At 57.7% G+C, this 57,671-nt stretch carries 44 protein-coding genes (1 of these 44 running past the window's edge); 31 read left to right on the forward strand and 13 right to left on the reverse strand.

What is annotated here, in order from left to right; translation table 11 throughout:
- Positions 1-46: 46 nt before the first annotated feature.
- From BZL43_RS05730 to BZL43_RS05745, 4 genes are all read right to left on the reverse strand, one after another.
- Positions 47-388, reverse strand: a complete 342-nt coding sequence (locus BZL43_RS05730; RefSeq protein WP_007897370.1) for a nuclear transport factor 2 family protein — start codon at positions 386-388, stop codon at positions 47-49.
- Positions 389-440: 52 nt separating this feature from the next.
- Positions 441-1,157 carry a YafY family protein gene (locus BZL43_RS05735; protein WP_095631413.1) on the reverse strand — a complete coding sequence of 239 codons (717 nt, stop codon included), beginning with the start codon at positions 1,155-1,157 and terminating at the stop codon, positions 441-443.
- A gap of 160 nt (positions 1,158-1,317) precedes the next feature.
- Positions 1,318-2,277: an agmatinase gene (gene speB / locus BZL43_RS05740; protein WP_095631414.1), complete on the reverse strand. Its 960-nt coding sequence runs from the start codon at positions 2,275-2,277 to the stop codon at positions 1,318-1,320.
- A 21-nt stretch (positions 2,278-2,298) separates the two neighbouring features.
- Positions 2,299-3,390 carry a polyamine ABC transporter substrate-binding protein gene (locus BZL43_RS05745; protein ID WP_095631415.1) on the reverse strand — a complete coding sequence of 364 codons (1,092 nt, stop codon included), beginning with the start codon at positions 3,388-3,390 and terminating at the stop codon, positions 2,299-2,301.
- A 101-nt stretch (positions 3,391-3,491) separates the two neighbouring features.
- On the opposite strand from BZL43_RS05745, the gene BZL43_RS05750 reads away from it, so the two are divergent.
- Together BZL43_RS05750 and BZL43_RS05755 are read left to right on the forward strand one after the other, a co-directional pair.
- Positions 3,492-4,385 (forward strand): LysR family transcriptional regulator, encoded by an 894-nt coding sequence (locus BZL43_RS05750; protein ID WP_095631416.1) that lies wholly within the window; start codon positions 3,492-3,494, stop codon positions 4,383-4,385.
- Positions 4,386-4,508: 123 nt separating this feature from the next.
- Positions 4,509-4,982 (forward strand): LEA type 2 family protein, encoded by a 474-nt coding sequence (locus BZL43_RS05755; protein WP_095631417.1) that lies wholly within the window; start codon positions 4,509-4,511, stop codon positions 4,980-4,982.
- A 3-nt stretch (positions 4,983-4,985) separates the two neighbouring features.
- On the opposite strand, the gene BZL43_RS05760 is transcribed toward BZL43_RS05755, so the two are convergent.
- Complete coding sequence (locus BZL43_RS05760) at positions 4,986-6,563, reverse strand: alkaline phosphatase D family protein (protein WP_095631418.1); 1,578 nt, start codon at positions 6,561-6,563, stop codon at positions 4,986-4,988.
- A gap of 67 nt (positions 6,564-6,630) precedes the next feature.
- Complete coding sequence (locus tag BZL43_RS05765; RefSeq protein WP_095631419.1) at positions 6,631-7,554, reverse strand: carbon-nitrogen hydrolase family protein; 924 nt, start codon at positions 7,552-7,554, stop codon at positions 6,631-6,633.
- Positions 7,555-7,638: 84 nt separating this feature from the next.
- Between BZL43_RS05765 and BZL43_RS05770 the strand changes: the two genes are divergently transcribed.
- A complete protein-coding gene (locus BZL43_RS05770) occupies positions 7,639-8,580 on the forward strand; it encodes a LysR family transcriptional regulator (RefSeq protein ID WP_095631420.1) in 942 nt (313 codons plus the stop codon).
- A gap of 87 nt (positions 8,581-8,667) precedes the next feature.
- On the opposite strand, the gene BZL43_RS05775 is transcribed toward BZL43_RS05770, so the two are convergent.
- Positions 8,668-8,919 (reverse strand): hypothetical protein, encoded by a 252-nt coding sequence (locus tag BZL43_RS05775; protein ID WP_095631421.1) that lies wholly within the window; start codon positions 8,917-8,919, stop codon positions 8,668-8,670.
- A gap of 166 nt (positions 8,920-9,085) precedes the next feature.
- Between BZL43_RS05775 and BZL43_RS05780 the strand changes: the two genes are divergently transcribed.
- Positions 9,086-9,403, forward strand: coding sequence for a YqjD family protein (locus BZL43_RS05780; protein ID WP_095631422.1), 318 nt, complete (start codon positions 9,086-9,088; stop codon positions 9,401-9,403).
- Between the two features lie 101 nt (positions 9,404-9,504).
- Here BZL43_RS05780 and BZL43_RS05785 read toward each other — a convergent pair whose 3' ends face one another.
- Positions 9,505-10,545: an Ldh family oxidoreductase gene (locus BZL43_RS05785; RefSeq protein ID WP_095631423.1), complete on the reverse strand. Its 1,041-nt coding sequence runs from the start codon at positions 10,543-10,545 to the stop codon at positions 9,505-9,507.
- Between the two features lie 267 nt (positions 10,546-10,812).
- Between BZL43_RS05785 and BZL43_RS05790 the strand changes: the two genes are divergently transcribed.
- Positions 10,813-15,624, forward strand: coding sequence for a dermonecrotic toxin domain-containing protein (locus BZL43_RS05790; RefSeq protein ID WP_095631424.1), 4,812 nt, complete (start codon positions 10,813-10,815; stop codon positions 15,622-15,624).
- A gap of 248 nt (positions 15,625-15,872) precedes the next feature.
- On the forward strand, positions 15,873-16,874 hold the full coding sequence (locus BZL43_RS05795) for a FecR family protein (protein ID WP_095631425.1): 1,002 nt from the start codon (positions 15,873-15,875) through the stop codon (positions 16,872-16,874).
- 54 nt (positions 16,875-16,928) lie between these two features.
- Here the strand turns inward: BZL43_RS05795 and BZL43_RS05800 are convergent, their stop codons facing one another.
- Positions 16,929-19,265 carry an acylase gene (locus BZL43_RS05800; protein ID WP_095631426.1) on the reverse strand — a complete coding sequence of 779 codons (2,337 nt, stop codon included), beginning with the start codon at positions 19,263-19,265 and terminating at the stop codon, positions 16,929-16,931.
- 233 nt (positions 19,266-19,498) lie between these two features.
- On the opposite strand from BZL43_RS05800, the gene BZL43_RS05805 reads away from it, so the two are divergent.
- Positions 19,499-19,870: a fe2+ zn2+ uptake regulation protein gene (locus BZL43_RS05805; RefSeq protein WP_095631427.1), complete on the forward strand. Its 372-nt coding sequence runs from the start codon at positions 19,499-19,501 to the stop codon at positions 19,868-19,870.
- A gap of 19 nt (positions 19,871-19,889) precedes the next feature.
- Here the strand turns inward: BZL43_RS05805 and BZL43_RS05810 are convergent, their stop codons facing one another.
- Positions 19,890-20,078 (reverse strand): hypothetical protein, encoded by a 189-nt coding sequence (locus BZL43_RS05810; protein WP_007901365.1) that lies wholly within the window; start codon positions 20,076-20,078, stop codon positions 19,890-19,892.
- 509 nt (positions 20,079-20,587) lie between these two features.
- Here BZL43_RS05810 and BZL43_RS05815 point away from each other — a divergent pair.
- The 5 genes from BZL43_RS05815 to BZL43_RS05835 are packed head-to-tail and all read left to right on the forward strand — an operon-like array spanning position 20,588 to position 27,695.
- Positions 20,588-21,829, forward strand: coding sequence for an MdfA family multidrug efflux MFS transporter (locus BZL43_RS05815; protein ID WP_095631428.1), 1,242 nt, complete (start codon positions 20,588-20,590; stop codon positions 21,827-21,829).
- A 21-nt stretch (positions 21,830-21,850) separates the two neighbouring features.
- The gene (locus BZL43_RS05820; RefSeq protein WP_095631429.1) at positions 21,851-22,981 is read left to right on the forward strand and encodes an acyl-protein synthase; all 1,131 of its coding nucleotides are present in this window, start codon (positions 21,851-21,853) and stop codon (positions 22,979-22,981) included.
- Position 22,982: 1 nt separating this feature from the next.
- A complete protein-coding gene (locus BZL43_RS05825) occupies positions 22,983-25,385 on the forward strand; it encodes an aldehyde dehydrogenase family protein (protein WP_095631430.1) in 2,403 nt (800 codons plus the stop codon).
- A 58-nt stretch (positions 25,386-25,443) separates the two neighbouring features.
- Complete coding sequence (locus BZL43_RS05830) at positions 25,444-26,733, forward strand: AMP-dependent synthetase (RefSeq protein ID WP_095631431.1); 1,290 nt, start codon at positions 25,444-25,446, stop codon at positions 26,731-26,733.
- On the forward strand, positions 26,733-27,695 hold the full coding sequence (locus BZL43_RS05835; protein WP_095631432.1) for a GNAT family N-acetyltransferase: 963 nt from the start codon (positions 26,733-26,735) through the stop codon (positions 27,693-27,695). The genes BZL43_RS05830 and BZL43_RS05835 overlap by 1 nt, the downstream gene beginning before the upstream one ends.
- Here the strand turns inward: BZL43_RS05835 and BZL43_RS05840 are convergent.
- The gene (locus BZL43_RS05840) at positions 27,684-28,610 is read right to left on the reverse strand and encodes a LysR family transcriptional regulator (protein ID WP_095631433.1); all 927 of its coding nucleotides are present in this window, start codon (positions 28,608-28,610) and stop codon (positions 27,684-27,686) included. The genes BZL43_RS05835 and BZL43_RS05840 overlap by 12 nt on opposite strands.
- Before the next feature lie 117 nt (positions 28,611-28,727).
- Between BZL43_RS05840 and BZL43_RS05845 the strand changes: the two genes are divergently transcribed.
- Positions 28,728-29,723 (forward strand): aldo/keto reductase, encoded by a 996-nt coding sequence (locus BZL43_RS05845; protein ID WP_095631434.1) that lies wholly within the window; start codon positions 28,728-28,730, stop codon positions 29,721-29,723.
- 58 nt (positions 29,724-29,781) lie between these two features.
- Here the strand turns inward: BZL43_RS05845 and BZL43_RS05850 are convergent, their stop codons facing one another.
- Positions 29,782-30,309 carry a hypothetical protein gene (locus tag BZL43_RS05850; protein WP_095631435.1) on the reverse strand — a complete coding sequence of 176 codons (528 nt, stop codon included), beginning with the start codon at positions 30,307-30,309 and terminating at the stop codon, positions 29,782-29,784.
- 419 nt (positions 30,310-30,728) lie between these two features.
- On the opposite strand from BZL43_RS05850, the gene BZL43_RS05855 reads away from it, so the two are divergent.
- Positions 30,729-31,175: a DUF411 domain-containing protein gene (locus BZL43_RS05855; protein ID WP_095631436.1), complete on the forward strand. Its 447-nt coding sequence runs from the start codon at positions 30,729-30,731 to the stop codon at positions 31,173-31,175.
- 115 nt (positions 31,176-31,290) lie between these two features.
- On the opposite strand, the gene BZL43_RS05860 is transcribed toward BZL43_RS05855, so the two are convergent.
- Positions 31,291-31,887: a TetR/AcrR family transcriptional regulator gene (locus BZL43_RS05860; protein WP_095631437.1), complete on the reverse strand. Its 597-nt coding sequence runs from the start codon at positions 31,885-31,887 to the stop codon at positions 31,291-31,293.
- A 516-nt stretch (positions 31,888-32,403) separates the two neighbouring features.
- Here BZL43_RS05860 and BZL43_RS05865 point away from each other — a divergent pair.
- The 17 genes from BZL43_RS05865 to BZL43_RS05945 all read left to right on the forward strand — a co-directional run.
- The gene (locus tag BZL43_RS05865) at positions 32,404-33,417 is read left to right on the forward strand and encodes an SDR family oxidoreductase (protein WP_095631438.1); all 1,014 of its coding nucleotides are present in this window, start codon (positions 32,404-32,406) and stop codon (positions 33,415-33,417) included.
- A 79-nt stretch (positions 33,418-33,496) separates the two neighbouring features.
- Positions 33,497-35,017 carry a class I adenylate-forming enzyme family protein gene (locus BZL43_RS05870; protein ID WP_095631439.1) on the forward strand — a complete coding sequence of 507 codons (1,521 nt, stop codon included), beginning with the start codon at positions 33,497-33,499 and terminating at the stop codon, positions 35,015-35,017.
- Positions 35,007-35,618, forward strand: a complete 612-nt coding sequence (locus BZL43_RS05875) for an HAD-IB family hydrolase (protein ID WP_095631440.1) — start codon at positions 35,007-35,009, stop codon at positions 35,616-35,618. The genes BZL43_RS05870 and BZL43_RS05875 overlap by 11 nt, the downstream gene beginning before the upstream one ends.
- 3 nt (positions 35,619-35,621) lie before the next feature.
- Positions 35,622-37,385: an FAD-dependent monooxygenase gene (locus BZL43_RS05880; protein WP_095631441.1), complete on the forward strand. Its 1,764-nt coding sequence runs from the start codon at positions 35,622-35,624 to the stop codon at positions 37,383-37,385.
- A 117-nt stretch (positions 37,386-37,502) separates the two neighbouring features.
- Positions 37,503-38,588 (forward strand): acyl carrier protein, encoded by a 1,086-nt coding sequence (locus BZL43_RS05885; protein WP_095631442.1) that lies wholly within the window; start codon positions 37,503-37,505, stop codon positions 38,586-38,588.
- Between the two features lie 81 nt (positions 38,589-38,669).
- On the forward strand, positions 38,670-42,110 hold the full coding sequence (locus BZL43_RS05890; RefSeq protein ID WP_095631443.1) for a beta-ketoacyl synthase N-terminal-like domain-containing protein: 3,441 nt from the start codon (positions 38,670-38,672) through the stop codon (positions 42,108-42,110).
- Between the two features lie 8 nt (positions 42,111-42,118).
- Entirely contained in the window at positions 42,119-42,646 is a 528-nt protein-coding gene (locus tag BZL43_RS05895; protein ID WP_221216991.1) for an SRPBCC family protein, read from the forward strand.
- A gap of 84 nt (positions 42,647-42,730) precedes the next feature.
- Complete coding sequence (locus tag BZL43_RS05900) at positions 42,731-43,429, forward strand: outer membrane protein (RefSeq protein WP_095631444.1); 699 nt, start codon at positions 42,731-42,733, stop codon at positions 43,427-43,429.
- Positions 43,430-43,627: 198 nt separating this feature from the next.
- Positions 43,628-44,677: an alpha/beta fold hydrolase gene (locus tag BZL43_RS05905; protein WP_095631445.1), complete on the forward strand. Its 1,050-nt coding sequence runs from the start codon at positions 43,628-43,630 to the stop codon at positions 44,675-44,677.
- A 14-nt stretch (positions 44,678-44,691) separates the two neighbouring features.
- On the forward strand, positions 44,692-45,639 hold the full coding sequence (locus BZL43_RS05910) for a D-2-hydroxyacid dehydrogenase family protein (RefSeq protein WP_095631446.1): 948 nt from the start codon (positions 44,692-44,694) through the stop codon (positions 45,637-45,639).
- Positions 45,640-46,254: 615 nt separating this feature from the next.
- A complete protein-coding gene (gene glgA / locus BZL43_RS05915) occupies positions 46,255-47,841 on the forward strand; it encodes a glycogen synthase GlgA (protein ID WP_095631447.1) in 1,587 nt (528 codons plus the stop codon).
- Positions 47,842-47,854: 13 nt separating this feature from the next.
- Positions 47,855-49,651 (forward strand): malto-oligosyltrehalose trehalohydrolase, encoded by a 1,797-nt coding sequence (treZ, locus tag BZL43_RS05920; protein ID WP_095631448.1) that lies wholly within the window; start codon positions 47,855-47,857, stop codon positions 49,649-49,651.
- On the forward strand, positions 49,648-51,726 hold the full coding sequence (gene malQ, locus BZL43_RS05925) for a 4-alpha-glucanotransferase (protein WP_095631449.1): 2,079 nt from the start codon (positions 49,648-49,650) through the stop codon (positions 51,724-51,726). Before treZ ends, malQ begins: the two co-directional genes overlap by 4 nt.
- Positions 51,723-54,518 (forward strand): malto-oligosyltrehalose synthase, encoded by a 2,796-nt coding sequence (locus BZL43_RS05930; RefSeq protein ID WP_095631450.1) that lies wholly within the window; start codon positions 51,723-51,725, stop codon positions 54,516-54,518. Before malQ ends, BZL43_RS05930 begins: the two co-directional genes overlap by 4 nt.
- A gap of 21 nt (positions 54,519-54,539) precedes the next feature.
- Complete coding sequence (locus BZL43_RS05935; protein ID WP_095631451.1) at positions 54,540-54,884, forward strand: DUF2934 domain-containing protein; 345 nt, start codon at positions 54,540-54,542, stop codon at positions 54,882-54,884.
- Positions 54,885-55,009: 125 nt separating this feature from the next.
- Positions 55,010-57,169: a glycogen debranching protein GlgX gene (gene glgX, locus BZL43_RS05940; protein WP_095631452.1), complete on the forward strand. Its 2,160-nt coding sequence runs from the start codon at positions 55,010-55,012 to the stop codon at positions 57,167-57,169.
- Positions 57,170-57,441: 272 nt separating this feature from the next.
- On the forward strand, positions 57,442-57,671 hold the start of the coding sequence (locus tag BZL43_RS05945; protein ID WP_095631453.1) for a PIG-L deacetylase family protein. It continues 529 nt past the right edge of the window; only the first 230 of its 759 coding nucleotides appear in the window; it begins with the start codon at positions 57,442-57,444; its stop codon lies off the right edge, out of view.

Below are 57,671 nucleotides of genomic sequence, written 5' to 3' on the forward strand. Positions count from 1 at the left end.
GCCGGGGCTCGACAGCTGCTACGAGCCCGCTTCGGCAGGCCTGCGGTTACAGCGAGATGTCCAGCCGGGCAATCTTGCCCTGTTCATTGAGGCGGAACATGTAGCGCAGTTCCAGCGGGCTGCCGGGAAAGGTACCGGAGATCAGGTTGTGCACCAGCACTTTGCCGGTGCGCAGCTGAACGTCCAGCACCTCGACCCGGGGCTGATAGCGTTGTGCGGTGTCTTGCATCCATTGGGCGATGGCTTGCGTGCCGACTTGATGCTGCCCCTCATCGAACACATTGGCATCCTCAGCGAAGAAACTGGCAACCCTCGACGTGTCGCGAGCATTGGCAGCGGCAATGTAAGCGGCGATGGCGGGGGCCAGTGAAGAGGCTGGATTGGACATGTTTACGGCTCCTTGTGAGTTGATTCTGGAGCCATGCTAAAACAAGCCTCTGTCAATTCTTGTCAGGAGTGAAGCGCCCTGTTTCGTCGAGTTGCATCTGCTTGCGCCAAGTGCGCAGCAGGTCGCTACGCCGCCCCGGATAGCGTTCGCCCTGCTCGCTGGCGGAGGAAATCCGGTCGGTGCGAAACGTGCGGTAGGCACTGCGCAATTCACACCAGGCGACGATGATCCGCACTTCGTTGAGAAAGCCCAGGGCCAGTGGCCAGATCAGCCGCTGACTCGGCACTTGATTGGCGTCCGCGTAGTCGATGTGCAGCTTGGCCTGATCGCGGATGGCTTGGCGAAACACATTCAAAGGCACGGCATTTTGCGGATAGCCATAACCCGACGGCCCCGGCAGCACCGTCGGGTTGCGCAAAGCCTCTTGGGCGGCGGGGTCGAGTACCGCGGCGATTTTGGCCAGGGCATCGGCAGCGGCTTTGCCCAATACCTCATCGCCACGCTGATCCACGTAGCGCAACCCGAGCACGATGGCTTCGGTTTCATCGGCATTGAGCATCAAGGGCGGCAGGAACAGACCGCTGCGCAATACATAGCCGATCCCCGCCTCGCCAAAGATCGGCGCGCCGAGCGCGGTGAGTTCCGCGATGTCGCGGTACAGCGTGCGTTCGGAAATCTCCAGTTCGCTGGCCAATGTCGCCGCCGTCACCGGACGACTCTTGCCCCGCAGTACTTGTAACAAGGTCAGTAAACGACTGGTTCGCGACACGGTCGGCAGGCTCTATTCCTGATAAGTCGTCGCAGATTAGCAGAGGCTGTTGCCAGAAACTGGCAGGAGCGATTGGTCGGCCTGAAAAGCTTCGCGGGCAAGCCTCGCTCCTACAGGGTTTGTGTCGAGCCCAACTCACACGGCAATCGCTGAATCAAAACTACCGATCGACCTTGTGCCTGGCCGCATACAAACACAGCATCTCCATCGCCAATGTCGCCGCTGCCAGTGAGGTAATGTCCGCGCTGTCGTAAGCTGGCGCCACTTCCACCACGTCCATGCCCACCAGGTTGATCCCGCGCAACCCGCCGAGAATCTCCAGCGCCTGGAGTGTGCTCAAACCGCCGCACACTGGCGTTCCGGTGCCCGGCGCGAAGGCCGGGTCGAGGCAGTCGATGTCGAAGGTCAGATACACCGGATGATCACCGACCCGCGCACGAATTGCCTCGACGATCGCTTCGCACCCTTGCCGATGCACCTGCCGCGCATCCAGTACTTGAAAGCCTTGATGATCGTCATTGGTGGTGCGCAACCCGATCTGCACCGAGCGCGACGGATCCACCCATCCTTCTTTGGCCGCATGCCAGAACATCGTGCCGTGATCGACACGCTTGCCCTCCTCATCCGGCCAGGTGTCGCTATGGGCGTCGAAGTGAATCAATGACAACGGGCCATGCTGACGGGCATGAGCCTTGAGCAGCGGATAACTGATGAAGTGATCGCCACCAAACGTCAGCATCGCGCAACCACCGCTCAGGATGTGCTCGGCATGGGCTTCGATGCTGTCCGGCACCGACTGCGGCGTGCCGTAATCGAAGGCGCAATCGCCGTAATCAATCACCGCCAGGTGATCGAACGGGTCGAACGTCCACGGCCAATGGCGCTCCCAGGCGATCCCGGTGGAAGCCGTCCGAATGCCGCGCGGTCCGAAACGCGCGCCGGGGCGGTGGCTGGTGGCAGTGTCGAACGGCACACCGCTGACCACCACATCGACGCCGCGCAAGTCGCGACTGTAGCGACGGCGCATGAAACTGGTGATACCGGCGTAGGTGCTCTCGGCGGCAGTCCCGTAAAGACTGTCGCGGGTCATGGCCTGATCGTTCTGTGCAGGGACGTCCATGGTGTGTTCCTTATTGTTGGCTTATTGGCGGCTACGGAAAGTGGTCCACAGGCGGGTGCGCTGACGCATGTCCTTGAGGCTCATGCTGCGGTCGGCGTACAACCGGTCCCGCACCTCGCTCGGTGGATAGATGTCGGGATCGCTGCGCACGGCCTCATCCACCAACGGCGTCGCCGCCCGATTGGCCGTGGCGAAGAACAGCGTATTGGTCAGTGCGGCAACGGATTCGGGGCGCAACATGAATTCGATGAAGGCCTGGGCGGCTTCGGGGTGCGGCGCATCCTTGGGAATCGCCAGGTTGTCTTGCCACACCAGCGTGCCCTCCCGCGGAATGCGGTAGGCCACCTCGAACGGTTTGTCGGCCTTGCGCGCCTGATCGGCGGCCATGCTCGCGTCGCCGTTGTAGGTCAATGCCAGGCAGACGCTACCATTGGCCAGATCGTTGATCTGCCGGCCAGTGGCGACGTACAGCACCGACGGCTGTAACTGACGCAACAGCGTGTCGGCGGCTGTCAGATCAGCCTTGTCGGTGCTGTAGGGATCTTTACCCAGATAGTGCAACGCCAGGCCGATCACCTCTTGCGGCGAATCGAGAATCGCAATGCCGCAGTCTTTCAGCTTGCTGGCGTATTCAGGTTTGAACAGCAAGTCCAAGCTGTTGAGGGACACGTTGGGCAAGCGCTGCTGCACAGCTTCGACATTCATCCCCAGCCCAAGGGTGCCCCAGGTATAAGGCACGCCATAACGATTGCCGGGGTCGACCGCCGCCAGTTTTTCCAGCATGTCCGGGTCTAGGTTGGCGTAACCCTTGAGGCCATCGTGAGCAATTTCCTGCAACGCGCCCGCCGCCAGCCCACGGGCCAGAACGCTGGACGACGGCACCACCACGTCGTAACCGCTGCCGCCGGTGAGCAGTTTGGTTTCCAGCACTTGCGGCGCATCGAACGTGTCGTAGCGCACGTGGATACCGGTTTCCTTTTCGAACCGTTGCAAGGTCTCAGGGGCGACGTAATCGGCCCAACTGTAGAGATTGAGGACTTTTTCCTCTACCTGGGCCGGCACGGCCATGGCGAGGAACAGTGCGGGTAAACACAGCTTGATGAGCGCAGCCATGACAAACACCTGACCGGAGGAAGTGGTTGCAGGATGCGTCCTCAGTTACATTGGAAAAATACCAAGTTAGTTATCCTGACTTTATTGCGGAGTAATGTTTGATGCTCGGTCAAGTTCATGACCTCGACCTGCACCTGTTGCGCCTGTTTGTCAGCGTGGTGGAATGCGGTGGTTTCAGCGCGGCTCAAGGGGAGTTGGGGCTGAGTCAATCGAGCATCAGTCAGCAGATGGCGAGGCTCGAAACCCGGCTCGGTTATCGGCTGTGCAGTCGCGGCAAGGGCGGATTCAAAATCACTCCCAAGGGCGAACAACTGCTCCTTGCCATTCGCGCCCTGTTCGAGTCGATTGAAGCGTTCCGTCATCAATCCAACGGTGTGGCCGGACGCTTGATCGGCGAAGTGCGCCTGGGCTTGTCCGAAGCGCTCGATCAGTCAGTGTTGCAACGGGTTGCCGAGGCGATCCGGCGCTTTCGCGAACGCGATGAATCGGTGCGTATCGAGTTGATCAGCGCCATGCCCGGTGAAATGGAACGGCTGTTGCTGCAACAACGGCTGGACCTGGCGATCGGCTATTTCTCACAGGCCCAGAGCGCTTTTGACTACCGCGAACTGTTCACTGAAACCCAGCACTTGTACTGCGCCCCGGGGCATCCACTGTTCACCGATCAGGCACCTGACGATCAAGCGCTTCAGGCCTGCGACCGGGTCGATCACCCTTACCGCTTCCTGCGCAGCGACGAGCCATTTCAGGGGAAGATGTGTTCGGCCCGTTCCGAGCAGGTCGAAGGCACCCTCGCCTTTATTCTTTCCGGCAAGCACGTTGGTTACTTGCCTGATCACTTCGCCCGTAGCTGGGAAAGCAAAGGGTTGCTGCGCGCTATACGCCAAGGCGATATGAGTTTCGAGGTGGCGTTCCGTCTGGCCCGCCATCGCGCGCAGGTGCCGGGGGATGCGCAAAAAGCTTTTGAGGAGGATCTGCTTGCGGCGTTTGCTTGACGATCAAAAGAACGCAGCCTCATTGCACTCGACAGCTTTTACAGAGTAAACCTATGCAGGAACCTGCCGAAGGCTGCGATCTTTTGAACTTGTTCGGCCCTTTTTCTTTACGAGAACCTGTCCATGCGCAGATTGTTCGCCCTGTCTCTGTCCCTCCTGTTGCTCTCCCTGAGCGCCTGCGCCCTGTTCCCCCAACACGACCCGCTGAACATCAACGTGGTTGGTATCGAGCCGCTGCCAAGTCAGGAACTGGAAGTGCGTTTCGCGGTAAAACTGCGCGTGCAGAACCCCAATGAAACGGCGATCGACTACAACGGCGTGGCCCTGAATCTGGAGGTGAACGGTCAATCCCTCGCCTCCGGTGTCAGCGACCAGTCAGGCTCGATCCCACGTTTTTCCGAAGCGGTGATGGTGGTGCCGGTCAGCGTTTCGGCTTTCTCGGTGCTGCGTCAGACCCTCGGCCTGGGTCAGACACAGACACTGAACAATCTGCCTTACGTGCTTCGGGGCAAACTGGCTGGCGGTGTGTTCGGCACGATGCGTTTCGTTGATCGCGGCAAACTCCGCCTGCCGGGGCCGACTACCGACACCTGGTAATGTTCACGGCTCAGCTCGCGGCTTGACCGGATCGATCACCTGGGTCACACAATGTTTGAGGCCTTCTACATGCCAGTTGGCCCACAGCCGACCTTGCCCGGTGCTGTCATCATCCGGCTCTATCGCCAGCCAGTTTCGAGCGGCGATCAGGTAACGTCCCCGTGAACCGATGGGCAACATGGTTCCGGTGATGCCGTAGTCGATCTGTTCCTGGTGCTTGCCAATGGACTCCAGAAATTGCACCGCCAACACCGGTGGTGCCGGATGCACGACCCCGGTCGAAATCAATTGGTAGATCAATCCCGAACCATCGTAGCGATGACGGGATAACGTCGATTCGATCACGCAGGCCCCCGCCACATGTACATCACCGGACACCAGCGTGACCTTGCATGACTCGGCATGGGCGAAATCCAGCAGTCGCATGATCAACCGCTTGCGTTCGTCCCGGTGGGGCGGGCTTCGCCAATGGTCGCGCAAATCGTCCTCGAGCTCCTGCTGCCCCGAAATCAGGTCCAGCGCCTTTTCGGCCGCCTGCAAGTCGAGGTAACCCACGGGAATACTCGACATCAGCAGCAAGTGCTTGTGCGCCTTGACCTTGCCCAGCCAGGCATAAATTGCATCCCAACTGGCGGGTGAAATGATCCGGGTTCGCCCGGCCGGCGCAGTGGTCAGATCCGGCGCACGCTCGCTGCGCAAGTCGGGAACCAGCAATGCCAACTCACCCAGGCCGGTGAACCCCAAGTGAAAGCCGTCAGCGGTGTCGGGTATTGCACAGGGATGGGTATCGGCCGATGGTTTGAGGTGAGGATGAGTCTGGATCAGTTGCTGCTGGAAAATCCTGAAATAGCGTTTGGCCGTGGCAAACAGCCCCTGGAACACCGGGCTTGAATGCAGTATCTCATCGTAGGAACCCCAGCCATCGATGATGTCATGGTCATCCCACATCATCACCGTCGGCACGGCGCTGAGCAATTTCGCGACCTCAGGCTGCTTCCAGCGCTCCAGGTAGAGCCTGGCGAAGAACTTGTCCAGATCGGCTTCGATCACTTTGCTGTAGACCGCCTTTTGCCGTTCGGCGAAGGGTTTGGCAAACCATGTTTTCATTGACGATATATTGCTGCGCATATCGTCGCTGTAAACCTGATCGCCCCCCATCAACAACAGGTGATAGGGCTTGCTTTGATGCGCCCCCCACATGTGCTCCCAGCGCTCATGATTCCTGTCTACCTTCTCCATATCCCTGGGGTTCGAAAAGCCGTTGCACGACACATAGGCCAGGCGCGGTGACTGGCCCTCGGCCGGAACGACGAAATTGGCCTGCGCGTCCTCTATCCTGATCGTGTAAGTGCTGGCAACCGCCTGGTCTTGCAGCGCTTTGAAATCGATGCGCCAGACACGGAACTGAGGACTGAGCAACGGGATATCGGCGATGGCCAACGGTTTGCCGCCAGTGACACCGCCGGGTACTTTTACGCTGGGTGATGACGCGCCCAAGGGCAAAACCACTAACGCCGATACGTTATAGACATTACTGTTGACGCCACGAAATTGCAGAATCGGGCCGAGTAACAAACTCATGGACAGTCCATCCGTTGACAGGTGTGTGAATGCCTAGAGACTAGACGACAATCACGCGCCCTCAGGTTTACGTATTGAACCGCACGCCCGGTTTGGCCCGCTCATCCACCGTCAATTCAAAGACGTCCGGGCGCGCGTAGTGCCCGACCACATCGTAGTCATAACGGGCGCGGATCAGGTCGTCAGTATCGATTTCGGCACACAGCAAACCCGCCTCGTCACGCAGCGGCCCGGCGAGAATGTCGCCCATGGGCCCGACAATCACGCTGCCGCCAGCAATCAGCGGGCGCTGCGCCGGCCAGTTGGCGATGTCCACGCCCAAGGCTTGCGGCGAGGCCTGGACCTGACAGGCGCTGATCACAAAGCAGCGTCCTTCATGGGCGATGTGACGCATGCTGACCTGCCACATTTCCCGCTCGTCCACCGTCGGCGCGCACCAGACCTCCACACCTTTGGCGTACATCGCGGTGCGCAGCAGCGGCATCATGTTTTCCCAGCACACCACGGCGCCTATTCGCCCGACCTGGCTGTCAATCACCGGCAAGGTCGAGCCATCGCCCTTGCCCCAGATCAGCCGTTCGGTGCCGGTGGGCATCAATTTGCGGTGCTTGGCGACCAGCCCGGCTAGCGGATCGAAATACAACGCGGTGCAATATAAGGTGCTGCCCGCCCGTTCGATCACCCCGATCACGAGGTTGGCGCCCGTGCGTGAGGCCAATCCGGCCAAGACTTCAGTCTCGGCACCGGGCACATCGATGGCGTTGTCGAAATACCGCGCAAACGCTTCACGGCCTTCCGGCAGTCGATAGCCGAGTTGCGTGCCGAAACCCTCGCCCTTGGGATACCCGCCAAGCAACGCTTCCGGCATGACCACCAGCGCGGCGCCGGATTCGGTAATGGCGGTTTCCCAGCAGAGGATTTGATCGAGGGTTTCAGCCTTGCCGCCGGGCAAGGCACCGATTTGCAGGGCAGCAACAATGGACTTGGGCATCTGAAGACTCCGTCAGTAATGAGGTGTTGCTCATTGTCCGGCGCCACAGGATCATGAATAAAGCCCGACTCACTGCTGAATGATATGAACCAAATGAATATCGCCACCGTCGATCTCAATCTGCTCAAAGTCTTCGAAGCCCTGCATGAGGAGTCCAGCGCCAGCCGTGCCGCCTTACGTCTGGGCCTGACGCAATCGGCGGTCAGCGCGGCGTTGCGCCGATTGCGCCAGGTTTATGGCGATCAATTGTTTGTGCGCACTGGCCGAGGTCTTGCGCCAACGCTCAAGGCCAATCAGTTGAAACCGGTGGTCAGCGATGCGCTGAACAAATGCCGCCAGAGCCTGGCGATGGTCGATCCGGCGGCGAATCATTACGACGGACGTTCGGTGACGGTGGGTTTATCGGATGATTTCGAAATCGCCTACGGGCGACGATTGATTGAAGAGATCGCGGAACGCGCACCGAAACTGCGGCTGATCTTTCGCCAGACCCACAGCCAGATCGTCGCCCGGGCCTTGATGGAACGCAGCATCGATCTGGCGATCACGGCGGGCGGGTTTGCCGAACGTTTGCTCAGTCGTCAGGTGCTGGGTGAAGGGGATTATCTGTGCCTGGTCGACCCCCTCAGCCTGGCCGAGGGCCAAGAGACTCTCAGCCTTGAGGCGTTCATCGCCCGCGAGCACATTCTGGTGTCATCGGGCGGTTTTATCGGGATCACCGATGAAGGCCTGGCGGCGTTGGGTCTGAGCCGGCGGGTATGCGCCTCGACCACGCACTTTGCCGCGTTGCCGCATCTGCTCAAGGGCAGTCAGGCCGTGGCAACCATTCCAGCCCATGCGGCTCGAAGTATCGCCACGCTCAGCGGATTGGCGCTGCTGCCCTGCCCGTTGGCGCTGCCACGCTATCCGATCGAGCTGGGCTGGCGCACCAGCACGCAGCTCGATCCGGTGGTGTTGAAAGTGCGCGAGGCGATCATCGCGACCTTTTCCCAAAGGCAGGAGCTGGCGAAGCCTGCGATCTTTTGAGTTTTGGCGGTTTCGACACCGGCAAAAGAGCAGGATCAGAAGATCGCAGCCTGCGGCAGCTCCTACAGGGGAAGGGTGTCTGGAAGCTTATTTAGCGGCCATCAGGCGATTGACTTCGCTGCGTACCATATTCGCGAATTCCGGGGGCGACATGCCGTCGAGTTCGGCGCGCACCCATTCGGCCCACTTGCCTTTGCGCTTGGCACGCTCAGCGAACAACCGTGCGGCTTCGCCCTTGGATTTACCCAGGTTGTTTTGCCAGAGTTCGAACAGACGGGATTTTTCATCTTCAAGCGCCGCGCGCTCGGCAAGGGGTTTGTCGGCCAGATTGAAGCTCATGGAGGATTACCTGCTGCATAAAATAGGCGACATCTTACACTGTAGGAGGAAATGTCCTGCCCTGGATTTTTCTTCAGGGTGGAGTCGCCAGGCAAAATGACTGCAACTTTTGCCATAGCGCCAGACTCCATTGTTCACTGCCCATTTATCTGCAAGGAGTACTCTAATGGCCCGCAAAATCATCGATCAAGTCGCCGAGGATCAAATCAAGGATCAGGTCTTCAGCGAACTTCAAGCCCTGATCGAAGAGTCGGAAAAACTGCTCAAGAGCAGTGCTTCACTGGTCGGTGAAGAAGCGGAAACCCTTCGTGGGCAAATCGCCCAGAAACTGAAACAGGCACGGGGTTCAGTCGCCAGTATGCGTGACCGGACCAGGCCTGCGGTCGAGGCCAGTGAAATCTACATCGGTGGCCATCCTTGGCAAACCGTGGCCATCTGCGCCGGATTCGGTTTGGTGGTGGGGTTGTTGTTAGGCCGGCGTTAATTGGGAAACACCGAACTTGTAGGAGCCAGGCTTGCCGGCGAAGGCGGACTTGAGATCGCCTTCGCCGGCAAGCCTGGCTCCTACAAAAAACACTGCTCCTCTCAGAGCCCGGCCAGTTCCCGCAGATTTGCCAGCGTCTGGGCATCAAGCGCAATGCCTTCGACCTTGGCTTTGGCGCGCTGCCCGTGACGTCGATCACCCGGTAAGCGCTTGAGCCCCACACCGTGCATCTGCCGGACCAGTTCCTGACTGCGCTCGGCAAAATTCTGCCCCGCCGATTTGCTCGGGTCGATAACGATCAGCAGTTGCCCCGTCCAGGGTGTTTTCGCCCCCGGATGGTTCGACCAGTCGAACTCGAAAGAAAAATTGCCCCCCGTCAACGCCGCCGCCAACAACTCCACCATCATCGACAGCGCCGAGCCCTTGTGCCCGCCAAACGGCAGCAAGGCGCCGCCCTCGAGAATCGCTTTCGGGTCCTGGGTCGGCTGACCGAGGCTGTCCACCCCCATTCCCACTGGCAAACGCTCGCCTTTGCGGGCAGCGATCTGTACATCGCCATGGGCGATGGCGCTGGTCGCCAGGTCGAAGACGATCGGAGCACCGTCGGCCCGGGGCGCGGCGAAGGCAATCGGGTTGGTCCCGAACAGCGGACGATCGGCACCGTGTGGCACCACGCAGGTCATGCTGTTGACCACGCTCAGCGCCACCAGCCCTTCATCGGCAAACGGTTCGACGTCCGGCCACAAGGCAGCGAAATGGTGGGAATTACGAATGGCCAGCACCGCAATGCCGGCACTGCGGGCTTTTTCGACCAGCAATGGCCGCGCCGCCGCGAGCGCCGGTTGGGCGAAACCATTCCCGGCGTCGACCCGGACAAAGCCCGAAGCCACGTCCTCGACCACCGGCACCGCCTGACCATTGACCCAACCACTTTGTAACGTTGATACGTAACCGGGAATGCGGAATACACCGTGGCTGTGAGCCCCGTCGCGCTCGGCACCGGCGCAGTTGAGGGCCAGGGTGCTGGCGACATCGGCTGAGGTGCCGTGGCGCAGGAAGATTTGCTCGAGCAACGCCGTCAGCGCTTCGAAGGACACGTTTGACGAAACCGCAGTAGATACATGATCGTGAGACGCAGACATCTGAAGCTCCAGAGTAATTATTGGAGGGGGCAACAGCGTACGAAAACCAACCGATTAACAACGGGCAACGAGCAGCCTGTCAACCCTTCGCTTGAAAGGGTGCATCTGATCAGAACCGATTGAGCCGAAAAAACGCTTTGGCGCATGCTTGCATAAATATCGGGCGGCCATGCGGTAACTATCTACCACCGTCGACTCAGCCGCGACTTTTAGTCTTGAGCCTCAATCCACTGGCGCATTCAACCACGCCCTGAACGAGACTCGACGATGCCCACACCCCCCGCTCCACTGTTTTTCCCCGAGGCCCTGCACTCGCCCGGCCACTGGAATGATCTGGGTAAAACCCATGGGCTGACGCGCAAGGATTTCGAATGGTTCAGTCATCTGGAACTGGCCAGCCAGGCATTACGCAGTCAACAGACCCCGCCGATGTTTGCCGAAAAAATCCTGCTGAAGTCAGATGCTCTTGACCCCACTCCCCTGGCCGGCAGCTTCGTGTTGAGCCTCACTCCGGATGACCGCGGTGAAATTCTCTACACCCCATACGCCGGCATAAAAAAATTCGACAGCCGCACAGCCTTGACCGAACAGCTTGAACGTCAACTGAACAGTGCGACCGAGGACGACGACCTGCTGGCCTTCTTGTCGTTGTCCGCGCGTAAAACGTTGGCAGCCGCGACCTCCGTTCAAGTGAGCTTTCAAGCCATCGAAGGCGACATATTCGAAGACCAGCGCACCGTCATCGCCCATAACCAGCACATGAACGAGCAAGCCATGCTGGAGGAGTTGATCAAATTGCCAACACTCACTTCGTTGCTCGACACATTGCTCGATGAGTGTTTGCAGTCGCCATTCCCGAGCCTTGATCAAAGCCAGACGCGGCTTAACATCTACGCTGTTGCACCAGCCCACGACAACAATGCCGCCTCCCGACGCTGGATCAACTCCCTGTCCCTGAGCGAGGCGGTGCTGTCGTATTACCGTCATCAGCGATGGCCGACCGGGCAACTTCGGGAATACTCCCACCCAGACAAACAACCGGCGACCACCGACCAATACCACTGGGAAACCGCGGTAAAGACCGTTGCCAGCAAACTGGGAAGCCTTCTTGGCACAAAACTGCAGCACTATTGGGATAATGCCGCAGCCGACGGTGCATCCCGTCGCGCTTTTTTCGGTCGGGCAATTCTTGAAAAGGCGCGCGCAGAATGCCTGCTCAAACGCGAGGCTGGCATCATCAGCCCTGAACAGAGCCTGGCCTTGCACTCATTGATTCAGCCAACGGCGGGTGCTTCCTTGCCACTCAAGACCGAGACGGTGCGACTTTGGGAACACGCGGCCAATTATGTCGAACTGGCGGGCGCACTGATGATTGATCACGCCAATGCCTTTCTATATACGCCGACGCAAGGACTCCAGGTGTTGAAGGACTATCAGGACCTCAAAGATACCTTGCTCAGCAAATTCAGCGCCGCAGGCCACGAAGACGAACTCTACGGTCTTCTGGGGCTGGATGAACGTAACCGGTTCATCGGCTTCAGCCACCCGCAGGTCTCCGGCGAAGTGATTTCAGGGTCGATATTCAAGACGCTGTTTGAGGCGATCATCACCAAGCAACTGCAAAATATCGAATACGTGCTGCAGGTTTTTCGTCACAGCGACGGTACCGTGGACCTCCATGCCTTGTTCGACAAGGCGCTGGATATACGCGCCATGATCAGCGAGCAATTGCTGTTGCTGGATGTTCAGGGACGCTGGAGTACCCGGCCGGTATTATCCGGCAACCAACGACCCTCAATGGTGTTGGCGGACACGGCAGCAGCGTTCGTAAAAACCTTCAACGATGTCGAATCGCTGATCAGCACGGAATTCGCGTCTCAGCCGATTGCCTCGCTGGCGTTTCAGCGCGTTTATCTGGAGAAACTCAAACCCCGGCTGGCCCACGCATTGGCCGTGGGAATACGCGGGGAAGCCAGCCTTAGAGCGCTCAACGCAACGCTACGCAGCGCCGACCGGGCCATTGTCGAGACGGCACTCAACCCGGATCAACCCGATCGAAAAACCCGCCTCGCCCTCAACGGTTTCAGGCCTGACGCCTATTCGCTGATCCTGGACTGTTCCGGGCAGAACGATGTGCGGCCCTTGGCCAATTGCCTGCTGTTGACCGAGCGGGGCGGGCTCGATGTCCGGCATTCGGGGCGGGCGATTCTGTGGACACCGGCAGCGGGGCTGGAAGTCTTCGCGACGGTGAGCAACGCAACGATGGAATTGAACCGGCGCTTGCTCGACGCCAACAGACGCCTGGAACTGCTGGAAAACCTCTCCCCTGCCCAGCACACCTTCCACCAGCGCTATACGCTCAATTCGCTGCGACTGATTGAGGGCAACGTCTTGCGGCACCTTGCGCAATCCGCCATTGATCACTTCCTGGCCCGTTGCGAACACCTGCGCAGCCTTAAACTGAGTGACATGCAACAGGTCAAAGCCTTGCAAAAGATGACGCAAAAAGTCATCGACACCAATTTGCGCAGGGGCAAATTGATCTCGCAAGCCATCACTCGACAGCAGTCTCTGCCTGCATGGCTCGCCATGGCCCCAGTCGAAGAACAACAGCTGCACATTGAATTGCTGGAGCAATATCGCAACAGCGTCACCGATGACAAAGACTACTTGCATGGGATCCAGCCCCTGAGGTCGTACGTGCATGAGCGATTGGCGTCATTGCTCGGCAGTCGATTCCCCGGAGCGCAGCTTGACCCTGATCACATCAGAATCACACCCGACCTGACCCTGGCCGGCCCCTCGCGCAGCCTCACCGAATGTGCCCTGAATCCTGCGAGCGTGGCTCAAGGTATCGGGTTCAAAATAGCGTCGAGCATTTCCCGGACGCTGCCCGATCGGTTGAATCAGGATGCCGTGCGCCAGCTCATACAGTCACTGAATATCCAGAGCGATTATGTAAAGCGGGTGACAGACGCATTGACCAGGGCCGGTACCGATGCCGACAAACGAAAGCAACGCTACATTCGACAATTACCGTGGCAATTGCTGCAACACGCTCACGCGCTGAAACTGCAGCAACATCTTTCCGCCCGCGCTTTCGATTTGATCCTGCAGGTATTCGACATGCCGGACGCCATGGCCCGCATGGCGGTAGCCGGTGCCCACGCTATCGTCAGGCCGCTGGAATTGATCAAGACCGCAGGCGCCGCGGCCGTCAAAACCCTGGGCCTGTACCTGATCGGTCCTGGTGCCGGGCATGACGGGCCGCAAATCCTGTATGCGCCTTATCATTCGGCCTCGGTATTTTCCGAGTTTGAGAGCGAGGCCAACGTTATCTCAGCGATCAATACACCAGGGGCACTGCAAAATCTGATCATTCGGCGGCTCCCCGAAAATCAGCGGTCCTTGTTCGGTAACCTGTTCAAGTCCACCGTCGGACAGCCAAGCGAAATCAGCCTCGCGTCCTCCCCCATCGGCGGCAACCTGCTTGTACAGTTGTTCAGCGATAACATGGGGCTTTTATCGACGATGCTCGGTAGCCATTCCCAAATCAACGGTCAGGCCGATTGGCAAACCGCCAAAAACCTGTTCAGCGCTGGCATCAAGCTGATCGCCGGTGTATTGCCGGGCAAGCTCGCCTATGGGCAGTTTCTGTGGCAAAGCTACAAGGACTTCAAGAACTCTGCCCAAGCGCTGCAGGATCACCACTGGACACGGGCTTTGCAGGCGTTTATTGACGGGGCCGCGCAGATGGTGACGGTGGGCAGGTTGTCGCTGGAGGCTTCGGCCACTGAGCAAGCAACTTCCGACGCTGCACCGGTTGTCAGCCCGGTGGCCGCCCCGCCATGGTCGCAAGTGAAACCGACGGCACCGGCGCGCACGCTATTGCAGCCTTTCGAGAGCTCGGACGTTGCATTAAAGAACCTGAAGAAGAACAGCGCCGATGGCACATACCTGGATTCAGTCAACAATCGCACATACGCCCCGGTCGAGGGGAAGGTCTATCCCGTCGCCAAAACCGGGCCAGTCTGGCGCATGACCAAGGATCAACGCCAAGGTCCAGCATTGATGGCAGCTGCTGGTCAGCAGTGGGTGGTCGATCCGGACGTCCACACGATTCATTACGGTAAAGCCCTGTCAAAAATGCACAACCAAATCGCTACCAGCCTGGTGGTCAGAGAGACTTTGAACGTCGAAGCCCGGGGCATGGAAGAGATCCGGACAAAATACCCGGGAAAAGCGCGGATGATCACGCAAGCGATCGACATGGCCCGTTTCTATGCGTTTAACAGCTTGCATAACCTGGCACAACTCAAACACCTGACGCCGGGTACACGGCTGGATACTTTCCTTAAAGTTTTTTTTGATGCCAAGGACCTCGACGCCAGCCTCCTGAACAAAATAAAAACCGTCATCGTGCCCATTTGCAAAGCGCTGGTGGATCCCACGGTAGACTTTATGAATACCGAGCGTTTTGTAGTCGGTTCAAGCCGATACGGGATGAGTGGCACGATCGCTTTTGTGGTGCATAACGATGCACAGCAGCGTGTGCATTTCACGGAGCTTTTTTTTGATCCACAGCTCGATTGGTACAAGTCCTGCCTGACTGAGCCTTTCAACGTCAACGACCACGCCCGGGCCGCTACGTTGATTCATGAGTTCTCCCATCTTTTTTCGAATACCGTGGATATTGCCTCGCTTGAGGCGAGGCGTCCGTTCACCGATCTCATCGCCACAGTGACCGGTTTCGGAACTGCAACCAAGTACAGACAACAGGATTTCCAGCGACAGGCACTGTCATTGGCCACCCCCAGGGAAGAACTGTTTGCCCACTGGAGCGAAATCGAGCAGTCGTGGATCAATCTGGATTCGATCGAAGGGTTGGAACACGTGGGTAAGGACATCCTCAGAACGACGGGCTGCAAAACCATGGAGGAAGCCCGCAACGCGTTCCTGAATCCACGAAATGTGGGCCTGCGAGCCGACACCATTTTGCGCAATGCCGACTCGATCGCTCACTTGATCTGTGAAATGGGTCGACAGCTGGATCCGGTGCCGGTCTCGCCCACGGCTTGATGTCCGGACGTAGCAGCTGCCGAGCCCGAACGCAGCCTCGCTCAGGCTCGACAGCTGCTACGGTCCGGGATAGCCAGTCGGAGATGTTGACCATTTTTTCACGCCCTGTATGGATACTGCCAGGGCGGCGGCACCCGGTTTTCAGGCGCCCACGTGAAAATAAGTTGTACTTTGATGGGCAAATGCCATGACGGTTGTTCTCGCAGACTTCCCCTCAAGGTTAGAATGCAGGAAATCAGGATGAGTCAATGACCGACCACTCTCTCTCCCAAGTTCAATACGACGCCATCACCGATGCCGCTGCGCACTGGTGCATGCGTTTGCATGCCATCGACTGCACGGCTGAAGAGCGTCAGGCGTTCGAGCAATGGCATGATGCCCATCCTCTGCACGCGTTCGAATACCAAGCCATGCTGGAAATCTGGGAGGTTGCGGGCGATTTGCCTCGTCCCCAATCCTGCGCGCCGACGGTTCGCCTCAAACCGACAACGCCTTGGCGCACTTTCGGCATTGCCGCTACCGTCTGCGCCTTGGCGTTACCGCTGGCGGCCTATACCGGATGGAACCTGGGCTGGCTGCCCAATGCCTATCAGCATTTCGAGGCGACTGATAATGTTCGTCAGGTTACGTTGGGCGATGGTAGTCAGGTGGAACTGAATCTGGGCACTGAACTGACGTTCAGCAATTACAAGGATCAGCGTCGTGTCACGTTGAAAAAAGGCGAAGCCTTCTTCAGCGTCAGTCATGACCTGCAGCATCCGTTCATAGTCAAGGCAGCCGATGGCAGCATTCGCGTCACCGGTACCCGATTCAATGTCTGGAAGTATGAAGACCAGGTACGCGTGAACCTGATCGAAGGGTCCGTGCTGGTGACCAGCAACAGTGCCCTGCCCGGCGAAGGTTCACGTCTTGAACCTGCCATGCAGGCACGTTATCGATACGGCGACTTTACGCCGCAAATCAGCCAGGTCTCCGCCGATGACCATTCGCTGGCGTGGCGCAGCGGCAAACTGGTGCTCGATGATCTGACGCTGAGCGATGCCCTGCCCCTGATCAATCGTTATCTGAACAAGCCTGTCATGATCGCGGATCACAGCACCGGCTCGATTCGCCTCGGCGGTATCTACAACATCAAAGAACTCAATAGTCTGGTGGCCTCGTTGCCCAAGGTGCTGCCGGTGTACCTGACCCGCAACAAGGACGGCAATCCGGTCGTCAATTCAATCCCGCAACAAGTCCCAAAAAGCTGAAGGCCGCCACCCTTTCGGGATGCGGCCTTCACTTTGATTCAAACGCGATCGCGACTACTGCGCGGCGATCTTCCCTGCTTTTTCATCCTGCTCGCGAATCGTCTGGACCTGGTATTGCGGATCGGACGTGATCTGCTGCTCGGTGAACGGCAACACACTCAACTGCTTCTTGGAGAAGGCCAGTGTCTGGTCCCGGGAGTACTTGGATGCCGGGTCACTGGACAACGAGAACGCCAATAAGCCCTGGGCCTGGGGCCCCTTGTCATCGAAAGTCACCACTTGCAAATAGCTGGTGCCACTGACAACTTCGCGTTTGCCGTCAGCTCCCGGCACGCTCTGGATCGCGTTATACACACCCAGCGTGCCCGGCCCGCCGTGAATGGGCGTTTGCTGCCCGCCACTGCTGACCACCTGGATATCACCCCAGCGGCTATCGGCCTTCAGTCCAAGGCTTTTTACCTGTTCTACCGAGGCCAGCATCGCCGCCCGAACCGCTGTGGCGACGTCCGGCCGGTCAATGGCCAGGCCACGTGGTGTGTGCTGCGCATCTTTCGGATCGAACGGGACACGCCAGATGCCGGGGATTTTCTGCAATGGCTCCATGATATTTTGAAAATGCACAAAGCCCAGCCCACTGTCCAGATTCACCCGGCGATCCCAAACCTTGAGGCTGGCACACAACGGCGTAAGCGTCGGCGCATCGGCGCCAGGATCCGCGGCGCAGAATTGCAGCAGGTCCGGCATCACTTGGGTCGCCTGATACACCTGATCGTCCATCACCATGTGTTGCAGATCTGCCGCAGCGACAGTGTTCAAACTTCCCAGGCGTTCCAGTGCAAAGCGCGAGCGCAGCCCCAATGGCTGATTGTCCTGACTGATCAGCGGCGAGAAACCGGTGAGCGGTTGTGCCGGGTTGGCCATCCAGGCCGAATCGTTGGAATGCTGCACAAAGTCTTTACGCAACAGTTGCGGCAACGTGTCTGCCGCATAAATACCTTTTTGCGCAGCCTGCGGGTCGATGTCCCAGGCACAGTCGCTGTTGGAACCGTCGAGCAGGATCATTTGTAATCCGGCCCGTGGATCGCTGCATTTGGCCAGCTTGTCGGCATTGACGTTCGGCACCACCGACAGGTTCATGTAAAGCGTCTGTCCCTGATCGTCCACCGCCAGGGTATTGACCCACGGAATCCCCTGAATCTTGTGCACCGATGCCTGAAAATCCTTGAGGCTGCCAGCACGGTTCATCGCATACCACTGTTGCAAGACCCGGTCGTTCTCCAGATTGGCATCGCGCAGGCTATAGGCGAACCGGTTGTCCCAGTCGAGCTTGCCGGGCCATTGCACAATCGGGCCGAATTGCGAGCTGTAGACCACATGGGAAATCTGCCGGATCTGGCCATCGGCTTGCTTCACGTTCACCGCCAGTGTCTGCTTTTTCATCGGCAAGGACTTGCCATCCAGCAGGTAACGGGTCGGATCCTTGGGATCGAGTTGCAAACGGTACAGCGTGAAATGCTTGGACGAATCCACCGTGTGGGTCCACGCCAGGTGCTGGTTGAAACCAATATTGATCATGGGCAGGCCAGGCAACGCGGCGCCCATGACATCCAGTTTGCCGGGAATGGTCAGGTGCATCTGATAGAAACGCATCCCGCCAACCCAGGGAAAATGCGGATTGGCCAGCAACATCCCGCGGCCGTTGAACGAACGTTCGCTGCCGACCGCCACGGCGTTACTGCCGCGATCCAGAGCGAAACGTTGCATGCGTGAGTCTGCCAGCTGGAAAGACTCCGGCTCGCCCGCCGAATGGGCCACGCTTTTCGGCGCAGTAGCGCCGGCCAATGCTTCGGCAAACTGACCCACGCCGCCTTCGACCAGCAATCGTCGGGTTAACTTGACCAGATCTTGCGCCGTTATCGCGCGCACCCATTCTCCCGCGCATTGCTGAGGCAAACCCTGGGCCCGACGTTCTGTCAGCGAACGGTTGTAACCGGCCACATAACCATCGATGAGTTCATGAATTTCAGGCGTTTGCGCCTGCCAGAAAGCGGCGACTGCCTGCGGTGTATTCAGCCAGTTGAAAAACACATCGCTGGCCAGGTTCCCTCGCTCTTCGACCGTAAACTGATCCGGGCCGAAATACCGTGAGCGCTCGCCATTGACGGTGACGATCTCATTGGCCAGCAGGCACAGATTGTCCTGAGCGTAGGCATAGCCAATGCCGTAGCCGAGGCCGCGCTCGTTGTCGGCACGAATATGCGGCACGCCAAAACTGGTTCGACGAATCTCGGCCGTCGCCTGCTCTGGCTGGCTGCGCGCGTTCGCCGCAAGACTCAGCCCCAGCAACACACCCGCAAGGCTCAACCTGGTTAACTGCCTGGAAATAATCACGCTCGCTCCTGATCGAAAAGACGTATGACACGCAATGCGCCTTCTCCTGAAACGAAGCAACCAGCAAAAATTTAAGCCGTTGAGGGCGGTCTTCACGCCCGGCTCACGGGCCGCTGACGTGCTGGCGACAAATTTTCTACATAGGGGGCTTCATTATTTGCCTGCTCGTTCGTCTTATTGATTGAGAGCGCCCATCACATTTTCCTGGTCAGGCTCTGAAAAGGAGTTTTTGCATGTACAACCGGCAATTGCCAATGGACGGTAGCCATGCGCCAAAAGCCAGCAACCCGGGCTTGGGCGTTTTCAATCAACCCGCCGAACGCCACGGCAACGAACGGATCAAGTTTCTGCTGAAGAGCTTTGGCCTGCGAACCAGCCTGATTCGCTTGAAAGTCATCGACGCCTTGCTGACGGCCGCGCAAAGCAACCGCAGCCTGGGGGTGCGTGGCGTGCACAGTCACTTGCTGAACCTGGACATTCCCCTGTCCTTTCTCAGTGTCCGTGAAGTATTGAAACGCTTGTGCGGTGAAGGCGTGATCACCCTCAATCCAGACAAAAGCTACAGCCTGCATCCACAGGCTGCCGCCGTCCTGAATAGCGAGTAATCCGGCCAGGGAGCGTCGCTCAAGGCTTGACCTTGCGACGCATCACGCCATTGATCACCACCACGAGCACCGCCACGCCAATGGCGATGTATTGGAACAGCTGCTCTGTAATGATCCCTGCATTTTGCAGCCAGGAAAGGCCGAACATGATCCCCAGTACCACCAGGGAAATCAGAATCGAGTATTTCAAACGTTGCGACTGGGTCATTGCGGGTTCCTGAACCAAAAAATGTATCCGATGTGTATCCATTGCCTGTCAAGCCACTACCGATTCGTGAGAATGGGGGCCGCAAAGGAGGTCTTATGTTACAGCCGATGACACGATTTGACTTCATTACGGCGATAACCAAGAGAATTTTGGAGATCTTTCGCCGAATCTCTGTCGGCTGCTCCCTTGACATTGAGTGGCTGCAACGTTTTCGCATAGCGATCGCGGTTATGGCTGCTGCATAAACGAATTATTTATGGATCGAAAATCTGTCCTGGGAGCCTCTTACAAATGCCGGTTTTATAACAGGCATTTTTTTGTGTAGGACAATTCTGAATAAACCGGGAATTTATTACAAACTTACAATCTGTTTTCTCTGAAACTCCAAACTCGACACAACACGAAAAACACTGAAACTTTTTGCCCCAAATAAGCACATGAAATTCGTCATGAGCCATGGATATTCTTGTTCTGCCGCCCTACCAACTTACCGGCACCACAGGAACATCATGCATAAACCGTTAATAGATATAAGTTCGTCTCGCCTACTTGGTTTCTGCCTTGCAATCACTCTTTTTGAACTTCTGACGTATATGGCCAGCGATATGATCATGCCGGCCATGTTGACCGTAACCCATCAACTGAATGCCCCCGCGAGTCATGTTCCCTACGCCTTTAATCTTTATTTGGCCGGGGGCATTCTATTGCAGTGGTTTATCGGTCCACTGTCCGATCATTTCGGGCGTCGCAAAATACTGCTCATCGGCTGTGCGGCATTCGCTCTAGCCTGCGCTGCGGCGTTTTACGTGCAGAGCATCTTTGTCTTCAATGGTTTACGCCTGATTCAGGGCATGGGATTGGGATTTGTCATCGCGGTCAGTTATCCAGCCCTGCAAGAAGTCTTCTGTGAAGCCGACGCTGTAAAGATCATGGCATTGCTGGGCAACGTGGCACTGCTCTCTCCGCTGCTGGGTCCTTTGCTCGGCAGTCTGATGCTGGAATGGCTCTCCTGGCGGGAGCTGTTTTTTGCATTAGGGGTCGGCGGCGCGATGGTCTGGCTAGGGCTTTATTGGTATATGCCGGAAACGGTGGGCACTTTGCGTCAGGACGGTCAACGACTGGCTGCCGTCCCCTTTGAATGGGGTGGCACGGTGCGCCGCTACACCGCTTTGCTCACCAATACTCAATTCCTGCGCGCCAGCATCGCCTTGGGACTGATGAGCCTGCCGTTGATTGCCTGGATCGGGCTGGCACCACTCCTGTTGATCCAGAACCAGGGACTTTCCACCTTGCAGTACGGCCTGTGGCAGATCCCGGTGTTCGCGGCGGTCATTCTCGGCAATCTGATACTTAACCGTTTGATTGCCAACACTGAACTGCCCCAACTGATTCGATACGCGCTGTGGCCGTTTTGCGGTGGGCTAATCGCATTGGCCGCCATCACTTTCACCGGTGCTTCGACGCTCCTGCTGGTCAGTTGCTTGTCGCTGTACGCCATCGGTCTTGGCATGAGCAACGCCGCGCTGTACCGGCTCGCGCTGTTTTCCAGCGATGACAGTAAAGGGCTGGTCTCAGCCGCGATCGGCATGATCTCCATTGCTGTCATGGGTGGTGGCGGCTCGATTATCGCGGCCCTGGGTGTCGGTGACAGCCTTGAGGCCTTCGCTCTGATGGCCTGTCTCATGGGGCTACTGTGCCTGGCGCCCTTGAAATTGTTTCTGCGTCGTTCTCGCATCCCGCTTGCGATCTGACACCAATCAGTAGGTTTTTTGATGATCCATCTACCCCATACCGATGCGCTTTGTGCGTTAACGCAACCCTATTGCCTGGATTCCGTGCCGGACGGTCTGTTCGACCGGGCCATGAGCGAAATCAGCCTGTTTCATTGTCATCACACGCCCGGATATGAACGCTGGTTGAATGCCAATGGTCTTGACGCCAACGCCCTGGAGACGCTGGATGACTGGTCAAGGTTGCCGCCGATTTTCGCCAATTACTTCAAGCGTCATCTGGTTTACGGCCCCACAGGCGAAGGCGCGCTGGAGCTGACATCATCCGGCACCAGCGGCCAAAAAAGTCGCATGCGCTACGACCATCGCAGCATGGCCGCCGCACAAGGCATGGTGAACCACATTTTCCGGCATTACGGCTGGGATACACCGGACAGCCCCTGCAACTATCTGCTCCTGAGCTATGAACCCGAAGCGGCCATTACCCTGGGCACTGCCTATACCGATCAGTTTCTTTGCAGCTACGCCCCCATCAACCGTGTCGTTTACGGATTGCGTCTTACCGGCAAAGGTCATGAGTTCGATCTTTTTGGTGTGATTCGGGCCTTGCAGGAATTTGCCGAGGAAGGATTGCCGGTTCGCATTCTCGGTTTTCCGGCGTTCCTTTCGCATGCCCTTCAATGCATGGAAGACACCGGCGTGGCTGATTTGCAGTTGCCTGCCCAGTCACTGGTGTTTCTGGGGGGTGGCTGGAAAACCCAGGAGGCACAGGAAATTCCCCTGCATCGGTTGTATGCCCGAATCAATCGGCAGTTGGGTATCGACCTGCCCCGCTGTCGGGACGGCTATGGCGCCGTAGAGCATGCAGTGCCTTATATCCAGTGTGCCCACCATCATTTTCATGTACCGATCTATTCGAAGGTTTTCGTGCGCAACCCATCCGATTTCACTGTCCAGCCATACGGCCAGCGCGGCTTGCTGGAATTCGTCTCGCCGTACATTTCGTCGAGCCCTGCCCATGCCGTGGTCATGGGCGATCTGGCAACGTTGCATCCCGGTGCCAGTTGCGGATGCGGTCTGCCAACCGATTGGTTCGAGCTCCATGGACGTGCCGGCACCTCCGCCACTCGCAGTTGTGCCATGGCCGCATCCGAACTGATCGGAGGCGCTTGATATGTATCTGATCAATGGCCAGTTGCACGATGACATCACCCCGGAAAGTGCCCTCGAACGCCTCAAGAAACCATTGCCCCAGCTGCTTTCTTCACCGATCGACAGTGAGACCGTTATCGAGTCTGCTGCCCGCTTTGCCACGAAGTTGCAATCTCGCAGCCAGGGTCTGTCCCTTGATGATGAGCAATATCAGGGGCTGATCGATTTCTGCCAGCGCAGCAACCTGAGCAGCAAACTTGAGCGAGAGTTGGGCCTGCAACCGCGTTCGCTGCGGCGTATCGACTATCGACAGCCATGTTTCGAAAGCTGGCATCCATTAGGGTTGGTGGTGCATATCACCCCGGCCAATGCGCCGTTACTGGCCTTCTGCGCAATACTCGAAAGCCTGCTGGCCGGCAATGTCAATTGGTTGCGCCCCAGTGCCAGCGATCAGGGATTGACCGCGCAGTTGCTGGCCGCCCTTGTGCAATGCGACAGCAGCGGCAAGCTGGCCGAATTCGTAGCGGTTCTGCCGGTTCATACCTCGCAGATAGCGCAACTTTGCGCCACGGCAGACGGGGTATCGGCCTGGGGGGGTGTGGCAGCGCTCAAGGCGATTCGTCAGCAGATTCCTGCGGGGTGCCGCTGGATCGACTGGGGACACAAAATCAGCTTTGCCTATCTGTCACCTGAAGCGGCGGAGCCCGCCGCGCTCGATGCCTTGGCAGATGAAGTCTGTCGGCTGGATCAACAAGCATGCTCCAGCCCTCAATGGGTATTGGTGGACAGCAACGATCCGGCGGTCCTGCACAAGCTTGGAGACCGTCTGGCCGAAGCCTTCAAGCGTCGCGCCCAACAGTGGCCGGCGCTGGTGCCGACAGATCGTGAAGCTTCGGAAATCACCACGCACACCGCCATGGCGCAGCTTGACCAATGCTTCAACGATCAGACCGGTCAGGTATGGACGGGCGCCGGATGGCGTGTCATCTGGGAGCATCATCAGACACTCGCGCCATCGCCGCTGTTTCGTACAGTGCTGCTCAAGCCAGTCCCACAGCACTTGCTCGCCGAATCGCTGTTGCCCTGGCGAAACGTCCTGCAAAGCTGCGCATTGATAGCGTCCCCGGCAGGGACACCCGAGCTTGTTCGTACACTGGTCAACGCCGGCGTCACGCGCATCGCGCCTTGCCAGACGATTCATGATGGCTACGCCGGCGAGCCTCACGATGGTGTTTATGCGCTGTCGCGTCTGAGTCGTCGCCTCTCTGTGAGCCTGGCCGCTGATGTCTCGATTGGCCGCTCAACGCTCGACCCGGTGCCGCCTGCCCCTGACACAGCCCGTGGCCCGATCATGGACAAAGACACCTTCATGACCCAGCCGATCAGCCCCCTGGCACAGCTGTATTTTCGCTCCGGCGGTAGCAGCGGTACTCCGGCCCTGGCAGGTTTCAGCTACCGGGATTTCCAGCGACAAATGCGCGCCGCGGCTGATGGCATGTTCGCTGCCGGGCTCGATCCGTCACAGGACCGGGTGATGAATCTGTTCTATGGCGGGAACCTGTACGGTGGTTTTTTCAGTTTTTCGAGCATTCTTGAACAGATGGGCGTTACCCAGTTGCCCATGGGGGCTGCGCAGGACGACGATTTCAGCGAGATCGCCCGATTGATCGTGGAGCAACGGGTCACCGTATTGATTGGCATGCCCAGTACGCTGCATCGTCTGTTTTTCAAAGAGCAGGCCCGACTTCGCGACTATGCCGGTATTGGCAAAGTGTTCCTTGGCGGCGAGCATCCAGGCGAGGCCAGCAGACGCCTGATGGAAAGTTGCGCAGTGTCGACGATTCGTTCTGCCCTCTATGGATCCGTCGATGCAGGCCCCTTGGGTCATGCCTGCCGGGCGACCGCGGACGGCGTGTTCCACTTGATGTGCGAGACCCAGCACCTGGAGATCGTTCAGCTCGAACAGGATGTGCCGGTGCAAGCCAATGAGATCGGCCGCCTGCTGTTTACTTCCCGCGCCCGGCAAGGTCAGCAGGTTCACCGATACGACATCGGCGACACGGGCCGCTGGCTCCCCGGAGCTTGTCCTTGCGGACTGCCAACGCCGCGATTCGAACTGCTGCAGCGGCACGGCAAGCTGGTGCGGATTGGCACGGAGTTCATCTCACCTTCGGCGCTGGAACACAGCGTTGGAGTCCCCATTCAAGTTGTTCTGGATTACACCGCCAGTGGCGTCGAACGAATGCAAGTGCGAACGGATGCCGATATCACGCGGGTACGAGAAAAATTGCTGACCCATGAAGCATTGGCAACTGCCATAGCCGCGGCCCTGTTAATTGTCGAAGTTACCGCCTGCGCTGAACATGAATTCATACGAAACAAACACAGTGGAAAAGTCCCACTGATTGTCGATCAACGAATATAAAAACAAAACATCTCAACGACCGTGTTATTCAAATAAAAATACCTGAAAAGAGAATCCAGTGAAATTCATTCATTCGCTCGAACAACTCGTGCCTTTTGTACGACAACACTCAAGCTATTACAGCGAGCATCTGAAACATTTACCCGCTGCAGGTATTGTTTTAAAAGACTTACCGCTAACCAATGTAACTGACTATTGGGCCGGCAGCAGTGATTTGAATCATTGGCCGGTTTTGACTGGAAACGTCGAAGATGCGTTGGTGTTTAAAACCGGCGGCTCGACCAGTCAGGGAAAACTTGCGGTCTACGCCTACGAGGAATGGCAAACACTGGTCAGTACCTTCGGAAACAGTCTTTCTTCTCAATTGAACAATGGCGACCGCGTCGCCAATCTGTTCTTTTCAGGGGATCTCTACGCCAGTTTTCTGTTTATCCACGATTCCCTGGCCCATGTCGGACGATCCATCTGTGAGTTTCCGTTTACCGGAGACATTGAACCAGACGTACTGGCGGTTGCGATCGCTCGACATCGAATCAATGTTCTGGCCGGGGTACCTGCACAGTTGCTTCGATTCGCGGCCTACCTGATGCAGCATCGTCGTGTGCTGTGCGGGGTCGAGACACTGCTGTACGGTGGCGAAAGCCTGTTTGCCCCGCAGTTGGCAATTCTCGGCGAAGTATTCCCCAACGCCCGCATTGCCTCTATCGGCTACGCCAGTGTAGACGCCGGGCTCATAGGGGCCAGCACTCGCGATTGTGCATTGGGCGAGCATCGGGTTTTCGAACAGCAAACCTTGCTGGAAATCATCGATGAAGACACCGGTGAAGTGATTGAAGAATGCGATCATATCGGAATGCTAGTGCAGACCAATCTGACCCGCCGGCTCATGCCGCTGCTGCGTTATCCCGTGGGCGACCGTGCGTGTTGGCGTGAACCGACCGCAACCCCGATGCGTAAATTCGCCCTCAAGGGGCGTAGCGCCCACAGCCAGCGGGTACGCGTAGGCGTGCTGTCGCTGCTTACTGAAGAAATACACGAGATCATTCAGCGCATAGCGCACAGCGAGCAATGGCAATTGCTGATCGAACAGACAGGCGCCAAGGATCTGTTGAGCGTGAAGTGGGTGCCCGAGCCTCAATTACAAGCCGTCGAACCAGTGCTCCGTGCATTGCGTGAAGCGTTACTCGCCCACTACCCGGCCATCGTCGACTTGAGTCGAGAGGGTCTGCTGGAGTTTCGAGTACTCTGCTGCGCAACTACAGACCTGCAGCTTCACCCTCGCTCAGGCAAGCAACTGCGAGTACAGGATTTGCGCGTGTACGATGTTTGCTCGCAGGAGCCCGCGTGATGACCCGGTTGATATGCCGCCCCTATCGTCCTTCCGATGCCGATGCCGTGAGCCGGTTGTTTCGGGAAGTCTACGGCGATATCTACGCTCAGCCGGATGTTTACCTGCCGAACATGATCAGTCAGCACAACGCCGAAGGCCGCTGGCGATCGATACTGGCTGTGGATGACACGCGGGTGCTCGGGCATGCCGCGCTGTGCCGCGACTCGCCTTCGAATACCGCGGAACTGGCCCTCATCGTGGTAGATCCCACCGCTCAGGGGCAGAATCTCGCGACTTACCTGGGCCTTGAGCTACTGAGGCAGTCCGCTTTTCTGGGCCTCAAGAACATCTCGATCAAGCAAGTGACGCATCATCCCTACACTCAGCGCATGGCAGGAAAGATCGGCTTCCACAGCACCGGACTGCTTCCCGATTATGTCCCTTCGCCATTTGCTGAACCACTTCCGGAAACCATCGTCATGGGCTGTCACCTGATTGACGGACACACGCGTCCACTCCCCGACATGCCTTGGCCCGCAAGCTGTCGCAGGTTTATGCAGCATCTGTGCTCGGTGTTTGGAACCCGGCAAGACAATGCATCACCGCCCGTGACGCCCTTGCAAATAAAGCAACATCAGCATCGGTTCGATATTGTCATTCAACGTTTGAACAAACGTCTGCTTGAGCAAATCAGCCAATTGCCCAGGCACTGGCTGATCTCTGCAAGACTGGAATTGTCCCGGCACTTCGCCCGGGACCTGCACAGTTTTTCGGCTCTGGGCTTTGCCTTCACCGGCTTGATGCCCACGCCAGGTGATAATGGCTGGTTCGCCCTGTTTCATCGAGGCGTCCAGCCTCGTTCCCTCAACCTGCACTGCGCGCACATGCAACGACTGCATGACGACTTACAGCAAAACGCAAATGCCATGAGAACCCACCAGTACGTCGACGCCCGTATCGGTTCCCGCTCAGCCGCTTGAGTGTTTTCTATAAAAGTCAGCGCTCGGCTGCGCGCAAAGCTCCACCAGCCAATCGACAAATACCCTCACCCGTCGAGACAACTGGCGGTGCGGTGGATAGAGCGCCGTCAACGGAAACGCCGGTGGCGGCACTGCCTTTAGCACTTCACATAAACGGCCTTCTTCCAGTTGTCGTGCGACGTGATAAAACGGGGTCTGGACCAGTCCATAGCCCGCTTCGCAAGCGGCGAGATATCCATCGGCGCTATTGACTGAAACCTGTTTGGGCAGATCAATCGGCTGCACCTGACCATCAACCACAAACTCCAGCCCATAACGCTTGCTGGTGCTGCTGGAGAAATACTCCACCATCCGATGGCCGTCGAGATCGGCCAGACACTGAGGCGTACCGTGGCGTTGCAAGTATTGCGGGCTCGCACAGGTGACCTGGTCCATCATGACCAACGGCCTTGCGACCAGTGAATCGTCCAGGGCCGAGCCGCCGCGCAATACGCAATCGACACCTTCGCGAATCAAATCCACTGGCCGGTCGTTCAACCCGATTTCCAGTTCGATCAAGGGATACCGGGCGGTGAATTGCGGCAATGCCGGAATCACGATCAAACGCCCCACTCCCGCCGGCATATCCACTCGCAGCAGCCCCTTGGGATTTTGGCGAGCAGCGGAAAACACCGCTTCGGTCTCCTCCAGATCCGCCAACAGCCGTACGCAACGCGGATAGTAGGCGGCGCCATCGAGCGTCAGGCTGATCTGCCGGGTGGTGCGTTGCAGCAGTTGCACGCCCAGATGTGCCTCAAGTTGCTTGATCAGAATGGTGACCGAAGCCCGGGGCAATTGCAGGCTGTCCGCCGCTTTGGCGAAGCCGCCCAGTTCGACGATTCGAGTGAATACGCGCATGGCATTGAAACGGTCCATTGCTTTGGCTTACCGACTGATTGTTTAGAAATTCCAAATAGTGATAGCAGTTTTAGCCGGTTTATCTCGTTTCTGTCGAGGTCAACAATGGGCTTCAATTCACAGGGAGCTTATTTCATGCAAACACGTCAACTGGGCAAAAACGGTCCGCAGGTAAGCGCGATCGGTCTGGGCTGCATGGGCATGACCGATTTCTACACCACCGGCGTGAACACCCGCGAAGCCACGGCCACTTTGCACCGCGCGCTGGAACTGGGAATCAACCTGCTCGACACGGCTGACATGTACGGCCCACATACCAATGAAGAACTGATTGGCAAGGCCATCGCCGGCAAGCGTCACCAGGTGTTTCTTGCCAGCAAATTCGGGATTGTCCGTGACCCGTCCAACCCCGGTGCACGGGGCGTCAACGGTCGACCGGAATACATACACAAATCTATCGACGGCACCCTCAAACGCCTTGGCGTGGAGACCCTCGATTTGTATTACCAGCACCGCATCGATCCGCAGGTGGCCATCGAGGAAACCGTTGGCGCCATGGCGGAACTGGTGAAGGCCGGCAAAGTGCGTTATCTGGGATTGAGTGAAGCATCGGTCTCCACGCTGGAGCGAGCGAACAAGGTTCACCCGATCAGCGCACTGCAAAGTGAATACTCGTTATGGAGCCGCGACCAGGAAGAAAACGGTTGCCTGGCAGCTTGCCAGCGCCTGGGTGTTGCTTTTGTGCCCTACAGTCCGTTGGGCCGGGGCTTTTTGACCGGCGCGCTAAGAAGTCCGGATGATTTCGCGGCCGACGACTACCGTCGCTTCAGTCCACGCTTTGAAGGGGAGAACTTCGCTAAAAACCTGTTGCTGGTGCAGCAAGTGCAAGCCCTGGCCACGGACAAAGGTGTAACGGCGGGCCAATTGGCCTTGGCGTGGGTCTTGGCCCAAGGGGATTACCTGATCCCGATTCCAGGCACCAAACAGCGCAAATACCTGGAAGAAAACATGGCCGCGCTGGACGTGAAGCTGAGCCACGAAGAATTGCAGGCCTTGGAAGCGATATTCCCGGCCAATGCCACGGCAGGGCTGCGTTATCCGGAAGAAGTCATGAAGTTGCTTGATCGATAGCAGGGCATCCGGCCCGTTCGAGAGTTCGAGAGTTCGAGCGGGCCAGCGCGGCCAGACATCACGCCTTGGCCTGGACGCCCTTGTCAGTCGGGGTCGTGCCATTGCCCTTACCGTAAGCTTGCAAGTTCTGCAGGACGTAGATCGCCGTCTTGTACTCAGGAATCAGGCCAACAGCGTACTTGTCACCCTTGATACTGTTGTTCTGAATGGTGTCCAGTTGCGTGGCGAAATACTCCAGCGCATTGAACTTCGCATCCGGGTCTTTCTGTACGCCAAAACGATCAAACTTGTCACCGGCATTAAGCAAGGTCATCGACGTAATATCGGAAATCAGACCTTTGCTTTTCAAGAAAGCACTGAGATTGCCCAGTTGCTTGGCGGAGACATTTTCCGGATCGAAGCCTTTGATGTTCCTGTGCAGTTTCTGCTCGTCCATTTTCGCCGTATTCAGCGCATTGGGATTGCTTCCCACCAGTGCCAGCATCTGCTTGACCCTGGCGCTGTGGGTAACAGGCTTGCCGTTGCCGGTATCCTTGACCAGCAAACCTGCCTTGCTCGTCCACGCGCCTGTATAGCCGATTGTCATGACCGGGCTCCCGGCTGCGTGACGGAATGCCGATCATCCAAAACACACAGACGTCCTTGTGAGGCGACCATAAAAGTTCCTTGTTCAACCGAGTTAAGTGTGGGCGAGTATCGATGTGTGCTCTGACGTCACCAACAGATATTTCCTTTTTTTACAATTCTCATACATTTACGGTACATAGCGCAAAGCGCGTTGTTTCTTTGGTTTACCTGAACTTTTCGATAGAGGCGCAGATTACTAATCAAGCTCCTTGGTTAGTTGTTTATGTGTGCCCGGCAAACCAGTTTGCTGGTGCTTAATGTTCGTTGATCGCAACAGGCTGGCCTGGCCCCCTCGCCACAGATTCGAAACAACCCCTGTCTATTTGCTGGGTAAACGGGTCAAAATGCATTTTTTGGCCACAACCCGAGACGAGCCCCATGCGAAACCACCTGCGTCTGGCCGCCCTGAGCGCCCTTTTCATCTCTTCCCTGGCCCAGGCTGCCGAGCTGATACCCATCGAAGTCCATCGCGATGCCAACTGCGGTTGCTGCAAAAAATGGGTCAGCCATCTGGAAGCCAACGGTTTCAAGGTCACCGACCATGTTGAAGCCGACATGAGCCAATTCAAGCAACAACATGGCGTACCACCGCGCCTCGCGTCGTGTCACACCGGCCTTATCAACGGTAAATTCGTCGAAGGCCACGTGCCGGCCGATCAAGTACTGGCCTTGAGCCGGCGTGATGATTTGTTGGGGGTTGCCGCACCTGGCATGCCAGTGGGCTCGCCCGGCATGGAAACGGACGGCATGAGCGATGCCTACCAGGTGATTGGTCTGAAAAAGGATGGCACTGACGTGGTGGTGGCGGACTACCCCGCCCATTGATATTCGGCGCGGGTGAAGAAGATGGCCTGAAACTCTGGGCATGAACACAGAGGGGCCTATTTGCATCCTGTCCGAGGTCTGAGCCCCGGACATGCCGGATATATTACAGGCAGCGCTATAAAGGCTCCGCTGTCCGGATAAGCGAGTTCAATACCAGCTTAATTTCAGAGGCCGGATCTTTATGTCCTTGCAGTATCAAACCTTCCGACAAAGCGGTGAAGGTTCTTGCAAGAGCGGCGTATGCCAAAGGAGGTTTCTTGCCTGCATGATTGAATATGATGGTAATCAGCTTGCCCAAGGCTTCACTATTTTCCTGATGCAGATCGTAGTAATGCTTTGAGAACTCTTCATCGCGCAAGGCGATCAATTGCAACTCAGCATCAAGGATTGCACAACTGGTATTATTTTTAAGGGTGTCAATATAAGCATTCAATCCATGGGTCAGCTGCTCAGATGAATACCCCGAACTCAGGGTAACGCTCAACCGATCTATTTCAACTCTCTTGAACCTCTGAGTCAACTGCAGAAGCAAGTCTGACTTACTTGTAAAGTTTGAAAAGAACGCCCCTTTCGAAAAGCCGGCCTCCTCGGAAATAGCGTTGACGCTGGCCGCGTGAAAGCCTTTTCTCACCATAAGGTCAGTGGCAGTGTCGAATAATTTATCTCTTGTTACTTGCTGACTTTCTTCTCGACCCAATCTCTTTTTAATCACGCTTCCGGCTCCTTCTAGCCAAACCAAAAAATCTATCTGTAACTGGATGCAACAGATCTGCTACTGGCTGAGCAAAACCTGTTTTAACTATCATATCTTATACTAGGCCTTCTTAATAACTTTACGCTTAAACTTTTAAGGAGTGCCATGTATAGGGGCAGGCGAGGAAGGATCCAAATGGGCCTGAACCGATGATTTTTCGTTGGCATTGCAAGCGTTTACAACTCCTGAAGCGGCCGGTATCCAGCCTGACGCCGGCCTTCTCTGGAATGGTTGTCTTGTGACGGCTCCAAGGAGGCAGGCGATGGGTGCAACGCTCTAAATCGCAGGATTTTCCAGTTTTAGGTCGGGTTCAAGGACGTGGACCTTGCGTCGACAATGAAATACCACTTGATTTTCAGATACCAAATGGTTTTTACTTGCCGCCGTTGATGTAACCAGTGCCTGATCAAGCATCTAACCCGGTGACATCAATCTCAATGCGGTAACAGGTTACTCACAGGAGCTGGATTTTTAATGGAATATGCCTTTGTTACAGGCGCTACAGGCCTGCTCGGTAATAATGTGGTTCATGCGCTTTTAAAGCGAAATATCAAAGTAAAAGCGCTGGTCCGTTCCGTCGAAAAAGCCAGGAAGCAGTTCGGCAATCTGCCTGTCGAATTTGTCGAAGGCGATATGCTCAATGTCGATGCTTTCAGCCATGCTTTGCAAGGCTGTGATGCGTTGTTTCATACGGCCGCCTATTTCCGCGACAGTTACAAAGGCGGAAAGCACTGGCAGAAACTCTATGACACTAATGTGACCGGGACTGAGCGACTATTGCAAGCCGCTTATGCGGCTGGCATTCGTCGCGCAGTGCATACTTCATCCATTGCTGTTTTGCAGGGCAATAAAGATCAAGTAATCGATGAAACAATGTCTCGCAATGAGTCGGAGGCTGACGATTATTACTTGAGCAAAATAATGTCTGAACAAAAAGTTCAGGAGTTTCTAGTGCAGCACCCGGATATGTTCATCGCCATGGTATTGCCGGGCTGGATGTTTGGCCCCGGGGATATCGGCCCCACCTCATCAGGACAGTTCCTGCTCGACTTTGTCGGAAAGAAATTACCCGGCATACTGCCTGGAAGTTTTTCCGTTGTAGACGCCAGAGATGTAGCGGAACATCAACTCGCGGCCATCACCCGCGGCAGGTCCGGAGAACGTTATCTGGCAGCCGGCAATCATATGGACATGAGCAGTATTTTCCAGGCACTCTCCAGTGTCAGTGGTGTTAAAGCACCGGAGCGCAAAGTACCACTGTTCATGCTGCGTATCATTGCCTTGGTATATGAAGCCTATTATCGCGTCACGAAAAAACCGGTGCTCATCAGTACCTCCACGGTCAAACTCATGGAGCAAGAGCAAGGGCGCACCCATTTCAGTCACCACAAAAGCCTTAAGGAACTGAAGTGCAAATTTCGCCCTGTTGCTGAAACACTGGCCGATACTCTGGACTGGTATCGGAAAAACAACTACACAGATGCGTAATTGAAAAAGTTCATATACAACCTGCCTCTGTAATACTTTTTGTCTAACCCTAAATTCAAGGATTGAGAGAGGTTGGTAAATGAAAAGCCTTTCATATAAAGAAGGTTTTCTGCATCGGTTCGTCGGTTTTTCAAAGTCTTTCCCTGATCACATTGCTATCAGGAATCTGGACGCAGAAGAAGAAACTATCACTTACCGAGGGTTGAGAATAAGAGCTGAAGAATGTAACGGTATCCTCAAAGCATTAGATGTATTGCCGGGCGACAAAGTAGCGCTTGTCCTACCCAATGGGGTGGAGTTCATCGCCTACTATCTGGCGATCATCGGGCGCGGTGCGGTTCCGGTCATTCTCAACTACAAACTGACGCCATTCGAAATGAACAGCGTCATCAGCATCGCCAGACCGACGCTGGTCGTGACAACCGAGACGCTATTCGAGCAGCATCGCGAGACATTTCAGCCTGCCCACGGCGTTCAGCATTCCTTGGTGTTGAACGTCGCAAGCGAGCCGTCATCGCCCCTGCCCGACAACGCAACGGCCGATTCCCGGCTTCCTCGACAGGCCGAGCCTTTGTTATTGCCCGAGGGCAATCCGATTGTCGCGGTGCAGTTCACCTATCGGGGCATCGGCAAACCGCTGGCCGTTTCTCACCGCTACCTTGACCTGACGCAATCGAGCGATGGGCTGCATGAGCAGTTTCACCTCCAAGGCGTGGGGTCCGTTCATCTGGTGACGCTGCCGCTGTATGCCATCTTCGGACTGTCCGTAATGCTGGTTTTCCCATTGAGCGTGGGCGCCACCCTGTTAATGACCAACACCCTGCTCAACAGGGATCTGGCGGAAGTCTTGTCCCAGCATAAGGTCACCTTTGCCTGCCTGGTGCCGGACGTCATTCGCTACTTCAATACGCGACTGGCTAAACGCAAAGGCGCGCTTTTGCCGATGCACCCGCAACTGATGATTTATTCGGGTGGCAGCCATCTACCGGCAGACGAAGCCGAGAAACTAGGTCGGCTGCTGGGGTGCAATCCGGTGCTGCAAGGCTATGGCTTGACCGAGAGCATGCCGGTGATTGTCCAGAGCTCGATTGGCAAGGTCCATCGCGGCGCCATGGGCCAACCAATCAGTGGCGTAGAACTGCGGGTCGTTGATGCCAAGGGGCGGGATGTCGCACCCGGCCGTATCGGCGAACTGCTGATACGTGGCTCGATGGTGATTGACGGCTATGACGATGCAGCTGACGCCAACGCCCGGTTCTTCCGTGATGGCTGGCTGCACACGGGTGATCTGGTCTGGCGGGACGACGATGGGCATGTGTTCTTCTATTGCCAACGCCTGCGAATCTCGAAGATCAAAGCGCAAATGGTCGACCTGACGGAAATCGAATCCATTGCGTTGAAGCATCCGGACGTGGTGCGCGCGAAAGCGTACATCGTCCCGGACAACAAGGAGGTCAACGTACTGCACCTGTGCGTTGAAGGGAGCGGTGACCTGAACCAGAGCGCTATCTCTACCCTGCTCTCGCGCTACCTCTCGGGCTTCAAGTTGCCCAAAACCATCGAGATCATCTCTCTCAAGGAAGAGATTCATGCAAGCTAATGGCACACAACCGGTACTGGCCGTTTTCGACTTTGACGGCACATTGACCGACCGACACACGTTCTGGCGCTACATGCGTTTTATCGTGGGAACCCGATCGTTCTGGCTCAGGATCATCCCCCTGCTGCCCAAAATGCTTAGTGTGATCCTTGGCATCACGCCGTTGATGCAAGCCCGACTGGCGTTCATCGCCTGTTATCTGGGCGGTCTGTCAGTTGAGCAAGAGCGCGAGCATGCCAAGTACTTCATCACCGAGCAGCTCCCACTCTGGCTCAGGCCCGAAGCTCTGCGCCGGCTGCAATGGCATCAATCCATGGGGCATGTCACTGCGCTGGTCAGCAACTCGCCAGAGAACTACCTGATTCCCTGGGGCCAGGCAGCGGGTTTTGACTATATCTGCGGCACCCGCCTGGCGACTGCAAAGAACAAACTGACGGGCGGGATATCCGGGACCAACTGTGTTGAGAGAGAAAAAGTCACACGGCTTAAAAGCTGCTTGAGCAACCTTGATGACTTTTACATTTATGCCTACGGAGATTCATCGGGTGACGATGCACTTCTGGGCATTGCCAACTCTCCCTTCTACAGAAACTGGTACTGACAGATGAACACGCTGAGCACTTTGGCCCCCAAGCACTTCAGGCAACCCGGCAACAACCCGACAGTCATGATCGTAGGCGCCGGCCCTGTTGGCCTGTCCCTGGCAATCATGCTGAAAAAGTGGGGCGTTTCTTTTCGCATTATCGAAAAGAACGCCGGTCCCTCGACCGCTACCAAAGCGATGGCCATCCATTCCAGAACCCTGGAAATTTTTCGGGATCTGGGAGTTGCCGATCAGGCCATCAGCGACGGGTTCACGATCAACCAGTTTTCGGTGCAGTCGAACGCCAAACGGGTATTGAACTACAACTTCTCCTGCCTGGACGCTACCTATCCCCTGCTTCTCAGCCTGCCACAGCCGCAAACAGAGAAGATTCTGCTCGAGCGACTGAACGCGTTGGGCGCAGATGTTGAGTGGAATACCGAGCTGGTTGATATAGAAAACCTGTCGGGATCAGTGCGGATGACACTTCATCATGCGCACGGCAGCGACGAATCCTTTTCCAGTCGCTGGGTGGTCGCGTGCGACGGTGCTCGCAGCACCATCAGAAAACGCCTTGATATGACCTTCGAAGGATCGTCCTACGACCGGTTCTTCATGCTCGCCGATGCCGACATCGAGTGGTCTGGAAGCAAGGATGAAGGCGCTTTCTTCCTGGGTGCACAGGACGGTTATGTGGCGGTCGCGCCGATCAGCGAGCAATCCCGTTATCGACTTTTCATCGAGATGCCCTACAACCTGCCACCTGAAGGTGAGCGCCCTTCCTTGAGTCTGGAGAACTTTCAGCGGTTGTGCGAAGGACGCGGGCAAAAGATGATCCTGTCCAATATTTCATCGACAACCATCGCCTCTTTTCAACATCGCCGTGTGCAGACGCTACAGCAGGGCTCCGTGTTCCTGGTGGGCGACTCAGCACATATCGGCAGCCCGATCGGTGGCCAATGGATGAACCTGGGGGTTTCCGAGGCGTATAACCTGGCGTGGAAAATAGCCTATGTCGATCAGGGCCTGGCGGATCAGTCATTGTTGGAGAGCTACAACGAAGAGCGCTATCCGGTTGCCCTGGAAGTCGAAAACACGGCACACCGACTGACCGGCCTGATTACCGTCAAGCACCGCGCCCTCGTTTGGCTGCGCGACAATGTTCTGCCACTGCTGAGCAACCGGCGCAAGGTTCAGCGCAAACTGCCCTCGATGATTTCCGGTCATCAGTATCACTATGGCAAAAGTGATTACATTCAAGAATCGCTGACGAAAAAGCAGCGCAAGAATTGGAACAAAAAAGGCAAAAAACCCGAATTTCAGTCCTCTGTGCCTCGCGCAGGTCAACTGGCTCCCGATGTCGAGTTGTGGCAACTGCAAGGTATGCCGCCAAAACGCTTGATCGACTTGTTCCACGGAACGTTCACGTTGTTGATTTTCAGCGCAGCCGATCAGTTTTCTCCTTTGTTACCGGGCTTTTACTCGCTGGCCGAGTCGGTGGAGAAGGACTACCCGGGCATCAAGGCTTATTGCGTTATTGATGCCCTCAATAGCGCCGAGATGCCTTCCTGGCACTCGACGTTGCTGGATCCCGATTGGCGGTTGCACAAGCGTTACCATGCCAAAGAGGGCACGTTGATGCTGATTCGTCCTGACGGCTACATCGCTTTTCAGGGCGCCGATGCAATGACGCTCTTCACTTATCTGAACGTAAGATCCGGGCTGCTCAAGGGCGCCAGAAAAACAACATCTTTCGAGATTGACGCAGTGCAACTCCAACTCTAAGTCTCTATTGGCTACGTCCAGTTTGGTTCATTGATTCACACAAGGCCCACCCGTGGGCCATGACTTTTGATTTCTTATTTATAGAAAACGTATACCGGCTTTGGTTAGGAGAACCTCATGCGCTTCCAACTCAACGATGTTGTGCAGGAATTCATCGTGTCCAATGGAAAAATAGCTCATAGCTATTTCTCTCTTTCAGAAAAGATCATTGATTCACTTTGCGAATCCAATGTAGCAAAAGAATCAATATTGATGCGTGTGCTGGAGCAAGCCGAATCCGTCACCGCGCATTACTTCAATGCTCATCAACAAGTCCTCGAGGGCATTTATGCCCATGGGATTGAAGCTCCCGCTGCCAAGAACCTTCCAGTGCTGGAGCCTGTACATTCGAACTCGGTAATACTGGCATCGGCACCTGTTACCGAACAAACGCCTGCACTGAGCTACGGGCAATGGTTGCGCACCGAAATAAGTTCGGTCACCGGATTCAAAAAGGAACAAATCGACTTCGATCAAAGTTTCGAGAGTCTGGGTATCGACTCTCTCGGGCTGGTCGATATTTTCGAATCCCTGGGCCAGCACTTTCCGGAAAAGAAAGCACTCACTTCGCAGCTCTTTAATGCCCCCACGCCTACCGCTTTGCTGGCGCGGCTTGAAGCCGATCCGCAGGCGCCTGCTGTGGATGTCGAAGCATGGGTACTTGAACAACTGGCGAATATCACCGGTTTTACCGTTGACCAGATCGACCAAAAACAAAGCTATGAAAGCCTGGGCCTGGACTCCTTGGTGCAACTTGATTTCCTGGAGTCGGTCGTCGCGTTGTGGCCGCAACTCAAGGCCAACAGCACTGAACTGGCCAACGCCAAGTTGCCACAGGAAACCATCGCCCTGATCAAAGCCTCCCTGGCCAGCTCCGAGGCAACATCAGCAACACCTTTCGAAGTGCAATCATCTGCCCCGGCGGACACCCAAGGGCAGATCAGCCATCTGCTTTTCGACACCCTGTCACCCCTGATCCCGGACGCGCCACAGTCGATCGACATTGAGACGCCGTTTGCACAGTTGGGGCTCAACGGTTTCGCCCGAGAAGCACTTTGCCAGTCTATGGCGCAACAGTGTTCCGCCAGCGAGTTTGCCGGTGAAGCGCTGATGTCGCGTCGTACGCCGCAGGACGCCTTGTCGCTTCTGACAAGACTGAGCTGAACACTGAGCCGCTGAAAAAAATGGCATGGAATCCGGGTGATCGAGCAGATCACCCAGCATTTGGCAACCAGGAGACAGGGTATGAGTGGCGCGGCAACAACAGAGGACGATTTTTGCTTCAGCGCAATGGCTGGCGAGTTTCCTGGGGCACCGTCAACGGATGCGCTTTGGCACTTGCTTTCGCAAGGACAGATAGCGCCCATCCATTCGATGCTGACACGTTGGGAACTGAATAAGGCGTCGATCTATTCGGCAAAGGCAGGAGAAAAGGATCGCACTTACCTGGACAGTGCTTTTTGCCTTACCGATGACACATCGACCCCTTCGCGGCATGAGGGACGGCAGGTCGCGATCGGTAAGAAAGTACTCCAGACACTCCTTGGCCAGCTTGCCGGACAAGGCTCGGCACTGACCAAGAAACGCACCGCCTTGGTGGTCGCGACATCCTGGAGTGATGAGAGTTATTTCGTCACAGGAATGTCCGCAAAAGCCGATGCGCCAAGGGGCTCTTCATTCCAAGGCTATACGCCGGGAGAACAAGTGGCTGAGCTGGCAGCGGCTTTTGCCTTCGGTGGCCCGGCGTTATCGGTAGACACCGCCTGCAGTTCGTTCCCCTATGCAATCGATATGGCTCAGGCCCTGGTCAAGAGCGGACAGGCGGATAACGCGATTGTCATGGCACTGAACACCGTGCTGCCACCGGCGCTGTTCCTGGGGTTCTCGCAGTTGACCGCCTTTTCTTCCCGGGCTCAAATGCAAGCGTTCGGCCAGGACGCTGACGGCATTGTGCCGGGCGAATGTGCCGTCGCCTTTCTGATCGAACCCCTATCCCAGGCCCTGATTGCGCAGCGCCGCCCCTTGGGCGTTTTGCGGGCATTGGGGCTTTCCGCCGATGGCGCCGAAGGCTCCGTGTTTGCCCCTGGCAAACAGGCCCAGTACACGGCTTACCAGCGTGCCTATGTCGGTCTTGACCCCAATGATGTGGATTACATCGAGACCCATGGCACCGGTACACCGCTAGGCGATGCGACAGAGCTGGGCTCGTTGAACAGCTTCTTCGCCCCTCACCGCACAGACGGCAAGAAAATCACCATTGGTTCGATCAAGTCCGTCATTGGTCACCCACTGGCCGCCGCCGGAGGCGCTTCGCTCGCCAAGGCGTTGATGATCTTGCGTCACAAAGGAATTCCGCCTCAGCCCGACTACCGTCCCAGCGCAAAAGTCGATGAGACTTGCCTGCAGCTGGCCACCGAGCACGTACAGCCCCTTGCTGATCGTCAATCGGCAATCCGGATCGGCATCTCCAGCTTTGGTTTTGGCGGTGCCAATGCGCATCTGGTGGTGGATGAGTACATTCCCGACAACCGCCCCGTCGTACCCATGGCGGTTCCTTTAGCCACTCCCGGCGTGTTGATGCTGGACTTGGCCATTGTCGAGGCTGAAGCGGCGATCGGCAGTCATTGCTCATTGCAGTCATTCAAGCAACAGCTCGATCAGCCAGCAGCACCCTCAGTCATTTTCCCTTATGGGCGTTTCGTTGATTACGCCACTGCTCCAGTTCAGCCTTTACTGGGGAAATTCCTGGCGCAGGATCGCATCATTGATATCGACGGTTTCGGCATGGGCCCCAAGCCTCTGGCCAATGTCGATCCGTTCAAGCTGTTGATCACCGATCGCGTCAACCATTTACTGCGACGCCTGCCGGGTGTAGCCGGTTCTTCCGGCACTGCGATGGTCATGTGCTGCAACATGGGAGGCGAACGCTTCAGCAATGCGTACAGCAGCGCTCACAACTTCTACGGCCAGGCTCAAGGCATGCCACCGGGCGTGGAGGTGACGGATGTGGCAACCATGTTGCCGAATATGTTATCCGGCTACCCGACGCAGATTTTTGACTTCAAGGGTTTCCATCAGACACTGGTCGGCACTCCGGGTTTGTTCTGGCAGACGTTGCTGGCATCCCGGCAATGGTTCAACGAGGGCATAACCACGCTCTTGCTCGGTGCAGGGCGCTTTATCAGTGCTGAAATCGAGATCGAACGCGCCCGACACTCGGCGACCGTGCAAGGTGAAGGACTGGGGCTGATTGCGCTGCGTCCTTATCAACCGGATTCCAGCGACAAACCTTTGCTGGTGATCCGCGCAGCGGTGCTCGCCCATGCCGCGAACTCGCTGGATGAGGCTTGCCAACGGCTGGGCAAAGCGCGCAGTCATTACCAGAACATTGAAGTCTGCGAGCTGCAGCCTGACGCAACTCATGCAAGCGGATCACTGCAGGAGATGACCGGCTTCCTGGCTGAAGCCAGCGGTATCGAAACCCTACTGGCGGTGATGCTGAGTGCATCGGCTCACACGGTGATCGAGGTGCGCGAAGCCGGCAAGGCCGTGATGTGGTTATTTACTGAAAAGCTTCAGGAATGGAGCCCGGCGGCCGAGCCCGCCCCGGCCATCAAGCATCCCTTCACGTTGCGTTTTGCTCACTCGGCACCCCACGAATTGCAGCCGGTCATTGCGCCTGCCCGCCCCGTCAGCCTTGTCCGCGAGCCGCAACACGACGGCGTCGACGTGCTGCAACTCAGTGACACGCTGACCAGCACCCTGCTCTGCGGGCTGCGTGTCAGGGTTCGCGCGATGGAGAGCCTTTTTGCCCTGCACCGTGGCGCCGAAGTCCAGCGCCCGGCGCACTGGCAACGTTGCCCGGAAAACATCGTGATCGCCAACGTCAAGCGCAACCCCCAGTCACTGCACGCCCAGCTCGTGGTGAATGAAGCGCACCCTTATTTCTTCGATCACCCTCTTGATCACATCCCCGGCATTTTATTGCTTGAAGGCGTGTTGCAACTGATTGAACTCGCCATGCCTCCACTGAGTGGGCGAGTCGCCTATGTCAAAACCCTGACTATCAAGTTCCAGCAATACGTACAAAAGCAGGGCGTGATTGATCTGCATCTGGAACAAGGCAAAGACCCCCAGGTATTCAATGCGAAGGTCATGCAGGCCGGAAAGCTGATGTGCACCTGCATCCTTGGGATGGCCTATAGCTCGGCGTTCGAGGCATCGCCCGCCGGCGAGTTCACGGCCACTCGCTGCCGTGATAAGGCCTTGCTGCATAAGGCCAGAGAAGAAAACGTCATCGTCAGTGACATGAGCGGCATCGCTCAGGGTTTGAGCGTGGACACGCTCAAGCTGCCGCAGGAGCACTTCTTCCAGGAGGGCGACCCCGAACACTATTCGATGGTGTATTTCCTCGAAGTTGCCCGCCAGTGCTACATGCAGATTGCCCATAGTTATTTGCGGATTCCACTCAATACCCCGATGAACCTGCTGGCCTTGAGTTTCACCCTGGACCGGCCAATCCCCAGGAACAGTCCGCTGTCATTGGCACCGCAAGCCGGTTTTGACGCACAGCTTCAGCCGTTCAAAACCAACCGCATCTATATCGACCTGTTCAATCGGGGAGAAAAAATCGGTCAAGCCAGTATTACCGCTCAAGTGCTGAGTCAATCCGCACCCGCGGCATGAGGCACTGAATGGATCTCCCTCTCCAGCATGACCACGCCCCCAACAACCCAGGTGTCGCCGTGAACGATGTCAAAGTGCAAGTCATAGTCAAATCGCCGCCTTCTGAAATATGGAAGATCTGGAGCAATTTTTCCGAAGCGCCGTTATGGGATACCGACGTCAGCCATTGTGAACTCAATGGCCCGTTTCAACCGGGAACCCAAGGCAAATGCATCCTCAAAAATGGCCTGAACATGCCGCTGAAACTGGAAGAGGTGAGGATGCATGAAAGCTATCGGAACACGGCAAGACTGCTTTGGATCGACCTTGAGTTCGATCACCAGATGCGCAGGCTTTCCCCCAATGAAACCCATGTCATCCATACCGCGAGGATCGCTGGCCCCTTGAGTTTTTTATACCGCGGGCTGCTGCGCAAAATGCTGACCGCGGCAATGACCACTGCACTGGACAATTTGTGCGCGTTGGCTGAACAACGAGCGAATGCCATCAGTCCCCTAAGGCTCGAAAAACCTGGAACGCATTTGCACCGTGTATGAAATATCCCGGGAGGCCGAGTGTTGAACGCTCGCTCCCGACCCCCTTTGGCTTACTTATTGATAACGGCACACTTCGGACCGAGCATGAACCTACTAAAAAAAACTCAGTATCTCGTGATGGGCGTCATTGGCATGGGCTTTATCGCCCCAGAGTCCAGTTCCGCCGGCACGCTCGGCCCCTACATCAGTGTCATGGGCGGCCTGAACTGGGTTGCTGCGCAGGACCTTAACCAGAACAATCTTGATTTCGTCGAGATGGAGTTCAACCAACCGTTACACTCCGGCTACGCCACCGGACTGGCATTGGGCTGGCGATTTCCCATCGGGCTCAGACCTGAAGTGGAACTCAGCTATCGCAAAAACTCCCTGACCCAGTTCAATAACCGGGTCTACGAAGGCGGCGGGAGTATTGACGGCAAAGGCGAAGAGGAAGCCACCAGCCTGATGGCCAACCTCTGGTATGACGTCTTGAACCTGCCAGCCCCTTTCAGTCGGTTCACTCCCTACATTGGCGGCGGCCTGGGCTACACCACCCTGTCGGTGAGTGGCCTGGAAGCCGGGGGCGTGCAGTTCGGCGATACTCATCGCGATGATGTATCGGCCTATCAACTCGGCGCTGGGGTAAGTTTCGAGCTCACCGATCAATGGTCCATGTCCCTGGATTATCGATACCTCAAGACTCGCGAGGCGCACTTCGGTGACATTCAAGGCCTGCCCCAAGGCGATGTGCGCACTGAATACAGCGCCCAGTCATTAATGCTCGGCCTGAATTATTGGTTCTAAGCGGTTCATCTCGGCGCCTTGCACTGGCAAGGCGTCGCTACGACAAGCCGGTGGAAAGCTGATTTCATTCTAAAGTGTGTGGGTCCTTGCTACGCGAGGCTGGATGGGTTGAACGATCATGCAGGGCCATGGCCTATGTTTAATGTCGCCCTAATCATGCCGATCCAGCATCGGCGGATTTCCTGTGGAGTTCCCCCCATGTCGCCTATCCTCTCCCGCTGGTTACCCGGCCTGCTGCTGACAGCAGCCCTGCCCGTTCTCGCCTACGCCCAAGACCAGAACCAGAACCAGGCCGAAACGCCGGAATACGGCCCGCAGCTTCAGGGCTTCGAGTACCCCTACACGGTCAAGCACTTCGCCTTTGAGTCCCAGGGCAAATCCCTGCAGATGGGTTACATGGACGTAGCCGCCCAAGGCAAGGTCAATGGGCGCAGCGTGGTGCTGATGCATGGCAAGAATTTCTGCGGCGCCACTTGGGACAGCTCGATCAAGGCGCTGAGCGAGGCCGGTTACCGGGTCATCGCGCCGGACCAGATCGGCTTTTGTACCTCCAGCAAACCGGAGCACTATCAATACAGTTTCCAGCAACTGGCAGCCAACACCCAGCAACTGCTCAAAACCCTGGGCATCCAGAAGGCAACCCTGCTCGGCCACTCCACCGGCGGCATGCTCGCCACTCGTTATGCCTTGCAATACCCCGATCAAGTCGAACAACTGGCGCTGGTCAATCCGATCGGCCTGGAAGACTGGAAAGCCCTCGGCGTACCGTATCGCACGGTTGATCAATGGTACGAACGTGAGCTGAAAGTCACGGCGCAAGGTATCCACGACTACCAACGCAGCACCTATTACGATGGGCGCTGGGAGCCGGAGTTTGATCGTTGGGTGAACATGTACGCAGGCCTGGCCAAAGGGCCAGGCAAAACAGCGGTGGCGTGGAATTCGGCCCTGATCTACGACATGATCTTCACCCAACCGGTGTACTACGAGTTCAAGGACCTGAAAGTACCGACCCTGCTGCTGATTGGCACCCGCGACACCACGGCCATCAACAAAGACATCGCACCGCCCGAGGTCAAGGCGAAAATCGGTCATTACGACGTACTCGGCAAGCAAGTGGCAACACTGATTCCCCGGTCGACATTGATTGAATTCCCGGGCCTTGGCCACGCCCCCCAAATGGAAGAACCGGCGAAATTCCATCAGGCGTTGCTCGGCTGGCTGAACCAAACCAATACCGTTCCTTGATGAGGTAAAGGCTGATGCAGATTGCGGTGATCGATGACTGGCAGGACGTGGCTCGCGACGTGGTGGACTGGTCGGTGCTGGAGAGCATCGGTCAGGTGAGTTTTATCCATGACTACCCTGCCGACAACGAAACCCTGGCCGAACGACTTGGCGCATTCGAGGTGATCTGCGTGATGCGCGAGCGCACCCGCTTCGACGAAGACCTGCTGCGCCGCTTGCCCGCACTCAAACTGCTGGTTACCGGCGGCATGCGCAACGCGGCCCTGGATCTGAAAGCCGCCGCTGCGCTGGGCATTCAGGTGTGTGGCACCGACAGCTACAAACATGCCGCCCCCGAACTGACTTGGGCACTGATCATGGCCGCGACCCGCAATCTGGTGGCCGAAGCCAATGCCTTGCGCGCAGGTTATTGGCAACAAGGGTTGGGCGGCGACCTGCAGGGCAAGACCTTGGCGATTCTCGGCCTGGGCAGCATTGGTCAACGGGTAGCCAGGTTCGGGCAGGTGTTCGGCATGCGGGTGATTGCCTGGAGCGAGAACCTGACCGCCGAACGGGCTGCCGAGGTCGACGTCACCTATGTCAGCAAGCAGGAACTGTTCGAGCAGGCCGATGTGTTGTCGATCCATCTGGTGCTAAGCGAGCGCAGCCGAGGGCTGGTGGACGCTCAGGCACTGGACTGGATGAAACCCACGGCATGGTTGGTCAACACCGCCCGCGGGCCGATTGTCGATGAATCCGCGCTGATCAAGGTTCTTCAAAAAAAACGCCTGGCGGGCGCGGCGCTGGATGTGTTCGAGCATGAACCGTTGCCCCGCCATCATCCTTTCAGAACGCTGGACAATGTGCTGGCCACGCCGCATGTCGGGTACGTCAGCCGGCAGAATTACCAGCTGTTCTTTTCACAGATGATCGAGGACATACAGGCCTGGACGGCGGGGAAGCCGATTCGGATTCTGAGCTGAGACCGCGTTATCGTTCTTCGCGGGCAAGTCGGATCGCCGCACCGCTCGCTCCCACAGGATTTGTGTTGGACGCCGCAACAAGCACGACGCCAAACCTAATGTAGAAGCGAGGCTTGCCCGCGAAGAGGCCCTGAAATCCACTAAACCTCCCAAACCCTGCGCACCGCAATGGTGCAACCCACCCTCCATCGCGCCCGATTATCGTGACTTCCTGGTCTCGATTTGACCCAGGGCCAAACACAACCAGCCCTTCGTCGGTGCAACCTTCCCCGCGAAGCCTCGTGTTTGTGGGCGCAGGCCAACCGGTTGTCGAACAATTCCGACCCTCGACCATCCCCCTTCAGGTTCTGGCCTAGACTCCTTTTCGCGGAGTAAAACCGGCTGGTCATTCGGTGAAAATAATCGAAACTTTTGGTATTGGCCTCGTGTCAGGTTAAAGGTAGGGCCACAGCGACTGGTGCATTCCTTGCAACAGCCACTTCACCCCATTCTGCTTCAACGCATGGGCAGCACTTGCTCACCGATGCGTAGCGCGTTTGCGCCCGGCCACAGGATTTGGCCACGAATACCGTTTGTGCCAGGCCTAGAATTAGATCAACAACACGGGAGATTCATATGATTAGTGCGGCTTTAGATATCCAGGGAGAACGTGCTCATCAGCAGGTCGGGGAAACGAGCACCGTCGGTGTCCTCAGTGCCAAATCGGTGAATATGCCGATCCCCAAGACACTGGTACCGGTAGTCAGCCAGAATCCCAACAAAAAGAAAGTCCTGTTCGTTACCTCAGAAATTGCCGATCTGGTGAAGACCGGAGGTCTTGGTGACGTTTCCGCCGCACTGCCGCGGGCCATGGCGCATCTGCATGATGTCCGTGTGCTGATTCCCGGTTATCCGCAAGTGATGAATAGCGAAAACCCGATTCATATCATCGGTGAACTGGGCGGGCACGCCGCATTGCCGCCCTGCAAGATCGGGCGCATGGACATGCCCGACGGCCTGGTCATTTACGTGTTGATCTGCCCTGAATTGTACGAGCGCGAAGGTTCACCCTACGGCGCCAACAACGGCCGCGACTGGCCGGACAACCATATCCGTTTCGCCCGACTCGGCCTCGCCGCAGCCGATATCGCCGCCAACCTTGCCCAGATTCACTGGTGCCCGGACCTGGTGCACGCCCATGACTGGCCCGCAGGCCTGGCGCCGGCCTATATGCACTGGCGTGGTCAACGCACCCCGACCCTTTTCACCATTCACAACCTGGCGTACCAGGGCGTCATCAGCCTCGGTTCCTGCCCGGAACTCGGTATTCCCATGCATGCCTTGCAACAGGAAGGCATGGAGTTTTACGGCAAGATGTCGTTCCTCAAGGCCGGCATGGCCTACTCGAGCCACATCACCACCGTCAGCGCGACCTATGCCCAGGAAATCACCACGCCGGCCTTCGGCTGCGGCCTCGATGGTTTTCTCGCCGCCAAGACTCAGCAAGGCTTGCTCAGCGGGATCCCCAATGGCATCGATGAAAGCTGGGACGCGGCCACCGATCCGCACCTGTTCCACCCGTTCGGCATCGGCGACTGGGAAGGTAAAGCGATCAACGCGGCGCATGTTCGCCGGTTGTTCGACCTCGACGACTCTGAAGGTCCGTTGTTCGCCGTGGTCTCGCGGCTGGTCTACCAGAAAGGCCTGGACCTGACTGAAGCGGTGGCCGAATACATTGTCGCCAACGGCGGGCAGATCGCGATCATCGGTCGTGGCGAACCGGAAGAAGAGCAAGCCATGCGTGAACTGGCGTTACGCTTCCCCGGGAAAATCGGCGTGCACATCGGTTTCAATGAAACCGACGCTCGCCGGATGTTTGCCGGCAGTGATTTCCTGCTGATGCCTTCGCGTTATGAACCCTGCGGCCTGAGCCAGATGTACGCCCAGCGTTTCGGTTCATTGCCGGTGGCCCGCAATACCGGCGGCCTGGCCGACACCATTGAAAACGGCGTGACCGGTTTCCTCTTCGACGAATCCACGGTGGAAAGTTATCGCGAAGCCCTGAGCCGCGCGTTCAAGGTGTTCGCCTTCCCCGGCTTGCTCAACGCGATGCGTTGCCGAGCCATGGCGGCGCCTTTCAACTGGTGCAAGGCAGTCGAACCCTACGCCGAACTCTACGAACAACTGGTGGCTAAAGCGCTGGGAAAATCGGGCAAACAGTAAGAGGCTTTCAACGATGCCGTTACGGACCCTTGAGACCTGGCCCCACGGCGCAATCATGCTGGACGCAGAACACACGCGTTTTGCCTTGTGGGCGCCCGATGCGTTTTTTGTCAGTCTCGAACTGGAAGATGGACAATCCCTGCCGTTATTGCCTCAGGCCGATGGCTGGTTTGTGATCAAGACCCGCTGTCCCGCGGGTACCCGCTACCGCTACAACATCGATGGCGAGCTGGAAGTGCCGGACCCGGCCTCCCGCGCCCAGGCGGGCGATATCGACAGCCACAGCGTGGTGGTCGATCCGCTCGCCTATCGGTGGCAACACACTGCCTGGCGGGGCCGACCGTGGAATGAAGCGGTGATCTACGAACTGCACGTCGGTGCACTCGGTGGTTTCAGCCAGGTTGAGCAACACCTGGCCCACCTGGTTGAGCTGGGTATTACCGCTATCGAACTGATGCCGCTGGCGCAGTTTCCCGGCGAACGTAACTGGGGCTATGACGGGGTTCTGCTTTACGCGCCTCAAGCCTCCTACGGCTCGCCCGAACAACTCAAACACCTGATCGACACGGCCCACGGCCACGGCCTGGCGGTGATTCTCGACGTGGTCTACAACCATTTCGGCCCCGACGGCAATTACCTGCATCGCTACGCCAAAGGCTTTTTCCGCGAAGACAAACACACCCCATGGGGCGCGGCGATCGACTTCAGGCGGCGCGAGGTGCGCGACTTCTTCATCGACAACGCGCTGATGTGGTTGCTGGAGTACCGCTTCGACGGCCTGCGCCTGGACGCGGTGCATGCCATCGACGATCCGGACTTCCTTCAGGAGCTGGCGCAACGGGTGCGCCAGCAAACCGATCCGGCGCGGCACGTGTGGCTGATGGCGGAAAACGAGCACAACCAGGCCAGCCTGCTGGAGCAAGGTTTCGACGCGCAATGGAACGACGACGGCCATAACGCCCTGCACGTTCTGCTCACGGGTGAAACCGATGCCTATTACGCCGACTATGCCCAACAGCCCACCGAACAACTCGCCCGCTGCCTGAGCCAGGGCTTCGTGTTTCAGGGCCACATCACCCGCCACGGTACGGCGCGCGGTGAGCCGAGCGGTCACTTGCCGCCCACGGCTTTCGTGCTATTTCTTCAAAACCACGACCAGATCGGCAATCGCGCCTTTGGCGAGCGTCTGCATCAGCTGGCCCATCCTGATGCCCTTTACGCCGCCACCGCGTTGCTGCTGTTGTCACCGATGATCCCGCTGATGTTCATGGGCGACGAATTCGCCGCCGAACAACCGTTCCTGTTCTTCACCAGCCACCATGGCGAATTGGCGCAATTGGTGCGCGAAGGGCGACGCAATGAATTCGCGGCGTTCAGCGCTTTTGCCGATCCGCACAAACGCGAGCAGATTCCCGACCCGAACGCGACGCAGACCTTCGAAGCTTCACGGCCGAAGCTGACCGCCAGCCACCAATCGCCGGTTTATGAGCTGTATCGCCAACTGCTGCAAATCCGCCACCGACACATCATCCCGCACTTGCCCGGCGCCCAGGCGCTGGGTGCGCAGGTCCTGGCCCAGGGCGCGGTGACGGCGCGCTGGCGGCTGGGCGATGGCAGTCAGTTGCGCATTGACCTGAACCTCAGCGAGGCGCCTGTGGTCCACACCCCACAGTCCGACGCGACATTGCTGTTCGAACACCCGCCACAATCGGCCAGTCTGTTGAATCAGGGCACACTTGCCCCCTATTGCGCGCTAGTCAGCCTCACGGCCGCAGCCCCTTTGCTACCCCCGGATGGAGAGCGCCCATGAGCAATGCGCAACTGGAAATACTGGCCAGCCGAGCAGGCCTGGCCGTCGATTGGATCGATGCCAATGGCCGTCCACAGAAAGTGGCTCCGGCGGTGTTGCGTTCGGTGCTCAGTGGGCTTGGCCATCCCGCCAGTACGGCCCAGGAGATCGACGCCAGCCTGCTGCAGTTGCAAGAGGTGCAACAAACCCGGCACCTGCCACCGCTGCTGACCTGCGACGTGGGTGCCGGCCTTGATCTGTCCCGCTATTTCGAACCGCAGACCCCGTGTGAAATCCATCTCGAAGACGGCTCGCGGATCAACTTGAAGCTCGATGACAACGCTGTGTTGCCCGGGCTGGTGCCGGTGGGTTATCAGCACGTCAGCATCGACGATCAATCTTTCACCCTGGCGGTAGCCCCCCTGCGCTGCTACAGCGTGGGCGATGCCGTTGGCAGTCAACACCCGCGCACCTGGGGCCTGAGCGTGCAGTTGTATTCGCTGCGCCGTCCCGGCGATGGCGGTTTCGGCGATACCCAGGCCCTCGAAGATCTGGCCCGGGTGGCGGGCGAACGAGGCGCCGAAGCATTGGCGATCAGTCCGCTGCATGCGATGTTCAGCCGCGACACCCAGCGTTACAGTCCTTACTCGCCGTCCAGCCGTTTGTTTCTCAACAGCCTGTACGCGGCGCCCGGTGCGATTCTCGGTGAGCGTGCCCTGCGCACTGCTATCGACGCCACCGGTCTTGCCGCTGAGCTCAAGCACCTCGAAGCGTTGCCGCTGATCGACTGGCCCACCGCCGCCGAAGCCAAGCACCGTTTGCTCGAAGCCTTGTACGAAGGCTTCACCCACGGCGAACACCCTTTGCACCCGGATTTCAGCAGCTTCCGCCATGCCGGTGGCGAAGCGCTGGAAAATCATTGCCGCTTCGAAGCGATCCAGGAAGCCCGTGCACGGCGCGGTGAAAGCCTCGACTGGCGCGAGTGGCCCGAACAATGGCGTGATCCGCGCAGCACCGCTCTGGCGCATTTCGCCGAAGAACATTCGGCCCGCATCGGCTATTACGCGTTCTGCCAGTGGCTGATCGCACGCTGCCTGGAACGCGCCCAGACCGCCGCCCGCAGTGCCGGCATGGGCATCGGCCTGATCGCGGACCTGGCGGTGGGCGCCGACGGCGGCGGCAGCCAGGCCTGGAGTCGTCAAGACGAACTGCTCGCCTCACTGACCGTGGGTGCGCCGCCGGACATCCTCAACCGTTCCGGCCAAGGCTGGGGCATTTCCGCGTTTTCCCCCGAAGGTCTGGTGCGCAACGGCTTTCGCGCGTTCATCGAAATGCTGCGGGCCAACTTCGCCCATGCCGGCGGCCTGCGCATCGATCACGTCATGGGCCTGCAACGATTGTGGGTGATCCCCAATGACGCGCCACCCAGCGACGGGGCCTACCTTTATTATCCGGTGGATGACCTGCTGCGCCTGCTGACCCTCGAATCCCATCGACATCAGGCCATCGTGCTCGGCGAAGACCTCGGTACCGTGCCCGAGGGCTTGCGCGAAAAACTCATCGCGCGCTCAATTCTCGGCATGCGCGTGCTGCTGTTCGAACAGGACAATACTCACTTCAAGCCGATCCTCGACTGGCCGGACAACGCCCTGGCAACCACCAGCACCCATGACCTGCCGACGCTCAATGGCTGGTGGCATGGCCGCGATATCGACTGGAGTGCGCGCTTGAATCTGGTCGACGCCCCGGGGGAAATCGAATGGCGCCAACACCGTGAGCGCGAGCGTGAAGGCTTGCGTCGGGTGCTGAGCGAGGACCCACAGAATTTCCGCGAAGAGTCCCACGAAACCGATCAGGTGCTCGACGCCGCCATCCGCTTCCTTGGTCATACCCGCGCGCCGCTGGTCTTGCTGCCGATGGAAGATGCCTTGGGCATCGAACAGCAGGCCAACCTGCCCGGCACCACCGACACCCATCCCAACTGGTCGCGCAGGTTGCCTGGCGACAGCGAGACCCTGCTCGATGATCCGGACGCCGCCCGACGCCTGGAACTGCTCGCCTGTGCGCGACTTCAGGCGGCCGAGCGTGACCAATGAATCATTCGCTCACCCCACCGCCGCGAGCCACCCTGCGGCTGCAATTTCATAAGGGTTTCACCCTGGATCAGGCGGTGCCGCTGGTGCCGTACTTTGCCAGCCTGGGCATCAGCCATGTCTATGCTTCGCCGCTGCTCGCCGCCCGCGCGGGGTCCATGCATGGCTACGACGTGGTGGACCCGACCAGGGTCAACCCTGAACTGGGCGGCGAGGCTGCGTTGCGCCGTTTAGTCGCTGCATTGCGCGCGCAGAACATGGGGCTGATCCTCGACATTGTCTCCAATCATATGGCCGTCGGCGGTGGCGATAACCCCTGGTGGCTCGATTTACTGGAATGGGGGCGACTGAGCCCTTACGGCGAGTTCTTCGACATCCAATGGCACTCGCCCGACCCGTTGATGGAAGGCCAATTGCTGCTGCCTTTCTTGGGCAGTGACTACGGCATCGCCTTGCAGGACGGCACCCTGCCCTTGCGTTTCGATGCCCGGAGCGGCGCCTTTCATGTCGAGCACTACGAACATCACTTCCCCATTTCCCCATCAGATTACGGCGAGCTGCTCAAGGCCGATGATCACTTGAATGCCGAGCAGGCCGAACAGCTCAAATCCCTGGCAGACCGCTTCACTACCTTGCGCTACCAGACTGACGCGTACAACCTGGCGAGTGCGCTGAAAACCGAACTGCACGAACTGGCCAGCGATCCGGCCATTCTTCGCGCCATCGAGCACACGCTCGGCGCCTACGACTCGCTCACGGCCCAGGGTTTCGAGCGCCTGCATAACCTGCTTGAGCGCCAGAGTTATCGGCTGGCCAGTTGGCGCACGGCGGCGGACGACATCAACTGGCGGCGCTTTTTCGATATCAATGAACTGGGCGGCCTGCGTGTCGAACGTCCGGCGGTGTTCGAGGCCACCCATGCAAAAATCTTCGAGCTGGTGGCCGAAGGTCTTGTCGACGGGCTGCGCGTCGATCACATCGATGGCCTCGCCGACCCGCGTGGTTATTGCCGCAAACTGCGGCGCAGAGTCGATCGCCTGGCACCGCAGCGGCACCTGCCGATCTACGTCGAGAAAATCCTCGGCGAGGGCGAAACCTTGCACCGTGACTGGTCTGTCGATGGCAGCACCGGTTACGAATTCATGAACCAGTTGTCATTGCTGCAACACGCCCCTGAAGGCGCCCGGACCTTGGGTGAACTCTGGAGCCGGCACAGCGAACGGCCCGCCGATTTCCGTCAGGAAGCGCAACTGGCGCGCCAGCAGATTCTCAACGGCTCCCTTGCCGGAGATTTCGAAAGTGTCGCTCACGCCCTGTTGCAAGTGGCCCGGGACGATTTGATGACCCGGGACCTGACCCTCGGCGCAATCCGTCGGGCCTTGCAGGAACTGATCGTACACTTCCCCGTGTATCGCACTTATATCAGCCCGTTGGGCCGCGCCGCCCAAGACGAAATGCTTTTCCAGCAAGCCATGGACGGCGCCCGGCAAACCCTTGGCGAGACCGACTGGCCTGTGCTCGATTGCCTGGCCAGCTGGCTTGGTGGCCAACCCTGGCGCAAGCACCCGCCAGGCCGCTCCCGCAAATTGCTCAAGCATGCCTGCGTGCGTTTCCAGCAACTGACTTCACCGGCGGCGGCCAAAGCGGTGGAAGACACCGCGCTTTATCGCTCGGCCGTGCTGCTGTCGCGCAACGATGTCGGCTACAACACCGAGCAGTTCAGTGCCCCGGTGACCGACTTCCATGCTGCCTGCGTCAATCGCCTGGCCGAGTTCCCCGACAACCTGCTGACCACCGCGACCCACGATCACAAACGCGGCGAAGACACCCGCGCGCGGCTGGCAGTGTTGAGCGAGCGCAGCACCTGGTACGCCGACCAGGTCGAGCACTGGCGAAACCTGGCCGATGAACTGCGCATTGAACCCGGCGCGCCTTCGGCCGGGGACGAGCTGATTCTGTATCAAGTGATGCTCGGCAGTTGGCCCCTGAAGCTGCGCAGCAATGATCAGGCGGCCCTCCTGGACTACGCCAAACGCCTCTGGCAGTGGCAACAGAAAGCCCTGCGCGAAGCCAAGTTGCAAAGCAACTGGAGTGCGCCAAACGAGGGATATGAACAGGCGACCCATGGATTTCTCGAACGCCTGCTGCTCAGCCCCGAAGGCGAACGACTGCGCGCGGCCATCGGTGCGGCGGCGCAGAGCATCGCCGCCCCGGGGGCATTGAATGGCTTGGCGCAAACCTTGCTGCGAATGACCGTGCCGGGAGTACCGGACCTTTATCAGGGCAACGAATTCTGGGACTTCACGCTGGTCGATCCGGACAACCGTCGCCCCGTGGATTACATCAGTCGTCAGCAGGCGATGCATCTACGGCTGGATCTGCCCGATCTGCTGGCGAACTGGCGGGACGGGCGCATCAAGCAAATCCTGATCGCCCGAACATTACAAAGACGTACCGAGTTTGCCGGACTGTTTCAAAGAGGGACGTATCAAGCCCTGGAAGTGCTCGGCAGCCAGGCTCACCGGGTACTGGCATTTGTTCGCGAATGGCAGGGAGAGCGGGCTATCGTGATAGTACCGATACGCTGTGCCGAGCTGCTGGAAAACAGTGCCGAACCACAGATTGAAGCGCCACTGTGGAGCGATACACGGGTCAAATTACCGTTTGCGACGCCTGAAGAAAATCTGAAGGGACTTTTTGCGAGCGTCGTAGTCACAAAACACAGGGAACTGATGGTCAGTGCCGCGCTGGGGGATTTCCCGGTCAATCTCTTTATCCAAACTACCCAAGCTTGAGTTCAGTTCAGGAGCATTGCGATGAGTACCGACGATAAACGCATCCGCGAATTTGCCTATCAAATCTGGGAATCCGAAGGAAAGCCCGAGGGCCAGGAAGAGCGACATTGGGAGATGGCTCGCAAACTGGCCGACGCTGAAGCCCAAGCCAAAGCGCTGGCACCCGGCAAGTCAGCAAAAACGACTGGCAGCAAAAGCCTCGGCGCCAAGTCCGCGACCGGCAAGCCCGACGGCAAACTCAGTGCCAAAGGCGCTGAACCCAAAGCCAGGACCAAAGCCAAACCCGCTGCTTCGACAATGACCCCGCTTGGCGAAAAGAGCGTCGAAAAAAAGCCACGCGCTGCGCGCAAACCGCCAACGACCTGACGCGTTTATCGCCTCGCCTCGCTTGATTTGTGGCGTGTCTTTCGCCACCGAGGGCGCGCTCGCCCTCGAAAAAAACCAGAGCCAGGGTTCGCAGTCGAGAGCCGTCACCCCATGCAGGAGCAACTATGAGCAGTCCAAAGAAAACCGCGCCCGAACCTCGTGCCGAGGCCTCGCGAATCCGTGAAGGCTTGCCCTTCCCGCTAGGCGCGACCTGGGATGGCCTGGGGGTCAATTTCGCGCTGTTTTCGGCTCACGCGACCAAGGTTGAACTGTGCATTTTCGACGATTCCGGCGAGGTGGAACTGGAGCGTATCGAGTTACCGGAATACACCGACGAGATTTACCACGGCTACCTGCCCGACGCCCATCCGGGGCTGATCTACGGTTATCGCGTGTACGGTCCTTACGACCCGGCCAACGGTCATCGCTTCAACCCCAACAAGCTGCTGATCGATCCCTACGCCAAGCAATTGGTCGGTCGGTTGAAATGGTCCGAAGCGTTGTTCGGCTACACCATCGGCCACCCGGAAGCGGACCTCAGTTTCGATGAACGGGACAGCGCGCCCTTCGTGCCCAAATGCAAAGTGATCGACCCGGCGCACACCTGGGGCCATGACCATCGGGTCAGCGTGCCGTGGGACAAAACGATCATTTATGAAACACACGTCCGCGGTTTCAGCATGCGTCACCCCGCCGTCCCCGAAAACTTGCGCGGCACCTTCGCCGGGTTGATGGTCGATGACGTGCTCGAACACATCCGCAAGCTCGGCGTGTCGAGCGTGGAACTGCTGCCGATTCATGCCTTCGTCAATGATCAGCATCTGCTGCACAAAGGCATGACCAACTACTGGGGTTACAACAGCATTGCGTTCTTTGCCCCGGATCCGCGCTACTTGGCCAGCGGCAAGATCGCCGAGTTCAAAGAGATGGTCGCGCACCTGCACGAGGCCAATCTGGAAGTGATCCTCGACGTGGTCTACAACCACACCGCCGAGGGCAACGAACAAGGCCCGACCCTGTCGATGCGCGGCATCGACAACGCCTCTTACTACCGGTTGATGCCCGACGACAAGCGCTACTACATCAACGATTCGGGGACCGGCAATACCCTGGACCTGAGTCACCCGTGCGTGCTGCAAATGGTCACCGATTCTCTGCGTTACTGGGCCACGGAAATGCACGTGGACGGTTTCCGTTTCGACCTGGCGACCATTCTTGGCCGTTATCACGACGGTTTCGACGAGCGTCACAGCTTTCTCGTGGCCTGCCGACAAGATCCGGTGCTGCGCCAGGTGAAGATGATTTCCGAACCCTGGGACTGTGGCCCTGGTGGTTATCAGGTCGGGAATTTCCCGCCGGGGTGGGTCGAATGGAATGACAAATTCCGCGACACCGTGCGTGGGTTCTGGAAAGGCGACGACGGCCAACTCGCCGACTTCGCCAGCCGCATGACCGCCTCTGGCGAGATGTTCAACCAGCGTGGACGCCGACCATATGCCTCGCTGAATTTTATTACCGCCCATGACGGTTTCACGCTCAACGATCTGGTGTCGTACAACGACAAGCACAACGAAGCCAACGACGAGAACAATGAGGACGGCAGCAACAACAACCTGTCCTGGAACCACGGTGTCGAAGGCCCCACCGACGATCCCGAGATCAATGCGCTGCGCCAACGACAGATGCGTAACTTCTTTGCCACATTGCTGCTGGCCCAAGGCACGCCAATGCTGGTGGCCGGCGATGAGTTCGCGCGCACCCAGAACGGTAATAACAATGCCTATTGCCAGGACAGCGAGATCGGTTGGGTCAATTGGGACCTGAGCGAAGACGGCAAGGCCCTGCTCAAGTTCGTCAAACGCCTGATCAAATTGCGCCTGGCCTATCCGATTCTGCGTCGGGGGCGCTTCCTGGTGGGCAACTACAATGAAGACATCGGCGTCAAGGACGTGACCTGGCTGGCCCCGGACGGCAGCGAAATGTCCACCGAGCAATGGGAAGAAAGCCACGGTCGTTGCCTGGGCATGTTGCTCGATGGCCGCGCCCAGGAAACCGGCATTCGCCGCAAAGGCGCCGACGCGACCCTGCTGCTGGTGGTCAACGCCCACCATGACGTCGTCAATTTCCTGCTCCCGGAAGTGCCCGACGGCGCTTTCTGGACTTGCATGATCGATACCAATCAACCCTCGATTCGTGGCCAGGAACGCTTCGGGTTCGGTCACGAATATTCCGTCACGGGCCGCTCGCTGCTGCTGTTCGAATTGCAGCGCGAAGAAGAAGAGTGAACAGGGCCCTCGGGGGCAAGCCGTCATGAAATCCGTAGGGACGGTTTCGCTGATTATTTGCCAAACCTGACATAGCCTGGGTTAAAAAAATCGCATCAGACCAAAGACTGAGGCGACGAATAGCGATCCATGAGCAATACTCTGCCCGCGGCTATCCAGGGTTCGGAGCGCTGCAAATTGCTATTTACCCCGCCTTCACGGGTCTGCCAGGCTTGCGCCCTCGCAAGCATTGCGCACGACTGAGGGCCAGACAGAACAAGGACGTAGTGCCTATGAATACAGTGTCCATCAGCGAAAATGGTCTGCCCGCGCAAATCTGGAACAGCGCCCGGCAACTGGACGACATCCCTTTCATCAATACAGAAACCCTGGTCCCGGCCGGTGCTCGCGCAGTGGTGATCGCACCACATCCTGGCGATGAAGTGTTGACCTGCGGCGGCCTTCTGCAACAGTTGTGCGCCCTTGACCATCCTCTGCAATTGATCTCGATCACCGACGGTAG

Source organism: Pseudomonas sp. PICF141 (assembly GCF_002286815.1).
Taxonomy (GTDB): Bacteria; Pseudomonadota; Gammaproteobacteria; order Pseudomonadales; family Pseudomonadaceae; genus Aquipseudomonas.

What these genes read in the sequence shown, in the direction of transcription:
- BZL43_RS05730 (WP_007897370.1), bottom strand. Translation starts at nt 388, where the DNA reads ATGTCCAATCCAGCCTCTTCACTGGCCCCCGCCATCGCCGCTTACATT.
- speB (WP_095631414.1), bottom strand. Translation starts at nt 2,277, where the DNA reads ATGGACGTCCCTGCACAGAACGATCAGGCCATGACCCGCGACAGTCTT.
- BZL43_RS05745 (WP_095631415.1), bottom strand. Translation starts at nt 3,390, where the DNA reads ATGGCTGCGCTCATCAAGCTGTGTTTACCCGCACTGTTCCTCGCCATG.
- BZL43_RS05750 (WP_095631416.1), top strand. Translation starts at nt 3,492, where the DNA reads ATGCTCGGTCAAGTTCATGACCTCGACCTGCACCTGTTGCGCCTGTTT.
- BZL43_RS05755 (WP_095631417.1), top strand. Translation starts at nt 4,509, where the DNA reads ATGCGCAGATTGTTCGCCCTGTCTCTGTCCCTCCTGTTGCTCTCCCTG.
- BZL43_RS05760 (WP_095631418.1), bottom strand. Translation starts at nt 6,563, where the DNA reads ATGAGTTTGTTACTCGGCCCGATTCTGCAATTTCGTGGCGTCAACAGT.
- BZL43_RS05765 (WP_095631419.1), bottom strand. Translation starts at nt 7,554, where the DNA reads ATGCCCAAGTCCATTGTTGCTGCCCTGCAAATCGGTGCCTTGCCCGGC.
- BZL43_RS05770 (WP_095631420.1), top strand. Translation starts at nt 7,639, where the DNA reads ATGAACCAAATGAATATCGCCACCGTCGATCTCAATCTGCTCAAAGTC.
- BZL43_RS05775 (WP_095631421.1), bottom strand. Translation starts at nt 8,919, where the DNA reads ATGAGCTTCAATCTGGCCGACAAACCCCTTGCCGAGCGCGCGGCGCTT.
- BZL43_RS05780 (WP_095631422.1), top strand. Translation starts at nt 9,086, where the DNA reads ATGGCCCGCAAAATCATCGATCAAGTCGCCGAGGATCAAATCAAGGAT.
- BZL43_RS05785 (WP_095631423.1), bottom strand. Translation starts at nt 10,545, where the DNA reads ATGTCTGCGTCTCACGATCATGTATCTACTGCGGTTTCGTCAAACGTG.
- BZL43_RS05790 (WP_095631424.1), top strand. Translation starts at nt 10,813, where the DNA reads ATGCCCACACCCCCCGCTCCACTGTTTTTCCCCGAGGCCCTGCACTCG.
- BZL43_RS05795 (WP_095631425.1), top strand. Translation starts at nt 15,873, where the DNA reads ATGACCGACCACTCTCTCTCCCAAGTTCAATACGACGCCATCACCGAT.
- BZL43_RS05805 (WP_095631427.1), top strand. Translation starts at nt 19,499, where the DNA reads ATGTACAACCGGCAATTGCCAATGGACGGTAGCCATGCGCCAAAAGCC.
- BZL43_RS05810 (WP_007901365.1), bottom strand. Translation starts at nt 20,078, where the DNA reads ATGACCCAGTCGCAACGTTTGAAATACTCGATTCTGATTTCCCTGGTG.
- BZL43_RS05815 (WP_095631428.1), top strand. Translation starts at nt 20,588, where the DNA reads ATGCATAAACCGTTAATAGATATAAGTTCGTCTCGCCTACTTGGTTTC.
- BZL43_RS05820 (WP_095631429.1), top strand. Translation starts at nt 21,851, where the DNA reads ATGATCCATCTACCCCATACCGATGCGCTTTGTGCGTTAACGCAACCC.
- BZL43_RS05825 (WP_095631430.1), top strand. Translation starts at nt 22,983, where the DNA reads ATGTATCTGATCAATGGCCAGTTGCACGATGACATCACCCCGGAAAGT.
- BZL43_RS05835 (WP_095631432.1), top strand. Translation starts at nt 26,733, where the DNA reads ATGACCCGGTTGATATGCCGCCCCTATCGTCCTTCCGATGCCGATGCC.
- BZL43_RS05840 (WP_095631433.1), bottom strand. Translation starts at nt 28,610, where the DNA reads ATGGACCGTTTCAATGCCATGCGCGTATTCACTCGAATCGTCGAACTG.
- BZL43_RS05845 (WP_095631434.1), top strand. Translation starts at nt 28,728, where the DNA reads ATGCAAACACGTCAACTGGGCAAAAACGGTCCGCAGGTAAGCGCGATC.
- BZL43_RS05850 (WP_095631435.1), bottom strand. Translation starts at nt 30,309, where the DNA reads ATGACAATCGGCTATACAGGCGCGTGGACGAGCAAGGCAGGTTTGCTG.
- BZL43_RS05855 (WP_095631436.1), top strand. Translation starts at nt 30,729, where the DNA reads ATGCGAAACCACCTGCGTCTGGCCGCCCTGAGCGCCCTTTTCATCTCT.
- BZL43_RS05865 (WP_095631438.1), top strand. Translation starts at nt 32,404, where the DNA reads ATGGAATATGCCTTTGTTACAGGCGCTACAGGCCTGCTCGGTAATAAT.
- BZL43_RS05870 (WP_095631439.1), top strand. Translation starts at nt 33,497, where the DNA reads ATGAAAAGCCTTTCATATAAAGAAGGTTTTCTGCATCGGTTCGTCGGT.
- BZL43_RS05875 (WP_095631440.1), top strand. Translation starts at nt 35,007, where the DNA reads ATGCAAGCTAATGGCACACAACCGGTACTGGCCGTTTTCGACTTTGAC.
- BZL43_RS05880 (WP_095631441.1), top strand. Translation starts at nt 35,622, where the DNA reads ATGAACACGCTGAGCACTTTGGCCCCCAAGCACTTCAGGCAACCCGGC.
- BZL43_RS05885 (WP_095631442.1), top strand. Translation starts at nt 37,503, where the DNA reads ATGCGCTTCCAACTCAACGATGTTGTGCAGGAATTCATCGTGTCCAAT.
- BZL43_RS05890 (WP_095631443.1), top strand. Translation starts at nt 38,670, where the DNA reads ATGAGTGGCGCGGCAACAACAGAGGACGATTTTTGCTTCAGCGCAATG.
- BZL43_RS05895 (WP_221216991.1), top strand. Translation starts at nt 42,119, where the DNA reads ATGGATCTCCCTCTCCAGCATGACCACGCCCCCAACAACCCAGGTGTC.
- BZL43_RS05900 (WP_095631444.1), top strand. Translation starts at nt 42,731, where the DNA reads ATGAACCTACTAAAAAAAACTCAGTATCTCGTGATGGGCGTCATTGGC.
- BZL43_RS05905 (WP_095631445.1), top strand. Translation starts at nt 43,628, where the DNA reads ATGTCGCCTATCCTCTCCCGCTGGTTACCCGGCCTGCTGCTGACAGCA.
- BZL43_RS05910 (WP_095631446.1), top strand. Translation starts at nt 44,692, where the DNA reads ATGCAGATTGCGGTGATCGATGACTGGCAGGACGTGGCTCGCGACGTG.
- glgA (WP_095631447.1), top strand. Translation starts at nt 46,255, where the DNA reads ATGATTAGTGCGGCTTTAGATATCCAGGGAGAACGTGCTCATCAGCAG.
- treZ (WP_095631448.1), top strand. Translation starts at nt 47,855, where the DNA reads ATGCCGTTACGGACCCTTGAGACCTGGCCCCACGGCGCAATCATGCTG.
- malQ (WP_095631449.1), top strand. Translation starts at nt 49,648, where the DNA reads ATGAGCAATGCGCAACTGGAAATACTGGCCAGCCGAGCAGGCCTGGCC.
- BZL43_RS05930 (WP_095631450.1), top strand. Translation starts at nt 51,723, where the DNA reads ATGAATCATTCGCTCACCCCACCGCCGCGAGCCACCCTGCGGCTGCAA.
- BZL43_RS05935 (WP_095631451.1), top strand. Translation starts at nt 54,540, where the DNA reads ATGAGTACCGACGATAAACGCATCCGCGAATTTGCCTATCAAATCTGG.
- glgX (WP_095631452.1), top strand. Translation starts at nt 55,010, where the DNA reads ATGAGCAGTCCAAAGAAAACCGCGCCCGAACCTCGTGCCGAGGCCTCG.